This window comes from Streptomyces sp. NPDC048523 (assembly GCF_043199815.1).
In the GTDB taxonomy this organism is placed as follows: domain Bacteria; phylum Actinomycetota; class Actinomycetes; order Streptomycetales; family Streptomycetaceae; genus Streptomyces.
Map to the genome: position 1 here is coordinate 1,252,764 of NZ_JBICWQ010000002.1, position 54,495 is coordinate 1,307,258.

52 protein-coding genes, 3 tRNA genes and 2 pseudogenes (2 of these 57 running past the window's edge) are annotated in these 54,495 nt (G+C 69.7%); 29 read left to right on the forward strand and 28 right to left on the reverse strand.

Features of this window, described 5'->3' with window-relative positions; all coding sequences use genetic code 11:
* The 4 genes from ACGFWE_RS14695 to ACGFWE_RS14710 all read left to right on the forward strand — a co-directional run.
* Positions 1-888: the 3' portion of an AAA domain-containing protein gene (locus ACGFWE_RS14695; RefSeq protein ID WP_393600088.1), read on the forward strand. It extends 486 nt beyond the left edge of the window; only the last 888 of its 1,374 coding nucleotides appear in the window; its start codon lies beyond the left edge, outside the window; it ends in the stop codon at positions 886-888.
* A 307-nt stretch (positions 889-1,195) separates the two neighbouring features.
* Positions 1,196-1,564: a hypothetical protein gene (locus ACGFWE_RS14700; RefSeq protein ID WP_352391320.1), complete on the forward strand. Its 369-nt coding sequence runs from the start codon at positions 1,196-1,198 to the stop codon at positions 1,562-1,564.
* A gap of 119 nt (positions 1,565-1,683) precedes the next feature.
* Complete coding sequence (locus tag ACGFWE_RS14705; protein WP_393600089.1) at positions 1,684-2,271, forward strand: bifunctional DNA primase/polymerase; 588 nt, start codon at positions 1,684-1,686, stop codon at positions 2,269-2,271.
* Positions 2,262-2,335 (forward strand) — tRNA-Lys (locus ACGFWE_RS14710). Before ACGFWE_RS14705 ends, ACGFWE_RS14710 begins: the two co-directional genes overlap by 10 nt.
* A gap of 53 nt (positions 2,336-2,388) precedes the next feature.
* Here the strand turns inward: ACGFWE_RS14710 and ACGFWE_RS14715 are convergent.
* On the reverse strand, positions 2,389-3,672 hold the full coding sequence (locus tag ACGFWE_RS14715) for a M6 family metalloprotease domain-containing protein (RefSeq protein WP_393600090.1): 1,284 nt from the start codon (positions 3,670-3,672) through the stop codon (positions 2,389-2,391).
* Positions 3,673-3,956: 284 nt separating this feature from the next.
* Between ACGFWE_RS14715 and ACGFWE_RS14720 the strand changes: the two genes are divergently transcribed.
* Positions 3,957-5,771 carry a putative bifunctional diguanylate cyclase/phosphodiesterase gene (locus ACGFWE_RS14720; protein WP_393600091.1) on the forward strand — a complete coding sequence of 605 codons (1,815 nt, stop codon included), beginning with the start codon at positions 3,957-3,959 and terminating at the stop codon, positions 5,769-5,771.
* A gap of 9 nt (positions 5,772-5,780) precedes the next feature.
* Here ACGFWE_RS14720 and ACGFWE_RS14725 read toward each other — a convergent pair whose 3' ends face one another.
* Positions 5,781-6,902 (reverse strand): LLM class flavin-dependent oxidoreductase, encoded by a 1,122-nt coding sequence (locus tag ACGFWE_RS14725; RefSeq protein ID WP_352391316.1) that lies wholly within the window; start codon positions 6,900-6,902, stop codon positions 5,781-5,783.
* Positions 6,903-7,077: 175 nt separating this feature from the next.
* Here ACGFWE_RS14725 and ACGFWE_RS14730 point away from each other — a divergent pair, with 175 nt between their 5' ends.
* Together ACGFWE_RS14730 and ACGFWE_RS14735 are read left to right on the forward strand one after the other, a co-directional pair.
* The gene (locus ACGFWE_RS14730) at positions 7,078-7,344 is read left to right on the forward strand and encodes a hypothetical protein (protein ID WP_352391315.1); all 267 of its coding nucleotides are present in this window, start codon (positions 7,078-7,080) and stop codon (positions 7,342-7,344) included.
* 14 nt (positions 7,345-7,358) lie between these two features.
* Positions 7,359-7,892, forward strand: coding sequence for a hypothetical protein (locus tag ACGFWE_RS14735; RefSeq protein ID WP_393600092.1), 534 nt, complete (start codon positions 7,359-7,361; stop codon positions 7,890-7,892).
* 19 nt (positions 7,893-7,911) lie between these two features.
* Here the strand turns inward: ACGFWE_RS14735 and ACGFWE_RS14740 are convergent, their stop codons facing one another.
* Together ACGFWE_RS14740 and ACGFWE_RS14745 are read right to left on the reverse strand one after the other, a co-directional pair.
* Positions 7,912-8,643 (reverse strand): decarboxylase, encoded by a 732-nt coding sequence (locus ACGFWE_RS14740; RefSeq protein ID WP_352391313.1) that lies wholly within the window; start codon positions 8,641-8,643, stop codon positions 7,912-7,914.
* Positions 8,640-9,464, reverse strand: coding sequence for an aspartate/glutamate racemase family protein (locus tag ACGFWE_RS14745; RefSeq protein WP_352391312.1), 825 nt, complete (start codon positions 9,462-9,464; stop codon positions 8,640-8,642). Before ACGFWE_RS14745 ends, ACGFWE_RS14740 begins: the two co-directional genes overlap by 4 nt.
* Positions 9,465-9,605: 141 nt before the next feature.
* On the opposite strand from ACGFWE_RS14745, the gene ACGFWE_RS14750 reads away from it, so the two are divergent.
* Together ACGFWE_RS14750 and ACGFWE_RS14755 are read left to right on the forward strand one after the other, a co-directional pair.
* The gene (locus ACGFWE_RS14750; RefSeq protein ID WP_393600093.1) at positions 9,606-10,553 is read left to right on the forward strand and encodes a D-2-hydroxyacid dehydrogenase; all 948 of its coding nucleotides are present in this window, start codon (positions 9,606-9,608) and stop codon (positions 10,551-10,553) included.
* Positions 10,554-10,572: 19 nt separating this feature from the next.
* Positions 10,573-11,997: an amidase gene (locus ACGFWE_RS14755; protein ID WP_393600094.1), complete on the forward strand. Its 1,425-nt coding sequence runs from the start codon at positions 10,573-10,575 to the stop codon at positions 11,995-11,997.
* 19 nt (positions 11,998-12,016) lie between these two features.
* On the opposite strand, the pseudogene ACGFWE_RS14760 reads toward ACGFWE_RS14755, so the two are convergent.
* Positions 12,017-12,280: pseudogene (locus ACGFWE_RS14760) on the reverse strand (DUF7019 family protein); the annotation flags it as partial.
* Positions 12,228-12,722: a DUF3830 family protein gene (locus ACGFWE_RS14765; RefSeq protein ID WP_352391309.1), complete on the reverse strand. Its 495-nt coding sequence runs from the start codon at positions 12,720-12,722 to the stop codon at positions 12,228-12,230. The gene ACGFWE_RS14765 and the pseudogene ACGFWE_RS14760, both read right to left, overlap by 53 nt.
* A 97-nt stretch (positions 12,723-12,819) precedes the next feature.
* Here ACGFWE_RS14765 and ehuB point away from each other — a divergent pair, with 97 nt between their 5' ends.
* The 6 genes from ehuB to ACGFWE_RS14795 all read left to right on the forward strand — a co-directional run bounded on the left by ehuB (position 12,820) and on the right by ACGFWE_RS14795 (position 17,024).
* On the forward strand, positions 12,820-13,737 hold the full coding sequence (ehuB, locus tag ACGFWE_RS14770) for an ectoine/hydroxyectoine ABC transporter substrate-binding protein EhuB (RefSeq protein WP_352391308.1): 918 nt from the start codon (positions 12,820-12,822) through the stop codon (positions 13,735-13,737).
* On the forward strand, positions 13,734-14,432 hold the full coding sequence (gene ehuC, locus ACGFWE_RS14775; RefSeq protein ID WP_393600095.1) for an ectoine/hydroxyectoine ABC transporter permease subunit EhuC: 699 nt from the start codon (positions 13,734-13,736) through the stop codon (positions 14,430-14,432). Before ehuB ends, ehuC begins: the two co-directional genes overlap by 4 nt.
* Complete coding sequence (gene ehuD / locus ACGFWE_RS14780; RefSeq protein ID WP_393600096.1) at positions 14,429-15,079, forward strand: ectoine/hydroxyectoine ABC transporter permease subunit EhuD; 651 nt, start codon at positions 14,429-14,431, stop codon at positions 15,077-15,079. Before ehuC ends, ehuD begins: the two co-directional genes overlap by 4 nt.
* On the forward strand, positions 15,069-15,866 hold the full coding sequence (gene ehuA, locus ACGFWE_RS14785; protein ID WP_393600097.1) for an ectoine/hydroxyectoine ABC transporter ATP-binding protein EhuA: 798 nt from the start codon (positions 15,069-15,071) through the stop codon (positions 15,864-15,866). The genes ehuD and ehuA overlap by 11 nt, the downstream gene beginning before the upstream one ends.
* 221 nt (positions 15,867-16,087) lie before the next feature.
* Positions 16,088-16,846, forward strand: a complete 759-nt coding sequence (locus ACGFWE_RS14790; RefSeq protein WP_352391304.1) for an IclR family transcriptional regulator C-terminal domain-containing protein — start codon at positions 16,088-16,090, stop codon at positions 16,844-16,846.
* 101 nt (positions 16,847-16,947) lie between these two features.
* Positions 16,948-17,024, forward strand: a tRNA-Lys gene (locus ACGFWE_RS14795).
* A gap of 72 nt (positions 17,025-17,096) precedes the next feature.
* Here the strand turns inward: ACGFWE_RS14795 and ACGFWE_RS14800 are convergent.
* The 5 genes from ACGFWE_RS14800 to ACGFWE_RS14820 all read right to left on the reverse strand — a co-directional run bounded on the left by ACGFWE_RS14800 (position 17,097) and on the right by ACGFWE_RS14820 (position 22,550).
* The gene (locus ACGFWE_RS14800) at positions 17,097-18,725 is read right to left on the reverse strand and encodes a long-chain-fatty-acid--CoA ligase (protein ID WP_393600098.1); all 1,629 of its coding nucleotides are present in this window, start codon (positions 18,723-18,725) and stop codon (positions 17,097-17,099) included.
* Positions 18,726-18,765: 40 nt separating this feature from the next.
* Positions 18,766-19,200: a hypothetical protein gene (locus tag ACGFWE_RS14805; RefSeq protein WP_352391302.1), complete on the reverse strand. Its 435-nt coding sequence runs from the start codon at positions 19,198-19,200 to the stop codon at positions 18,766-18,768.
* Positions 19,201-19,285: 85 nt separating this feature from the next.
* Positions 19,286-19,891, reverse strand: coding sequence for a lytic polysaccharide monooxygenase (locus ACGFWE_RS14810; protein ID WP_393600099.1), 606 nt, complete (start codon positions 19,889-19,891; stop codon positions 19,286-19,288).
* Positions 19,892-19,987: 96 nt separating this feature from the next.
* Positions 19,988-21,097: an SPFH domain-containing protein gene (locus ACGFWE_RS14815; protein ID WP_352391301.1), complete on the reverse strand. Its 1,110-nt coding sequence runs from the start codon at positions 21,095-21,097 to the stop codon at positions 19,988-19,990.
* A 109-nt stretch (positions 21,098-21,206) separates the two neighbouring features.
* Complete coding sequence (locus ACGFWE_RS14820; protein WP_393600100.1) at positions 21,207-22,550, reverse strand: peptidoglycan-binding protein; 1,344 nt, start codon at positions 22,548-22,550, stop codon at positions 21,207-21,209.
* Between the two features lie 154 nt (positions 22,551-22,704).
* On the opposite strand from ACGFWE_RS14820, the gene ACGFWE_RS14825 reads away from it, so the two are divergent.
* The 3 genes from ACGFWE_RS14825 (at position 22,705) to ACGFWE_RS14835 (ending at position 27,160) form a co-directional block, all read left to right on the forward strand.
* Positions 22,705-22,778: transfer RNA gene (locus tag ACGFWE_RS14825), tRNA-Lys, on the forward strand.
* Positions 22,779-23,228: 450 nt separating this feature from the next.
* Positions 23,229-25,226: a glycosyltransferase family 2 protein gene (locus ACGFWE_RS14830; RefSeq protein WP_352391299.1), complete on the forward strand. Its 1,998-nt coding sequence runs from the start codon at positions 23,229-23,231 to the stop codon at positions 25,224-25,226.
* Positions 25,223-27,160: a galactose oxidase-like domain-containing protein gene (locus ACGFWE_RS14835; RefSeq protein WP_393600101.1), complete on the forward strand. Its 1,938-nt coding sequence runs from the start codon at positions 25,223-25,225 to the stop codon at positions 27,158-27,160. The genes ACGFWE_RS14830 and ACGFWE_RS14835 overlap by 4 nt, the downstream gene beginning before the upstream one ends.
* Positions 27,161-27,213: 53 nt before the next feature.
* On the opposite strand, the gene ACGFWE_RS14840 is transcribed toward ACGFWE_RS14835, so the two are convergent.
* Positions 27,214-28,254 carry a glycoside hydrolase family 6 protein gene (locus ACGFWE_RS14840; RefSeq protein WP_393600102.1) on the reverse strand — a complete coding sequence of 347 codons (1,041 nt, stop codon included), beginning with the start codon at positions 28,252-28,254 and terminating at the stop codon, positions 27,214-27,216.
* 162 nt (positions 28,255-28,416) lie between these two features.
* Here ACGFWE_RS14840 and ACGFWE_RS14845 point away from each other — a divergent pair, with 162 nt between their 5' ends.
* Positions 28,417-29,196: a GAF and ANTAR domain-containing protein gene (locus tag ACGFWE_RS14845; RefSeq protein ID WP_352391296.1), complete on the forward strand. Its 780-nt coding sequence runs from the start codon at positions 28,417-28,419 to the stop codon at positions 29,194-29,196.
* Between the two features lie 269 nt (positions 29,197-29,465).
* Here ACGFWE_RS14845 and ACGFWE_RS14850 read toward each other — a convergent pair whose 3' ends face one another.
* Both ACGFWE_RS14850 and ACGFWE_RS14855 read right to left on the reverse strand, forming a co-directional pair.
* Positions 29,466-30,113, reverse strand: a complete 648-nt coding sequence (locus ACGFWE_RS14850) for a class F sortase (protein ID WP_352391295.1) — start codon at positions 30,111-30,113, stop codon at positions 29,466-29,468.
* Between the two features lie 3 nt (positions 30,114-30,116).
* Positions 30,117-30,644, reverse strand: a complete 528-nt coding sequence (locus ACGFWE_RS14855) for a hypothetical protein (protein WP_393600103.1) — start codon at positions 30,642-30,644, stop codon at positions 30,117-30,119.
* 151 nt (positions 30,645-30,795) lie between these two features.
* Here ACGFWE_RS14855 and ACGFWE_RS14860 point away from each other — a divergent pair, with 151 nt between their 5' ends.
* Positions 30,796-31,704, forward strand: coding sequence for a MerR family transcriptional regulator (locus tag ACGFWE_RS14860; protein ID WP_393600104.1), 909 nt, complete (start codon positions 30,796-30,798; stop codon positions 31,702-31,704).
* A 389-nt stretch (positions 31,705-32,093) separates the two neighbouring features.
* On the forward strand, positions 32,094-33,806 hold the full coding sequence (locus tag ACGFWE_RS14865) for an LPXTG cell wall anchor domain-containing protein (RefSeq protein WP_393600105.1): 1,713 nt from the start codon (positions 32,094-32,096) through the stop codon (positions 33,804-33,806).
* 183 nt (positions 33,807-33,989) lie between these two features.
* Here ACGFWE_RS14865 and ACGFWE_RS14870 read toward each other — a convergent pair whose 3' ends face one another.
* The 3 genes from ACGFWE_RS14870 to ACGFWE_RS14880 form a co-directional block, all read right to left on the reverse strand.
* Positions 33,990-34,769 (reverse strand): HAD-IIA family hydrolase, encoded by a 780-nt coding sequence (locus tag ACGFWE_RS14870; protein ID WP_280851281.1) that lies wholly within the window; start codon positions 34,767-34,769, stop codon positions 33,990-33,992.
* A 113-nt stretch (positions 34,770-34,882) separates the two neighbouring features.
* Positions 34,883-35,602 (reverse strand): hypothetical protein, encoded by a 720-nt coding sequence (locus ACGFWE_RS14875; protein ID WP_352391291.1) that lies wholly within the window; start codon positions 35,600-35,602, stop codon positions 34,883-34,885.
* 107 nt (positions 35,603-35,709) lie between these two features.
* Positions 35,710-36,825 carry an ROK family protein gene (locus tag ACGFWE_RS14880; RefSeq protein ID WP_393600106.1) on the reverse strand — a complete coding sequence of 372 codons (1,116 nt, stop codon included), beginning with the start codon at positions 36,823-36,825 and terminating at the stop codon, positions 35,710-35,712.
* Between the two features lie 56 nt (positions 36,826-36,881).
* Between ACGFWE_RS14880 and ACGFWE_RS14885 the strand changes: the two genes are divergently transcribed.
* The 3 genes from ACGFWE_RS14885 to ACGFWE_RS14895 are packed head-to-tail and all read left to right on the forward strand — an operon-like array spanning position 36,882 to position 39,365.
* Positions 36,882-37,955: a Gfo/Idh/MocA family oxidoreductase gene (locus tag ACGFWE_RS14885; protein ID WP_393600107.1), complete on the forward strand. Its 1,074-nt coding sequence runs from the start codon at positions 36,882-36,884 to the stop codon at positions 37,953-37,955.
* The gene (locus ACGFWE_RS14890) at positions 37,952-38,461 is read left to right on the forward strand and encodes a heme-degrading domain-containing protein (RefSeq protein ID WP_393600108.1); all 510 of its coding nucleotides are present in this window, start codon (positions 37,952-37,954) and stop codon (positions 38,459-38,461) included. Before ACGFWE_RS14885 ends, ACGFWE_RS14890 begins: the two co-directional genes overlap by 4 nt.
* 46 nt (positions 38,462-38,507) lie before the next feature.
* Entirely contained in the window at positions 38,508-39,365 is an 858-nt protein-coding gene (locus ACGFWE_RS14895; RefSeq protein ID WP_393600109.1) for an LLM class F420-dependent oxidoreductase, read from the forward strand.
* Positions 39,366-39,431: 66 nt separating this feature from the next.
* Here the strand turns inward: ACGFWE_RS14895 and ACGFWE_RS14900 are convergent, their stop codons facing one another.
* From ACGFWE_RS14900 to ACGFWE_RS14915, 4 genes are all read right to left on the reverse strand, one after another.
* Positions 39,432-40,289, reverse strand: a complete 858-nt coding sequence (locus ACGFWE_RS14900; protein WP_352391286.1) for a fumarylacetoacetate hydrolase family protein — start codon at positions 40,287-40,289, stop codon at positions 39,432-39,434.
* Between the two features lie 116 nt (positions 40,290-40,405).
* Positions 40,406-41,119: a YidC/Oxa1 family membrane protein insertase gene (locus ACGFWE_RS14905; protein ID WP_393600110.1), complete on the reverse strand. Its 714-nt coding sequence runs from the start codon at positions 41,117-41,119 to the stop codon at positions 40,406-40,408.
* 97 nt (positions 41,120-41,216) lie between these two features.
* The gene (locus tag ACGFWE_RS14910) at positions 41,217-41,528 is read right to left on the reverse strand and encodes a DUF6412 domain-containing protein (RefSeq protein ID WP_393600111.1); all 312 of its coding nucleotides are present in this window, start codon (positions 41,526-41,528) and stop codon (positions 41,217-41,219) included.
* Positions 41,529-41,675: 147 nt separating this feature from the next.
* Complete coding sequence (locus ACGFWE_RS14915) at positions 41,676-42,473, reverse strand: class E sortase (RefSeq protein ID WP_393600112.1); 798 nt, start codon at positions 42,471-42,473, stop codon at positions 41,676-41,678.
* Between the two features lie 301 nt (positions 42,474-42,774).
* Between ACGFWE_RS14915 and ACGFWE_RS14920 the strand changes: the two genes are divergently transcribed.
* Together ACGFWE_RS14920 and ACGFWE_RS14925 are read left to right on the forward strand one after the other, a co-directional pair.
* Positions 42,775-44,247 carry a beta-1,6-galactanase gene (locus tag ACGFWE_RS14920; protein WP_352391280.1) on the forward strand — a complete coding sequence of 491 codons (1,473 nt, stop codon included), beginning with the start codon at positions 42,775-42,777 and terminating at the stop codon, positions 44,245-44,247.
* Between the two features lie 116 nt (positions 44,248-44,363).
* On the forward strand, positions 44,364-45,374 hold the full coding sequence (locus ACGFWE_RS14925) for an SEC-C domain-containing protein (RefSeq protein WP_393600113.1): 1,011 nt from the start codon (positions 44,364-44,366) through the stop codon (positions 45,372-45,374).
* A gap of 380 nt (positions 45,375-45,754) precedes the next feature.
* Here ACGFWE_RS14925 and ACGFWE_RS14930 read toward each other — a convergent pair whose 3' ends face one another.
* The 3 genes and pseudogenes from ACGFWE_RS14930 to ACGFWE_RS14940 form a co-directional block, all read right to left on the reverse strand.
* On the reverse strand, positions 45,755-46,234 hold the full coding sequence (locus tag ACGFWE_RS14930; protein ID WP_393600114.1) for a hypothetical protein: 480 nt from the start codon (positions 46,232-46,234) through the stop codon (positions 45,755-45,757).
* Between the two features lie 172 nt (positions 46,235-46,406).
* Positions 46,407-47,045: a hypothetical protein gene (locus tag ACGFWE_RS14935; protein WP_393600115.1), complete on the reverse strand. Its 639-nt coding sequence runs from the start codon at positions 47,043-47,045 to the stop codon at positions 46,407-46,409.
* Positions 47,046-47,060: 15 nt separating this feature from the next.
* A pseudogene (locus ACGFWE_RS14940) lies at positions 47,061-47,210 on the reverse strand (SDR family oxidoreductase); the annotation flags it as partial.
* Between ACGFWE_RS14940 and ACGFWE_RS14945 the strand changes: the two are divergent.
* Complete coding sequence (locus ACGFWE_RS14945; RefSeq protein WP_393600220.1) at positions 47,143-47,412, forward strand: hypothetical protein; 270 nt, start codon at positions 47,143-47,145, stop codon at positions 47,410-47,412. The pseudogene ACGFWE_RS14940 and the gene ACGFWE_RS14945 sit on opposite strands and share 68 nt — an antisense overlap.
* Positions 47,413-47,488: 76 nt before the next feature.
* On the opposite strand, the gene ACGFWE_RS14950 is transcribed toward ACGFWE_RS14945, so the two are convergent.
* Complete coding sequence (locus tag ACGFWE_RS14950) at positions 47,489-48,160, reverse strand: hypothetical protein (protein ID WP_393600116.1); 672 nt, start codon at positions 48,158-48,160, stop codon at positions 47,489-47,491.
* The gene (locus tag ACGFWE_RS14955; RefSeq protein WP_393600117.1) at positions 48,157-48,681 is read right to left on the reverse strand and encodes an RNA polymerase sigma factor; all 525 of its coding nucleotides are present in this window, start codon (positions 48,679-48,681) and stop codon (positions 48,157-48,159) included. The genes ACGFWE_RS14950 and ACGFWE_RS14955 overlap by 4 nt, the downstream gene beginning before the upstream one ends.
* Positions 48,682-48,960: 279 nt before the next feature.
* Here ACGFWE_RS14955 and ACGFWE_RS14960 point away from each other — a divergent pair, with 279 nt between their 5' ends.
* Positions 48,961-52,101, forward strand: coding sequence for a DUF3427 domain-containing protein (locus ACGFWE_RS14960; protein WP_393600118.1), 3,141 nt, complete (start codon positions 48,961-48,963; stop codon positions 52,099-52,101).
* Here the strand turns inward: ACGFWE_RS14960 and ACGFWE_RS14965 are convergent.
* Complete coding sequence (locus ACGFWE_RS14965; protein ID WP_393600119.1) at positions 52,098-52,673, reverse strand: hypothetical protein; 576 nt, start codon at positions 52,671-52,673, stop codon at positions 52,098-52,100. The two genes, ACGFWE_RS14960 and ACGFWE_RS14965, sit on opposite strands and share 4 nt — an antisense overlap.
* A 98-nt stretch (positions 52,674-52,771) precedes the next feature.
* Between ACGFWE_RS14965 and ACGFWE_RS14970 the strand changes: the two genes are divergently transcribed.
* Entirely contained in the window at positions 52,772-53,806 is a 1,035-nt protein-coding gene (locus ACGFWE_RS14970) for a hypothetical protein (RefSeq protein WP_393600120.1), read from the forward strand.
* Between the two features lie 79 nt (positions 53,807-53,885).
* On the opposite strand, the gene ACGFWE_RS14975 is transcribed toward ACGFWE_RS14970, so the two are convergent.
* On the reverse strand, positions 53,886-54,495 hold the 3' portion of the coding sequence (locus ACGFWE_RS14975; protein ID WP_393600121.1) for an ATP-binding protein. It continues 32 nt past the right edge of the window; the window shows 610 of its 642 coding nt (coding positions 33-642); its start codon lies off the right edge, out of view — the gene reads right to left on this strand; the stop codon is at positions 53,886-53,888.

Genomic DNA, 54,495 nt, shown 5'->3' on the forward strand with positions numbered 1-54,495 from the left:
GACGCGCTGCTGGCGGTGGCGGGGCTGTTCGAACGGGCGCTGTTCGTGGGGGACCCGGGGCAGCTGGATCCGTTCGCGATCGTGGGCAGCGAGCAGTGGGCGGGGCTGTCGTACGACCCCTCGGCCTCGGCGGTGACCACCCTGCTGGCCCACAACCCCGAGCTGCCGCAGCACCGCCTGCCGGTGTCCTGGCGGCTCCCCGCCTCGGCCGCGCCCCTGGTCTCGGACGCCTTCTACCCCTACACGCCCTTCCGCAGCGGCACCGGTCACGACGACCGCAGGCTCACCTTCGGCGTCCCCTCGGACGGCTCGGGCCCCGACCGGGTGATCGACGCGGCGGCGGAGTCCGGCTGGGGCCTGCTGGAGCTGCCCGCACGGCACACTCCCCGCACGGACCCCGAGGCGGTGCGGGCCGTCGCGGCCGTCGTACGGCGGCTGCTGGACCGGGGTGGGGCGGCCACGTCGGAGCGCTCACCGGACCCCGCGCCACTGACGGCCGACCGTATCGCGGTGGGCACGGCGCACCGGGACCAGGCGGCTGCGGTCCGCGCGGCGCTGACCGACCTCGGCGTCACCCAGGTCACCGTCGACACGGCGAACCGTCTCCAGGGCCGCGAGTACGACGTCACGGTGATCCTCCACCCGCTCTCCGGCCGCCCCGACGCCACCGCCTTCCACCTGGAGACGGGCCGCCTGTGCGTCCTGACCTCCCGCCACCGCCACGCGTGCGTCGTGGTGTGCCGGGCGGGCGTGAGCGACCTGCTGGACGACTACCCGTCCACGGAACCGGTCCAGCTGGGAACGCTGGTGAAGTTCCCGGACGGCTGGGAGGCGAACCACGCGGTGCTCGCACGGCTGGCGGAGCATCGCGTCGCGTGGAGACCGTGAGCGACGTGCCCGGCCCCCTGACCACAGGCGCCCGCTCAGCGCCGCCCCACCGCCGGACGGAGTCCGGCACGCCGCCGGAGGCGGCCGATGGCTACAGCCCCGGACGGCTGGGAGGCGAACCACGCGGTGCTCGCACGGCTGGCGGAGCATCGCGTCGCGTGGAGACCGTGAGCGGGAACATCGCGCGGGCCGTAGACCTTGGTACGCCCGCAGGCGTCCCGCCCTCTTGCACGGGCGCGGGACAATGGACGGTGGCCCATGCATCGGCGGGCCGTCGGTACGGACGACGTACGAGGAGGATGAAGACATGGCGGAGCCCACGCCGCGTCGGAACGAGCCGCGGCTGCGCCCCGCGCCCCTGCTGTTCGAGCCCACACAGGTGGCCGAGGACCCGGAGCACTTCTTCGACCTGGAGTCGATCGACGACCCGCGGGCGCTGCTGACCCGGTCCACCGAGCTGGCGCAGGCCTTCCGCGCGGCGGCGGACCGTGCCGTGGAGTTCCAGGCGATGGCGGCGGCCCAGCTGGCCGACCCCCGGCGCTTCGACCGGCTCACGACCGCGGACATCGCCGAGCGTGCCGAGTGGACCGAGGACTACGCGAAGAAGATGGTCGAGTTCGGCCGTGACCTGCTGCGCGGCGCGGAGGGCGGAGCGGGGCACGCCGACCCCGTGTGAGCCTGTAAACGATCCCTGGCATATGCCAGGTGGGCAAGATACCCCTCCCCGCCCTCTCCTGTCCCGATTTCCCGCAACCCTGCGGAACGACCCGCTCACAGCCGGTAGATGTAGGCGGCATGAGCACTCGCGACGAACCCTTCTCGGACCGCTTCGACGTCTCCGGCGTCACCGCGGACGGCGCGGCCTGGCTCGCCTCGGCGGGGGCGTACCCGCGCAGCACCCTGTCGTTCTGGGACGAGCGGCCCGCCGCCCCGGTCGTCCTGCCCTGCGGCACCGCCTTCGACGTGGTCAGCGCCCCCGCGATGTTCGGACGCCGGATGCTCGACCGGCTGTGGGACGAGGGACCGGGCTCGGGCCCTGTGGCGACGCTCCGGGGCCGGATGCTGCTCTTCGCGGCCCCGGGCACGGCACAGCGGCTGCCGTCCCTGCTGCGGTGGGAGGAGTGCGGCCGTACGGCGGCGATCCCGCCGCTGCTGTGCCACGGCGCCGGCGACGCGGTGACCCTGCCGCCCCCGCTGAGCGCCGCGAAGTCGGCACTGACCTCCCGCTGGCTGGTCGCCCCGGACACCCGTCATCCCTGGCTGCCGGGCCCGGAAATCCTGCTCTGGGCGGCCGTCCGAGCGGCCCGCACCGCCGTGCGGATATCGATTTTTCCCCCAGCCGATCAGGATGCTAAGGTCTACGACGTCAGCAGGCGCCGCTAGCTCAGTTGGTTAGAGCAGCTGACTCTTAATCAGCGGGTCCGGGGTTCGAGTCCCTGGCGGCGCACGACACGGTAAGGCCCCTCGCAGCAGCGAGGGGCCTTTCGCGTGTCCGCCGGGTTAGCCGACCCCGATCTCCACATCCCACGCCCCCGTCGGAGTCCGCCCCGTCACCGTCACCCGGACGTTCTCCCCCGGGACCCTGAAGCTCTCGCCGACGTCGACGGGGGCGTCTGCGAGGGATGGGTAGACGGAGTTCTCCCAGCAGGCCTCCGTGCGGGGGTGGGCGTCGATCACCTCGATCGGGCCGCCGCCGGACGCCGCGCCGCTGTGGACGCGGTAGATGAGCACGCCCTGCCGGCAGACCGCCGCGTCGTTGCCCACCGCCGCGCGCGCCTCGAAGGCGAGCGCGCTGTCGGCCCCGGTGCGCACGACCGCGAGCTTCGTGCCGCGCCCGAGCCCGAAGATCCCGGCGCGGTCGGGCCCGGCCGCCACCGGCTCCAGCGTCAGCCGCACCGGCTTCGGCCCCCGCACGCACACCACCTGCCGCCGCTCCAGCCAGCCCAGCTTCCACTTGTGCCAGGCGAACAGATCCGGGGCCAGCCCGAACTGGCTGCCCATCAGGTCCCAGTCGCCGACGTAGGTGTCCCAGTCGCCCTTGCCGTCCATCGGCCGGTGATAGAGATCCGGCAGGTCGAAGACGTGCCCGGTCTCGTGGGCCAGCACCAGACGGTCCGGCGGGTGCTTCTCGAAGACCGTGACGACCCGGCGGATGTCCGTGCGGTCGGCCCGCAGCGGCACATCCAGGTTGACGACCTTCGTGGCGTCCGAGTCGACGCCGGGCGCGTCCGGGTCGGCGACGAAGTAGACGACGTCGTAGCGCGAGAAGTCGACCTGGTCGTCCGCCGCGGCGAGCGCGTCCCGCAGATAGGCGCCCCGGTGCTCGGCACTCCAGTCGCGCTGTATGACGTACGCCGTCGACGGGCGCGGCATCCGGATCCAGTGCCGCAGCGGGTGCGGACGCAGGGTGAAGCGGCCGTAGGAGGTGCGTTCGAAGAAGCGGGTGGTGGCCGGGAAGTGATCGGCGGTCAGCTGGGCGGGGGTGGTCAGCGGCGGGGCGTCCGGGAAGGACAGGAAGACCATCACCGCGTCGAGGGCACGGGCCGGGCGCGGATAGGCCGCGTTCCAGGTGTCCAGGCCCTCCGAGTGGTGGGCCCCGGTGCGTTCCAGGGTGCAGGGCGCCGAGGAGAAGGGTCCGGCGACCGAGGGGCCGGTGATGAGGGAGGTGGCGGCGAGGGCAGCCATGGTGGTGAACACGGCGGCGGTGCTGCGCAGTCGCGGGCGCGGCACAGTGCGCGGAAACGGGCGCGGCAACGGGACCTCCGGGAGCGGTTCACGGGACACCGCACCCAGCCTGTGTGAGTTTGGGGTAGTACGCCCTGTTTATCTGCACCGGACGAGTGAGTTGGCGTGACCTGCCGAACCGGCCGACACCCCCGAATCACTCACGGAACGTCACAACCGGTCCCGAGCCTCAAGAACCCGTCCAGCTGCGGGCAGAAACGATCTGCCAGAAGGGGTTGCCGGTCCCCCGGACCGGGCAATGGCTGGAAGGGCCCGGGGGCAGCCTCTATGATCGGCACACTTTCCTGCGCGGACAGCGATCGAGTGCACTGCGGGAGCTAGCGGTGAACGGAACGTCCGAAGGGCCGGCGCCCGCGGCAGACCTCGACGGGGCTGCCGTTACAGAGAGTGATATCGCGACACCTTTTCGTACCGAGCCGCCGTCGCATCGCGCGGCGTTCGCGGCGGCGCCGCTGGCCATGGCCGTGGTGGACCGCGAGGGCACGGTCGTCGACGCCAACCCCGCCTTCGGTGAGCTGCTCGGCGCCGTACCGGAGGAGCTGACCGGGACCCCGGCCGCCGACCTGGTGGATCTGGCCTCGGACGCGCGCACCTGGCACTCCTATCGCGAGGTGCTGCGCGGCCGTCAGGCCAAGCTGCGCTGCAAGCGGCGGCTCAAGCATCCCGACGGACATTCGATGTGGGCGCAGATCACGGTCACCCCGCTGGCCGCGGACGCCCACGGCTCACCCGGTGTCCTGCTCTCCGTCGCCGACATCACCGCCCGCCGTGAACTCCAGGCCCGGCTGCGGCACTTGCAGATGCACGACCCGGTGACCCGGCTGCCCAACCGCACGCTGTTCTTCGAGCGGCTGACGACCGCGCTGGAGCCGGAGTCGTACGAGCAGGGCGGCACGGGCCGGATCGGACTGTGCTACCTGGACCTCGACGGGTTCCAGGCCGTCAACGACACCCTCGGCCACCGGGTCGGCGACCGGCTGCTGGCCGCCGTCGCCGAGCGCCTGACGCGCTGCTCGGACGAGGCCGGTCACGGCCGGGCGACCGCTCCCCTGGTGGCGCGGCTGGGCGGCGACGAGTTCGCGCTGCTCGTCGAGGACTCCACCGGCACCGAGCAGCTCGCCGACCTCGCCGAGTCCCTGCTGAAGGCGATCCAGGCACCCTTCGACCTCTCCGGCCACCGGATGTCGGTGTCGGCGTCGATCGGGGTCGTCGAGCGGCGGGCCGAGGGCACCTCGGCGACCGGGCTGATGCAGGCCGCCGACACCACGCTGTACTGGGCCAAGGCCGACGGCCGGGACCGGTGGACGCTGTTCGACCCCGAGCGCAACGCCCACCGCATGACCCGCCAGGCCCTCGCCTCCACCCTGCGCCCGGCCATCGAGCGCGGCGAGTTCCAGCTGGAGTACCAGCCGCTGGTGGGTATGGAGGACGGCCGGCTGCGCGGGGTCGAGGCGCTGGTGCGCTGGAACCATCCGCAGTTCGGGATGCTGACGCCGAATCGGTTCATCGCACTGGCCGAGGAGGACGGCTCGATCGTCCCGCTGGGCCGCTGGATCCTGGCCACCGCCTGCCGTCAGGCCCGGCAGTGGCAGCTGGACCGCCCCGACGAGCCGCCGATCTTCGTCAGCGTCAATGTGGCGGTCCGTCAGGTCTGGGACTCCGACCTGGTCGCGGACGTGGCGCAGACCCTCGCGGAGACCGGCCTGGCCCCGCACCTGCTCCAGCTCGAACTCACCGAGTCCGCGGTGATGGGCTCGGCGGGCCGCCCGCTCCAGGCCCTGCAGGCGCTGAGCGACATGGGCGTCGGCATCGCGATCGACGACTTCGGCACCGGCTACTCGAACCTCGCCTACCTCAGCCGCCTCCCGGTCTCCGTCCTGAAACTGGACGGTTCCTTCGTCCGGGGTTTCCAGTACGAGGGCGAGGGCGTCCCCCCGAACCCGGCCGACGAGATCGTCGTCGAGGCGATGATCCAGCTCGCCCACCGTCTCGGCCTCACCGTGACGGCGGAGTGCGTCGAGACCTCGGCCCAGGCCAGCCGGCTGCGCCGCATCGGCTGCGACACCGGCCAGGGCTGGCTGTACTCGCGGCCGGTGTCGCCGGATCGTATCTCCGGGCTGATGCGTGTGAAGGCCTAGCCGACAGGCCTAGGAGACCGCAGGGGCCGTGGGCAGCCCGTAGGCGTCCGCGACGAGTTCGTACGAGCGCAGGCGTATGTCGCCGCTGTGGGCGTTGCCCGTGATCATCAGTTCGTCGGCGCCGGTGCGCTTGTGGAGGTCGTCGAGACCGGAGCGGACCTCGTCGGCGGTGCCGTGGATGACGTTCGCGTTCCAGGAGTTCGCGAACTCCTCCTCCATCGGGCTGAACTCGTAGGCCTCCGCCTCCTCGGGGGTGGGGACCAGACCGGGGCGGCCGGTGCGCAGCCGGATCATGTTGAGCGCGGCGGCGCGGACCTGGCGGCGGGCCTCCTTCTCGTCGTCGGTGGCGAGGGCGGAGACGCCGATGAGGGCGTAGGGCTCGGCGAGGACCGGGGAGGGCCGGAAGGACTCGCGGTACAGGTCCAGGGCCGGGATGGTGTTCTGCGCCGAGAAGTGGTGCGCGAAGGCGAAGGGCAGGCCGAGGGAGCCGGCCAGCTGTGCGCTGAAGCCGGAGGAGCCGAGCAGCCAGAGCGGCGGGCGGTGCGGGGACTGGACGCCGCCGGGCGAGGTGGCCTGGACGGGGCCGGGTACCGCGTGGATACGGCGGTAGGGGTGGCCGTCCGGGAAGTCGTCGTCCAGGAAGCGGGTGAGCTCGGCGAGCTGCTGGGGGAAGTCGTCGGCGCCCTCGTTGAGCCGGTCCGTGCGGCGCAGGGCGGCCGCGGTGGCGCCGTCCGTGCCCGGGGCCCGGCCGAGGCCCAGGTCGACACGGCCCGGGGCCATCGCCTCCAGCGTGCCGAACTGCTCGGCGATCACCAGCGGGGCGTGGTTGGGGAGCATGACGCCGCCCGAGCCGAGCCGGATGCGGGTGGTGTGGGCGGCGAGGTGGGCGAGGATCACCGCGGGCGAGGAGGACGCCACGCCCGGCATGGAGTGGTGCTCGGCGATCCAGTAGCGGTGGAAGCCGCGGGACTCGGTGAGCTTGGCGATGGCGACGCTGGTGCGCAGGGCGTCGGTGGCCGTGCGTCCGGCGCCGACGGTGACCAGGTCGAGCACCGAGAGAGGTACGGGGGCGGTGCCCTGTGCGGTACCTCGGATCTCGTCTTCCGCCACGGTGGGGTGCCTCCTGCTCATGAGCCGTGCGCTGTCGTCCTGACAACAACAGGAGACTGTCCCCGGTTGTTCCCGAGGGCGGTCGCGCATGTCCCCCGGAGCCCCGTCTTCCGTATCCCGTACGGCAGTTGACCGCTTGTCGCACGGGCCTCCGGGTACTCAGAGCGCACCGCCCCACAGACCGGAGGGATCGCTCATGACGCAGGAGAACACGTCGCGGCCGCCGTCGTCGGAGCTCGGACCGCTCGAACCCGGCACCGCGCAGCGCGCCCAGCTGTCCGTCCGGATAGCCGACATCGCGTGGACCGCGCTGAGTGTCGTCGCCGCCCTGTGGGTGATCCTGGCCACCATCGACGCCGTGCGCGGCTCGGGCTCGTGGGCCTACTCCACGGTGGCCCTGGTCCTGCTGGCCATCGGCCTGACGATGCGGTTGCGGGCCGTCCGCCGCCGGGACCGGATGTGACAGGGGGGTCGGCTGTGGAACGGGTCAATTCGTTTCTCGGCAAGCATCTCTGGGCCCAGGTCGTCCTTTCCCTCCTGGTCGCGTGCGCCGTGGTCCTGCTGCTGTCCCCGAAGCGCTCGATCGCCTCGGCCCTGCTGTACGTGGTGTTCGCCTCGGTCGGCGGGGTCGGCGTCATGCTCGCCGTGCGGCGCCGGGAGAAGCGGGCCGCCGGAGGCTCCGTGGACAGCCTCGTGTCGTTGGACCGGAAGCTGCGCCGGGGCGAGGTCCCCGCGGACCCGCAGGAGCGGCAGGCCATGCGCGACCTGGTCGAGGACCGCCTGCGCCGCGGCCGCCACCGGGTCGCGGCCCAGGTCGGCCTCGCCGTCATGTTCTGCGCGGTCGTGGTGGCGACGGCGCTGACCGCGAGCCTGCCGCAGACCCTCGGCATGGCGCTGTTCGCGGGGGTCTTCCTGGGCTGGCTCGTCCTCTACGGCAACCTCCAGCACCGCCGACTGCGCACCATGCGCGCGGAGCTCACCGGCGACACCCCGCAGGAGCTTCGCCGGTGAGCACCTGAAGCCGGCCGCGTCACACCTGGACGATCGGCTCCCTCGTGAACAGCGTCCCCATCGCCGGCGCGTTCACCCGGCGGTCCGTCAGCCTCAGGGCCTCCCAGACGGTGACCTGGTTCGCGGTGAGGACCGGCTTGCCCAGCTCCTTCTCCAGGGCCGGGATGTGGGTGGCCGTGTGGAGGGCGGTGTCCGGGAGGAGGACCGCCTCGGCGTCCGGGGAGTCGGCCTCCCGGGCCAGCGCGAAGATCTCCTCCTCACCCCAGGTGCCGACCTCCGCGGCGGTGATGATCCCGGCGCCGTGGACCTGGAGGACCTCGACGCCGCCCGCCCGCAGGAACTCGGCGAACAGGCCCGCCACGTCGTCCGGGTAGGTCGCCGCGACCGCCACCCGCCCGGCCTCGATCTCCTGTGCCGCGTGCACGAAGGCGAACGAGGTGGAGGAGGCGGCCATGCCGGCCGTGCGGGCCAGGGTGCGGACCTGCTCCTGGGCACCCTCCCAGCCGTGCACGAAACTGCCGCTGGTGCAGGCCCAGACGACGGACTCGGAACCCGACATGCGAAGTTCCTCCACACCCGCGGCGAGCCGCTCGGCGGTGCCCATCTCCAGGAGGGCGTCCACTCGGTGGGCGTCCGTGCCGATGTCGGTGTGGACCACGTCCAGGCGGATGTCACTGCCCAGGAGCTGTTCGATGCGCGGATAGTCGTCCTCTGCGGCATGGCCCGGGTAGAGGAATCCGAGTGCGGTCATGTCCAGCCTTCCTGCTGCTGTTCTTCGTCCGGCAGGCCCCGGACTTCCGGCAGACCCGGAATCTCCGGGCGCGCGGGCCCCGTCCTCGCCGCCGGGTCGATCAGCGCCTGGTACGGTCCCACGGCTCGGGTACCCAGTCGGCGCAACGCCGCCCACATGGTCACCTGGTTGGCCGAGATCACCGGTATGCGCAGTTCCGCCTCCAGTTGCGGGACGACGTCGTACGTCGGCAGGTTGGTGCAGCTGATGAACAGCGCCTGGGCGTCGGCCCGTACGGCCCGGTGGGCCATCTCGGAGACCTGGCGGTAGGGCACCTTCCAGATGTGCCGGGTCAGGCCCATGTAGGCGCACCCGGTGACCTGGACGCCCGCCTCGGCCACGTACTCCTCCAGCGACCTGGTCACCGACACCGTGTACGGCGTCACCAGTGCCACCCGGCTCACCCCGAGTTCGGCGAGGGCGTCCAGGAGGGCTCCGGACGTGGTCAGGGACGGGACCGCGCCCGCCCCGGTCATGGCCGCGCACATGGCCCGCTCCCCGGCGATCCCGCCGACGAAGCTGCCCGAGGTGCAGGCGTAGGCGACGACCTCGGGGGCGATGGCGTTGAGCGTGCGCACGGCCTCGTGCAGGGTCTCGTGCTCGCTGACCAGGCGGGCCAGGTCGAGGCCGACCTCGACGGGGACGTACGGGGTGCGGGTCAGATGGAGCGAGATCCCGTCGGGGACCCAGCGCCACAGCTCGCGGTCGAGCGCGAAGTCGAAGGGGGCGACGACACCGACACCGCGTTGCGGGCGTGGACCACCCAGAAAGGAAACGTCCATGGCAGAACCGGCCTCACGGTGAGAGACGGAAGGACAGCGGAACGTGCACAACGCCTGTGTTGACGAAGGTAGGTTCGGGTGCGAGCGTGGTCAATCCGCCCACGTCAGACACTGGGCCGTCCCCGGAGAAACGGTGCCTGGATGTCCGTCCCCACCCTTCTGGTCCTGGACGCCGATCCCCCGCCGAGGCTCGGCAGCCTCACCGGCCGGGCCCGGATCGTGCACGCGGACGCGTCCACGCTCGCCGAGCGGCTGCCGTTCGCCGACGTGCTGCTGGTGTGGGACTTCACCTCGACCGCGGTGCGCGACGCCTGGCCGGGCGAGGGGCCCCGGCCGCGCTGGGTGCACACGGCGAGCGCGGGCGTGGACCACCTGATGTGCCCCGAACTCGTCGCCTCCGACACGAGGGTGACCAACGCGCGCGGTGTCTTCGACCGGCCGATCGCCGAGTACGTCGCCGCGCTGGTCCTCACGATGGCCAAGGACCTGCCCCGGACCCTCGAGCTCCAGCGGGAGGGCGTGTGGCGGCACCGGGAGTCCCAGCGGGTGGCCGGCACACGCGCGTGCGTGGTGGGTTCCGGGCCCATCGGGCGGGCGATCGTCGCCACCCTCAAGGCGCTCGGCGTCACCACCGCCCTGGTCGGCCGCCGTTCCCGTACCGGGATCCACGGCCCCGACGACCTCGACCGGCTGATGGCCCGCGCCGACTGGGTGATCGCCGCCGCCCCGCTCACCGCGGAGACGCACGGCATGTTCGACGCCCGCCGCTTCGGGATGATGCAGCCCTCGGCCCGGTTCATCAACATCGGGCGGGGCCAACTCGTCGTGGAGGACGCCCTGGTGGAGGCGCTCACCAAGCGGTGGATCGCCGGGGCCGCCCTCGACGTCTTCGCCACCGAACCCCTGCCGCCGGAGAGCCCGTTGTGGCGGGTGCCGGGCCTGATCGTGTCCCCGCACATGAGCGGTGACACCGTCGGCTGGCGCGATGAACTCGGCGCGCAGTTCGTGGAGATGTACGACCGCTGGGAGGCGGGCAGATCACTCACCAACGTGGTCGACAAGCAACGCGGGTACGTGCCGGGGCACTGAACGTCGAGCGGAGGGGCACATGCAGGACCTCACCGAACTGACCGCCGTACAACTCGTCGAGGGCTACCGCAAGGGCGAGTTCAGCCCCGTGGAGGCGACCCGGGCGGCGCTCGACCGGGCCGAGCTGATCCAGCCGGAGGTGAACGCGTTCGTACGCGTGACCGGCGAGGAGGCCCTGGCGCAGGCCCGCGCGTCGGCGGAACGCTGGCGGCGCGGGGAGCCGTCCGGCGCGGTGGACGGCGTCCCGGTCACGGTGAAGGACATCCTGCTGATGCGCGGCGTCCCGACGCTGAAGGGCTCCAGGACCATCTCGGAGAGCGGCAGTTGGGACGAGGACGCGCCGTCCGTCGCCAGACTGCGCGAGCAGGGCGCCGTGTTCCTCGGCAGGACGACCACCCCGGAGTTCGGCTGGAAGGGCGTCACGGACTCGCCGCTGACGGGCGTGACCCGCAATCCCCACGACCCGTCACGCACCGCGGGCGGCTCCAGCGGGGGTGCCGCGGCGGCCGTGGCGCTCGGTGCGGGGCCGCTCGCGCTCGGCACGGACGGCGGGGGCAGTGTCCGCATCCCGGCCGCGTTCTGCGGGGTCTTCGGCCTCAAGCCGACGTACGGCCGGGTGCCGCTGTACCCGGCGAGCGCCTTCGGCACCCTCGCCCACGTCGGCCCGATGACCCGTGACGCGGCCGACGCCGCGCTGCTCCTCGACGTCATCGGGGTGCCGGACTCCCGTGACTGGTCGGCGCTGGGTCCGGCGGCCGGACCGTACACGGCGGCCCTGTCGGGCGGGGTACGGGGTCTGCGGGTCGCGTACTCCCCCTCCCTCGGCGGCCAGGTGGCGGTACAGCCCGGCGTCGCGGCCGCGGTCCGCCGGGCCGTGGAACGCCTCGCCGGACTCGGCGCGTACGTCACCGAGACCGACCCCGACTTCGCCGACCCGGTGGACGCCTTCCACACCCTGTGGTTCAGCGGGGCGGCCCGGGTGACCCAGCATCTCGGGCCGCGTCAGCGGGAGTTGCTGGACCCGGGGCTCCGGGAGATCCGCGAGCTCGGGGCGGGCATGAGCGCGCTCGACTATCTCGCCGCGGTGGACGTGCGGATGGAACTCGGGCGACGGATGGGCCGCTTCCACGACTCCTACGATCTGCTGGTGACCCCGGCCCTGCCGATCACGGCGTTCGAGGCGGGCACGGAGGTCCCCAAAGGCTCGGGGCATCGCCGCTGGACGGGGTGGACGCCGTTCACGTACCCCTTCAACATGACGCAGCAGCCGGCGGCGAGCGTGCCCGTCGGCACGGACGGCGACGGACTGCCGGTGGGACTCCAGATCGTGGCGGCCCGGCACCGGGACGACCTGGTACTGCGGGCGGCGCACGCGCTGTACGAGGCGGGGGCCGCGGGGATCGCGCCGCCCGTCTCAGCCCACGAGGGCCACGTACAGGGGTGAGCCCGGCAGGACCCGTGAGATGGGTCGCGGAGCCGCCCAGGCCGATCACGGTACGTCCGTCCAGGCCGCCGAAGAACACCGTCGAACTGTCGTCGCGGCCGCAGTCGGCCAACGGCCCCCACTGGACGGGGAGTCGGCGATCCCCCGATCTCGTCGGTGCGGCTCGCCTCGAACGACGTGGCGAAGGACCGCAGGTCAGGAACCGCTCCCGTCCGGCGCCCGGGCCGTCGCTACGCCCGGCAAAAGCGGAGACTCTCGCCGAGTGCGCCCGATCGCCAGAGATCGTTGCAGCCCTCGGCGAGGGCGTCCAGCCCCTCCACCACCTGGCCCCAGACGATCCCCGGCACCCAGCCCACATCGCCGTTCAGGAGCAGGTTGTTGCGTTCGTAGAACAGGGCCAGGTCCACCAGTGTCGTGTCCGCGCGCACCTCGCGGTCGTAACCGTGGGACGCGGTGCCCAGCTGCGTACCCGCGAAGGAGAAATAGCAGAGATCTCCGGGAATCGGGGTAACTGTCGGATTTTCCAGGGGCGGTTCCGATTCCGCGAAGGGCGGGAAAAGGGCGTAGATCTCGTTGCGCGCGTACTTGGCGTGATAGACGTCACCGGCGAGCGGGAGGGCGTCCCATACGGCCGCGCAGGTGATCGGCGCCCGGTCGTCGAGGAGCTTTGCCGTCGCGGTGATCTCCCGCTCGACCAGCGAGACTTCGATATAGCGGTCAGCCATGCATTCCATGGTCCCCCGCCGGTCAAGAGCGCCTTCGCGTGAAACGGGGCTCGAATCGAGCCGCATAAGTCACATCCGGTCGGGTAGCCGCGCCGCCATGGCTCCACCACTGGAACACGGCGAACACATATCCGGGACCTCCCGCCGATCGCTGCTCGCGGGGGTGGCGGCGCTCGGTGCGCTGGGCGCGGCCGGCTGCTCACGCGTGGCCACCGCTTCGACCGAGGGAGGCGGCGACCTCCTCGACCGGCTGAGGGCGGCCGGTGTCGTTCGGCTGGGAATCGCCGGTGAGATCCCCTTCGGATATATCGACAGGAACGGCGAACTGACGGGCGAGGCACCCGAATTGGCGTCGGCCATCTTCAAGCGGCTCGGGGTGGACAGGGTGCAGCCCGTGCCGACGGACTTCGGCTCACTCATCCCGGGGCTGAAGTCGCAGCAGTTCGATGTCGTGGCCGCCGGGATGTATGTGACACCCGAGCGCTGCGAACAAGTCATCTTCGCCGACCCCGACTATCAGATCCAGGACTCCTTCGTCGTGAAGAAGGGGAATCCGCTGGGCCTGCACAACTACGAGGACGTCGTGCGGAAGAAGGCGAGGTTCTGCACCTCGACCGGGAACGCGCAGATCGGGTATGTCGTCGAGGCGGGGTACCGGAGGAGCGACATCCTGCTGGTCCCCGACCAGGTGGCAGGCCTGAACGCCGTGGAGGCGGGGCGGGTCGACGTGTTCGCCGGCACCGCGGTCACCACCCGTGCCGTGGTGAGGAAGTCCCGCAAGGCCGAGGCGACGAAGCCGTTCTCCGCGATCGTGGACGGCAAACCGCACATTGACGGCGGCGCGTTCGCCTTCCGGCCGACCGAGACGAATCTGCGGGACGCCTTCAACGTCGAGCTGCGCGCGCTGAAGAAGAGCGGGGAGGTGCTCCGGATCCTGAAGCGCTTCGGGTTCACCGAGACGGAGATGACGAACCTCACCGCGAAGGAGCTGTGCGCGGGAGGAGGTGCCGTATGACCTCGGGACTGTGGGAACTCGTCCTCAAGGGCATCTGGACGACCGTCCAGCTGCTGGTGTTCAGCTCCCTGCTCGCCGCCGCCGTGTCCTTCGTGGTCGGCGTCGCGCGCACCCACCGGCTGTGGATCGTCCGCTTTCTCGCGGGCTTCTACACCGAGGTGTTCCGCGGGACCTCGGCGCTGGTGATGATCTTCTGGGTGTTCTTCGTGCTGCCCCCGGCCTTCGGCTGGCAGCTGGTGCCGATGTGGGCGGGCACGCTCGCGCTCGGACTGACCTACGGTGCGTACGGCTCCGAGATCGTGCGCGGGGCGCTCAAGGCGGTCGACCCGGCCCAGCAGGAGGGCGGGATCGCGCTGAGCTTCACCCCCTGGCAGCGGATGCGGCTGATCCTGCTGCCGCAGGCGGTGCCGGAGATGATCCCGCCGTTCTCCAACCTGCTGATCGAGCTGCTCAAGGGCACCGCGCTGGTGTCCGTGATGGGCATGGGCGACCTGGCCTTCAGCGGCAATCTGGTGCGGCTCGCGCTCCAGGAGAGCGCCGGGATCTACACGTATCTGCTGCTCATCTACTTCGTGATCGCCTTCCTGCTCACCCGGCTGATGCGGGGCCTGGAGAAGAAGCTCAAGGCGGGGGTCGGCAAGGAACCCGTGCGTGAGGTGCAGGTGCCCCAGCCCGTCGGAGGTGGTGTCGGATGACCTGGGACTGGAGTGCCGTGAGCGACTTCATGCCGCAGTTCTGGGACGGTCTGCTGGTCACCCTGCAGGCCCTCGCGCTCGGCTCGCTGATCTCCTTCGCGCTCGGCCTGGTGTGGGCGCTGCTGATGCGCGCGCCCTCACGGTTCGTGCGCTGGCCGGTCGGGGTGGTCACGGAGTTCGTGCGCAACACCCCGCTGCTGGTCCAGCTGTTCTTCCTCTTCTACGTGCTGCCCGAGTGGGGTGTGACCCTCTCGGCGCTGGCCACCGGTGTCATCGGGATCGGGCTGCACTACTCGACGTACACCATGCAGGTCTACCGGGCCGGCATCGAGGCGGTGCCGGCCGGCCAGTGGGAGGCGGCGACGGCGCTGAACCTGCCGCGGATCAGGACCTGGCAGGTGGTGATCCTGCCGCAGGCGATCCGCCGGGTCGTGCCGGCCCTCGGCAACTACGTGATCTCGATGCTCAAGGACACACCGATGCTGATGGTCATCACGGTGCTGGAGATGCTCGGCCAGGCGCGGCTGTTCGCCCAGGAGCACTTCCAGTTCACCGAGCCGCTGACCGTGATCGGCGTGGCCTTCATCGTCATCTCGTATCTGGCCTCCCTTCTTCTGCGATCCCTGGAGCGACGTCTTGTCCGCTGACACCCCTTTGACGGCAGAACCCGACGTGAACACCAACCCGCCGGTCGACGGCAGTGAGCTGATCCGCTTCGAGGACGTGACCAAGCGCTTCGGGTCGAACACGGTCCTGGACCGGCTGAACTTCTCCGTGGACTCCGGCAAGCACGTGACGCTGATCGGGCCCTCCGGGTCCGGCAAGACCACGATCCTGCGGATGCTGATGACGCTGACCAAGCCCGACGAGGGCACGGTCACGGTGGGCGGGGAGAAGCTGTTCCCGGCGCCGGAGAAGCAGCTGCGCGAGGTGCGCAAGAAGATCGGGATGGTCTTCCAGCAGTTCAACCTGTTCCCGAACATGACGGTCCTGCGCAACATCACCGAGGCGCCCGTCACCGTGCTCGGCCTGTCCAAGGACGAGGCGGAGGCACGCGCGCGTGAACTGCTCGACCTGGTGGGGCTCGCCGACAAGGCCGGGGCCCGGCCGACGCAGCTGTCCGGCGGACAGCAGCAGCGGGTGGCGATCGCGCGGGCGCTGGCCATGCGGCCGCAGGTCCTGCTGCTCGACGAGGTGACCTCGGCGCTCGACCCGGAGCTCGTCGCCGGGGTCCTCGACGTGCTGCGGGACATCGCCCGCACCACCGACATCACGATGCTCTGTGTGACCCACGAGATGAACTTCGCCCGGGACATCTCCGACCAGGTCCTGATGTTCGACTCGGGCCGCATCATCGAGTCGGGCACACCGGAGAAGATCTTCAGCGACCCCGAGCGGGACCGCACGCGGGAATTTCTGAGCGCGGTTCTCTGACTCCAAGAGGTGAACAGAGTTCAACCTTCGAGGTCCCGGACCCGGGTCATGTCACTGGCATATGCCAGTGTGCCAGCGCCCCTGCTGAGAGGGCCCGACCCGGGGACGGAATCTCGTCAACCGCCGCTCACTACAAGCCTTTTGCCGGTTATCGTGGAAGGGATCGCTGTCTGGATTACGGCCCAGTAGTAGTGCGACCGAGCGAGCGCAGGGGGAACACCGTGGCGCTGAAGCACGAACCGACCGCGCCGTACCACTCCGCCCAGGACGCACTGCGCGTCCTGGAGACCGTGGCACGGCACACCACCGGAGTCACCGACACCGAACTCGCCCGAACCACCGGCCTCGCCCCGGAGCGACTGACCGCGCTCCTGAGGATGCTGCGCCGCGAGGGATACGTCGAGCAGGTCGCCGACGGCGCGTATGTGACGGGCGAGGCCCTGACCAGGCTCAGCTCCACCCACGAACGCGACCAGGCCGTGCGCGACAAACTCCAGCGCACCCTCGACGAACTGCGCGACGCGATCGGCGCGGCCGTCTACATCAGCCGGTACGTCGACGGCGAGGTCACCATCTCCCAGTACGCCGACGGTCCCGCGACCCCGGCGGTCAACGAGTGGGTGGACTTCCGCTCCTCGGCCCACGCCACCGCCCTCGGCAAGAGCCTGCTCAGCCAGCTCGACCACAACGGCCGCCGCGACCATCTCTCCCGGCACCGCATGACCCGGCTCACCTCGCGGACCATCACCAGCGACAAGCTGCTCCTCTCCCGCCTGGAGGCCCAGCCGCCGACGGTCCCCCACCTCGACCTCCAGGAGTACGCGGTGGGCACGGTGTGCGCGGCGGTGCCGATCACGGCGGGGTCGTCGGTGGGATGCCTCGCGCTGTCCCTGCCGCTCGACCAGGCACATCGCCTGCGCCAGGCGACGGACCGACTGAACAGGGGGGCGGCACCGGTCCTCCTGTCCCTGGCGATCTAGGAGCGGGGCAGGAGGTGGTCGGTCGGTGGTCATGAGCACCCCTGGGGACCGGGTAGTATTTTCTCGTCGCCAGCCGCCGAGAGGCGGACGGCGAGGGTCATGCGCCGCTAGCTCAGTTGGTTAGAGCAGCTGACTCTTAATCAGCGGGTCCGGGGTTCGAGTCCCTGGCGGCGCACCAATGAAGGGCCTCTCGTGGGAGCGAGGGGCCCTTCGGCGTTTCCCAGGGTCGGCCGGGGGTCTGGGAGTCGCATCAGCGGGTCCGGGGTTCGAGTCCCTGGCGGCGCACCCGGGCGAGGGGCCCTTCCGCGTGATCCAGTCGCTGGTACGTCCGCGTCCCCGGCGGCCGCCACCACACCGGGTCCGCGCACCGCACGCCCTCTTTCCTGAGCAGCGCTCGGTGGATCTTGTTCGTGGCGGTGACCGGCATCCGCTCCACCACCCGCACGAACCGGGGCGCCATCTTCGTGCCGAGATCGGGCTGGGCTTCCAGGAACTCCGCGAAGGACAGCGGATCGAAGGTCCCCGCGATCGTCGCCATCACCTGGTCCCCGGTGACCGGATCCGGCACCGCGTACACGGCGACGGCCACCGCCCCCTCGTAGCGCGCGAGGATGTTCTCGATCATCGCGGCGGCCAGGTTCTCGCCGTCCACGCGGAGCCGGTCGTCGGTGCGGCCCGCGAAGTAGAGGTAGCCGTCGGTGTCCCGGTAGAAGAGGTCGCCGGTCCAGTACCAGCCTCCCCGGCGACGCTCGGCCTCCGCCGCCGGATTGCGCCAGTACCCCTCGAAGGGGTTCGGGGCCCGGTTCACCAGCTCCCCTATCGCCTCGTCCCCGTTCAGCAGCCGCCCGGCCGCGTCGAACCGTGCGGTCGGGCACTCCCGGCCCGTCTCCTGGTCGAGTACGACGAGCCCGGGCCCCGCCCGCCCGACCGCGCCCGGCGGAGTCCCCGGCGCCCACTGGATCGCCGCGCCGCCCTCGGAGGACCCGTACCCCTCGACCAGCCGCACCCCGAACCGCCGCTCGAAGGCCGCCGCGTCCACCGCCCCCGCCTCCGTGCCGAAGCCGAGCCGCAGCGGGTTGTCCCGGTCGTCCGTGCGCTCCTCGGTGGCCAGGACGTACTGGATCGCCCGGCCGACATAGGTGAAGTACGTCGCCCCGTACGCACGCACGTCCGCCAGGAACCCCGACGCCGAGAACCGCCGCCTCAGCGCCACCCCCGCCCCGGTCGCCAGCGCGGGCACCCAGTCGGCGATCACCGCGTTGCCGTGGAACATCGGCATGCAGATGTAGTGCACCCCGTCGGGCCCGAGCCGGAACTGGTCGGCCAGAGACCTCCCCGCCGCGGCCAGCCGGCCCTGGGAGCACAGTGCCGCCTTGGGGGCGCCGGTCGAACCGGAGGTGAAGTAGAGGAGCAGCCGGTCGTCGGGGGCGGCACGGGAGGCATCCGGTTCGGCGCCGGCGTAGGGCGCGAGCAGGGTGTCGTACTCCTCGGTGCCGGTCACCAGCAGTCGGACGCCGGGGAGGTCGAGGCCCCGCAGCAAGGGCAGGTGGGCCGCCTCGGTGATCAGCAGACGGCACTCGGTGTGCACGATGTCACGGGCCAGTTCGGCGCCCCGCCGGGTGGGGTTGACCCCGGCGACGGCGACCCGGGCGAGCGCGGCGGCGCCCAGCCACAGCGGGTACTCGGGGGTGTTGTCGAGCAGTACACCGATGTGGGCCCCGGCGCCCGGCAGCAGGTCGGTGAGCAGTGCCGCCCGGGCGGCGGCGCCCGCGGCGACCTCGTGGTGGGTGAGCACCCGCTCCTCGAACCACAGCCCGGGCCGGTGGTCACCCCACCGCCCGGCGACGAGCTCCGCGACCGTACGCCTCCTGGAGTCCATGGAGGCGTACGGTAATTGACGGGCCGTCAGATGTGGAGGCCTAGGACGTCGCGGTGAGGGCGACCATGACGACCGCGCAGACGAGCACGACCACGCCGGCCATGGCGAGCACCGCGCAGGCGACGCACCCTTGCCCGCCACGGCCGGGGCGGGCCGTCGCCACGACGTCCGGGCCGTCGGCGTAGTGGACGGTGACGATGTCGCCCTCGAGTATCGTCCCCGGACCGCCTTCCTCCTCGAAACGGACGACCCGGCCGTCACGGGCCCTGAATTCGTACACATGGCGCAGCGCGGTGCGCACCCCCGTGTCGCCGCCCCCGTGGGCCATCGCGTACACCCGCAGGCACCGCCCCTCGGCGGTCAGCCCGCTCGTCCAGGCGCTGCGCATCCGCAGCCAGCGCCGCACCACGACGTACGCGGCCAAAAGGACCACGGCCATGATCTGGACGGGAATGACGTAGAAGAAGGCGTCCATGACAGATCCCCCGAGGTCAGGCACCGATCGCGTGATCGTGTGGGGAACCTACCCCGGGGGAAGCCCGGACTGTCTCAAGCGATGCTCAGAACGTGACGTCCGAGCAGGCGTAGAACGCGTTCGTCGTGTCGGCGATCGTCCACACCGCGACGATCACATGCCGTCCGCTGAGCCCGGACGGCAGGGTGCCGCTGTGCGAGAGGGTGGAGGGGGGTCGCTGGCCGTTGTAGGGGACGGTCAGGAACGGGGTGAGGTTGAGGTCGGAGCGGGACAGGTTGTGGTTCTGGTTCCAGCCCGCCTTCGTGACGTAGTACTTGAAGTCGGTCGTGGCGTGCATGGCGGTGAACTGCCAGCGGAAGGTGTAGCTCTGTCCGCCCGTCACCTTGGTCGCCGGCCAGGCGCTGCCCGACGGGGTCTTCGGTGCGCTGAGCTGGCTGAACTGGCTCAGGCCTGCGTTGCATATCTGCCCGTCGGCAGGGCCTGAGGCCGGGAAGCCCTTCGGGCCCTCGACGCTCTGCGGCTCCCACTGGATCGGGCCGCAGTTCGCCACCGTGCCGTTCTGGCAGAGCTTCTGCCTGCTGATGGGGAGGTCGGTGTAGCCGTGGCCGCTGGCGCCGCCGGAGGAGAGCACGAGGGCCCCGGTGGTGGCGAGGCCCACCACGGCGGCGTACCACTTGGTCTTTTTGCGCATGCTGCCGCTCCTGGAGAACGTGGGGGAAGTTCAGTGAGCTTGCAGGTCTAGACCAAGTCCCAGATTATTACCGCACGTTGACCATGTCCATACCAACTACGCGCCCTGTTCCGTTCGCCCCGCGCAGAACGCCACCGTCAAGTCCTTCACCAGCGCCTTGCGTTCGTAGTCGTCCAGTTCCACCAGGCCCCGCATGGTCAGCCGGGTCACCGTGTCCTCCACCGAGTCCACGACCGAGGTCAGCATGCTCGACCGGTGCTGGGCGTCCAGTGCGGCGATCCGGCGGCGGTGCATCGCGGCGGCGACCTCGGGGGCGTACTCGATGCGCAGCGGCTGGACCGAGAAGACCTCGACGCCGACGGGCGCGGTCTCCGCGGCCACCAGCCGGGTCAGTGCCTCCCCCGCAACGTCGACCGAGCCGCGTCCGGAGCCCGGCGCCTCCACCGGGATCCGGGCGAGTGCGGCCTCGACGCACTCACGCAGGTACGTCTCGTGGTCGTCGACGCCGAGCGTGGCCCGCGCGGTGTCCCGCACCCGCCACACCACGAGGACGACGACCCGCAGCCCGACCCCGCTCGCGTCGGCGGCCGGCATCGGCTCGCCGCGCCAGTGCCGCAGCCGCACGTCGACCCGGCGGCGCAGCAGCAGCGGGTTGACCCACATCAGGCCGGTGCGCCGGACGGTTCCCCGGTAGCGGCCGAACAGACCGAGCACCCAGGCGCGTCCGGTGCGGCCCCGGGCCAGACCGCCGAAGCCGAACAGGGCGAGGGCACCGGCTCCGGCGTACGCCGCCCACTGCGCCGGACCGAGGCCCGCGCCCGCGAACTCCGGCAGCCGGAGAGCCTTCAGTGCGAGCGGTGGCAGCATCCCGGCCCACCACGAGGTGACCGCGCACCCGGCCAGCCCGCAGACGCCGGCGAGGACGCCCACCGAGCCCGGCAGCACCCGCGCGGGGCGCTCGGCCAGCTCCGGGTCGACGTCGGGGGCGGGTCGCGGCGTGACCTGGTGGGACCTGCGCAGGCGGGGCTGTTCTCCGGTGCCCTGCCGGCGAGCCACCACCGCGGGTCTCAGCGGTACCGAGACGGGGTCGGGGTCGTCACGGAAGAGCAGATGGACCGGGATCTCGGTGGTCGCCTCGTTCTGGATGAGCCGGGCGGACCGGAACGGTCCCTCGGACTCGGGCGTGTGTGAAGTGGTCGTGCTCATGAGTGCCTCCAGCCTCCGCGCCAGATGCGTCACAACGGGTGATGACGGGACAGGTGATGACGGGCCAGGTGATGACAAGAGGGCGCGCCGGGCGATGACGCGCCGGTGATTACGAGAAGAGCCGCCGCCAGGTCTCCGGCCCCGGGTAACCGTCCGCCGCGCCGCCCCGCCAGCCCTGGGCGCGCTGGAATGCCTCGACGCCCCGCCGGTCCGGCTCGCCCCAGCGCGGCCCCGGCCCGGTCGTGTAGTACTTGCCGAACCCTTTCTTCACCAGCTGTCCGCCGAGCTGGGTGACGTAGATGTTGGTCGCGCCGGGCCGGAACATCGCGCGTCCGGGGTAACCGGGGACCCCGTGCGAGGAAGGCAAGGAAGGCGAGGAGGGCGAGGAGGATACGGGCGGACCCGCCGCCCCCGTCCCCGTCCCACCGCCCGCCTCGATGTCCTTGCCGCCGCCGGTGACCAGCAGCTTCCAGGTCTGCGCCCCGGGCAGCCCGTCCGCGTCCCCGCCCCGCCAGCCCTGCGCCAGCTGGAACGCCTGGGTGGCCCTGCGGTCCGTGTCCGTCCAGCGCGGGCCGGGGCCGGAGGTGTAGTAGCGCCCGGCGCCGCGCTTCACGAGCATCCGGCCGAGCTGGGTGACGTACTTGTTGTTGGCCCCGGGACCGAAGTAGGCGGACCCCGGGTAGGGCGTCACGTCCGGCGCCTGCGGCTTGGCGGTGTCCGGCTCGGCGCCCGCGGCGGCGCCCGCGAGCCCCTTGTAGCGGTAGGCGACGTAACGGTCCGAGTTGCTCCAGTAGGCGTACGGGGTGGCCTGCCCCCGGGCGTACGGGCGGGTCTCCTCGTACGCGAGGTAGTAGGTGCGCGTGTAGTCCGTCCAGCCGCCGAAGATGACGACGTGGGAGCCCTGCTCGGGGTTGTCCGGGTTGTGGAAGAGCAGGATGTCTCCGGGCTGGAGGTCGTCCTTGGCGATCCTGATCCCGTACTGGCCCAGGCTGCCGGTCCATTCGTTGCCCGGCAGGTTCCAGGCCATGGACACGAAGCCCGAGCAGTCCTGCCGGTAGCCGTCGCTCCAGTAGGCGGACATGCTGTACGGCACTCTCGCGGCGACCCAGCTCTTGGCCCGACGGATGATGTCGGCGCGGGTGGTGGTCGGCGCCTTGACGGCGGCGGGCCGGCCGCCGGAGCCGTGCAGCGGGGCCTTGTGTCCCTGGGGGGTGTCGGGCCCGTCGACCCCCGGGATCCCCGGAGGTACCGGGACGTGGGAGGCCGCGAAGGCCGGGGCCGTGTAAACCACGCCGAGGGCGGTGGAGGCCGCGGCGGCGAGGATCAGGGCCCGGGTGGCGGCGGGGTGGCCGCCACCGCCCGTCGAGCGGGGGAGCACGCGCCGCCAGTGGGCGCATCCGGGGCAGTCGCAGTCGCTCGCGGGATCGATTTCCTCGAATACCGGAGTCTCCATGCGACGCCCCTCACACTCCAGATTGAAATGTCCGCAACTGTGCACATTCGTCAGTTTCTCAACTGTCGCCCGCACGCGCATGCTGACGGTCCGAATGATGTACGGCGAGTCCGGAGCACCCTCGCCCGTCGGGTAGAGTTGTGCAGGTCAGCAGGCGCCGCTAGCTCAGTTGGTTAGAGCAGCTGACTCTTAATCAGCGGGTCCGGGGTTCGAGTCCCTGGCGGCGCACCGACATGGAAGGCCCCTCGCTCCGGCGGGGGGCCTTCCTGCGTGAAAGGGGGGTGAACCGGACCGGTCCGGGGGCCGTATGGATGTCCGCAACGACCTCCGCATGGCACCCACAGGAGCCACAATGAACGCGTATGACCGGTAAACACCGTGTTTCGCATCTTGCGATCATGATGAGCACCGTAGAACCCTGGTTTTCAAGATGCTGCGTATACGCGGCAGTTGGGGGGCAAGGAGACGGTTGCCGGTGTTGCGGGGAAAGGGGCCCCGCCGCTGACGATGATGCCGGAGGGGGCGTCTGCAACCGGAAGGTCGCTGTTACCTGTCTCATGCTGTGAAGACGGTGGTGACTGCGGCCCACCACTGATACGTCTGAAAAGGTCGAGGGGGACCAGCTCAGCCGTAAGGAACCGACGACACGCGGCCTGTCCGCGTGTGGGGGGATGACTCATGACGTCGACGCCGACGGGCGCCCGGCAGAATTTCGACCCGTCCGACACCACTCAGCTCAGGCTGCCTTCGCATCGGACCGGCACACTGCGCCGGATAAAGAAGACACTTCCGAAGTACGACTACGAGCACTACAGCAGACTGGCCGGTCCCCTCACGCAGCCCGACCCGGGCCAGCCCTACAAGGTGCAGTACCGCTCGTTGATCTCGCAGGAGCCGCACCGCATCCGGGTCGCCCTGATGCTCGCCGCGGCCCCGCTGCTCTCGCTGGTCCTGCTGGCCTGGCTGCTGCAGCCCGAGCACTGGACCGAGCGCGACTACCCGGCCTTCTCGTGGCTGCCGGCCCTGGACATCGTCATGCTCGTCTCGATCGGCCTGATCGAGTTCTTCCGCTGCATGAACGTCCTGTCCAACGCGCACGCGACCCTGGTCGCCCGTGACCCGATCCCGGTGGTGCCCGAGACCGGCACCAGAGTGGCCTTCCTCACCTCCTTCGTGCCCGGCAAGGAGCCGTTGGAGATGGTGACCCGGACACTCGAAGCCGCGGTGAAGATCCGCCACCGCGGCCTCATGCATGTCTGGCTCCTGGACGAGGGCGACGACCCGGAGGTCAAGGAGGTGTGCGCCCGGCTCGGCGTGCACCACTTCTCCCGCAAGGGCGTCGAGAAGTGGAACCAGCCCAAGGGCCCGCACCGCGCCAAGACCAAGCACGGCAACTACAACGCCTGGCTGGACGCGCACGGCGACCAGTACGACTTCTTCGCCTCCGTGGACACCGACCACGTGCCGCTGCCCAACTACCTGGAGCGGATGCTCGGCTTCTTCCGCGACCCGGACGTCGGCTTCGTGATCGGCCCGCAGGTCTACGGCAACTACGACAACTTCGTCACCAAGGCCGCCGAGTCCCAGCAGTTCCTCTTCCACGCGCTGATCCAGCGCGCCGGCAACAAGTACGGCTCCCCGATGTTCGTGGGGACCTCCAACGCCGTACGGATCAAGACGCTGAAGCAGATCGGCGGGCTGTACGACTCGATCACCGAGGACATGGCCACCGGCTTCGAGATCCACCGCGCCAAGAACCCGGCGACCGGCAGGAAGTGGCGCTCGGTCTACACCCCGGACGTGCTCGCGGTCGGCGAGGGCCCGAGCGCCTGGACGGACTTCTTCACCCAGCAGATGCGCTGGTCGCGCGGGACGTACGAGACGATCCTCAAGCAGTACTGGAAGGGCTGGTACTCGCTGCCGCCGAGCAAGCTCTTCAACTACACGATGATGATCATCTTCTACCCGATGTCCGCCCTCAACTGGATCCTCGCGGCCCTGAGTTGCGCGCTGTTCCTGGGCCTGGGCGCCTCGGGTGTGAACATCGACCCGACCGTGTGGCTGATGCTCTACGGCAACGCCTCCGCGCTCCAGATCGGCCTGTACATCTGGAACCGCCGTCACAACGTCTCCCCGCACGAGCCGGAGGGCTCCGGTGGTGTGGCCGGCATGGTGATGTCGGCACTGTCCGCCCCGCTGTACGCGAAGGCGCTGGTCGACTCGCTGCTGCGGCGCAAGAGCAAGTTCGTGGTGACGCCCAAGGGCGACTCGGCCAGCCCCGACCGGTGGTTCGCGACCTTCCGCTACCACTGGTACTTCATCGCGATCTTCGGTGGCTCGATCGGTGCGGGTGTCGCCCTCGGGCACTCCCACCCCGCGATGATCACCTGGGCGACCTTCGCCATGCTGATCACCGCGACACCGATCTTCACCTGGCGGCACATGCTGCGACAGGCGAAGAAGAAGCCCGCCACCGCACCGCAGGAGACGGTGGTTCCGGCCCAGGTTCCGGCACACCAGCAGTACCAGCCGCAGCCGCTGCCGGCCGCTCAGCACGCTCCCGCTCAGCACGCACCGGCGGGCAAGCCGAGCTGGGCCGACTCGAACACGCACGACGAGGGCAACGACCAGACCATGCAGATCGCCCTCGGTGGACTTGGGGGACGTAAGGAATGAACGACCGTGCAGGCCGCCGCCGCGCCCGTCGACTCGCGATCGGTACGGCGGTGGTGCTCGCGCTGGCCGGGATGAACGGCCCGTGGCTGTACCGCTTCGGGACGGCGAAATACCACCAGTACCAGATCAACAAGCCCGAGTACAAAGCCGAGAACGGCAAGTGGGAGATCGTCGATTTCCCCGAGGAGTACCGGCAGAACACCATCCACGCGGCGCTGCTGCGCACCGGGAAGGTGCTGCTGGTGGCGGGCTCGGGCAACAACCAGGACAACTTCGACGCGAAGAGGTTCGACACCCGGATCTGGGACCCGGTCAAGGGCACCATCAAGAAGGTGCCGACACCCAAGGACCTGTTCTGCACGGGGCACACCCAGCTGGCGAACGGCAATCTGCTGATCGCCGGCGGCACCAAGCGGTACGAGAAGCTCAAGGGTGACGTCACCAAGGCCGGCGGCCTGATGATCGTCCACAACGAGAACCCGGACCAGCCGATCACCCTGCCGGCCGGGACCAAGTTCACCGGCAAGGAGAACGGCAGGACGTTCGTGTCGAGGGACCCGGTCGTCGTCGAGCGGGCCACGAAGGTCTTCGACAAGCAGACCGGGCAGTTCCTGCGCAACGACCCCGGGCTGGGGCGTATCTATGTCGAGGCACAGAAGAGCGGCGCCAAGTACGAGACGGGTACCCAGGACAACTACCGGATCCAGGGGCTGACCGGGACCGATGCCCGTAACACCTACGGCATCGCGCAGAAGCTCGCGCTCGACAAGAAGGACTTCCAGGGCATCCGGGACGCCTTCGAGTTCGATCCGGTCGCGGAGAAGTACATCAAGGTCGACCCGATGAAGGAGGCCCGCTGGTATCCGACGCTCACCACCCTGAGCGACGGGAAGGTCCTCAGTGTCTCCGGGCTCGACGACATCGGGCAGCTGGTGCCGGGCAAGAACGAGGTGTTCGACCCGAAGACCAAGAAGTGGACGTACCTGCCGACGGTCCGCCAGTTCCCGACGTATCCGGCGCTGTTCCTCCTGCAGAACGGCAAGGTCTTCTACTCGGGGTCCAACGCGGGGTACGGGCCGGACAACGTGGGCCGGGTGCCGGGCATCTGGGACGTGGACACCAACAAGTTCACGAAGATCCCCGGGCTCAGCGACGCCAACAGGATGGAGACCTCCGGGACCGTGCTGCTGCCGCCGGCGCAGGACGAGAAGTTCATGGTGATCGGGGGCGGCGGGGTCGGCGAGTCCGCGCTGTCCAGCAACCGGACGCGGATCGTGGACATGAAGGCGGACAGCCCGAAGTTCGTGGACGGGCCGACGCTGGAGAAGGGGACGCGGTATCCGCAGGCGTCGATCCTGCCCGACGACAGCGTGCTGGTGTCCGGGGGGTCGGAGGACTATCGCGGGCGCGGTGACTCCAACATCCTCCAGGCCCGGCTGTACCACCCGGACACGAACACGTTCACGTCGGTGGCCGATCCGTTGGTGGGGCGCAACTACCACTCCGGGTCGCTGCTGTTGCCGGACGGGCGGGTGATGTTCTTCGGGTCGGACTCGCTGTACGGGGACAAGGCGAACACGAAGCCGGGTGTCTTCGAGCAGCGGATCGAGATCTATACGCCGCCGTATCTGTACCGGGATTCTCGGCCGTCGCTGTCCGGGGGGCCGCAGACGATCGCTCGGGGGGCTTCGGGGACGTTCACGTCTCCGCAGGCTTCTGTGATCAAGAAGGTGCGGTTGATTCGGCCCAGTGCGTCGACTCATGTGACGGATGTGGATCAGCGGTCGATCGAGCTGAAGTTCACGGTGTCCGGGGACAAGGTGAAGGTGACTGTGCCGGGGAACAAGAACTTGGTTCAGTCGGGGTGGTACATGCTGTTCGTCGATGACGATCAGGGGACGCCGTCGAAGGCACAGTGGGTTCGGGTGCCGTAGTACCAAAAACGCTCCCGCACCTTTGCTTTCGGGTGCGGGAGCGTTCTGTCCGGCTAAGTACCTGAAGCCTGCGCCAGTTTCAATGCGTAGGTCGGCCACCACTTGCCCGCCTTCGGGCCGCCCTTGCACTCGCCGTCCGACTCGCCCGGGCGCTTGACCCACAGGTAGGCGTCCACCAGCGGGTCCGCCGTCTTGATGGTCGGGGTCTCGCCCAGGGCCCTGCCCGGTGGGTTGCACCAGCGTTCGTTCTCGTCGCCGGCCTTGTAGGGGCCGTTGCCGTTGCGGCTGGTGTCGATGACGAAGTGTTTGTCGCCGACCTTGGCGGAGAGCTGCTTGCCGTAGGCGATGGAGTCCTCGGTGGAGTAGAAGTTGGAGACGTTCACCGAGAAGCCGTCGGCCTTGTCGATGCCGGCCCACTTAAGGGATTCGAAGATCTGGTCGGGGTGGCCCCAGCCCGCGTTGCCCGCGTCGAGGTAGACCTTCGTGTCCTTCAGGGCGCCGAGCTTCTCGATGGCACCGGTGAGCAGGTCGTAGCGCTCCTCGTGGAACTCGTCCTTGGTGCAGCCGTCGACCAGGTGCAGGACGGCGTCCGGTTCGAGGATCACGGTCGCCGACCGGTCGCCGATGCCCGCGGCCACGCCGTCGATCCAGGTCCGGTAGGCGTTGCCGTCGGCGGCGCCGCCCTGGGAGTACTGACCGCAGTCGCGGTGCGGGATGTTGTAGAGGACGAGCAGGGCCGTACGGCCGGCCCGGTCCGCGGCCTCGGTGAAGCCGCGCGCCTCCTGCTCCGGGTTCTCCGTGCCGATCCACTCGCCGGTCGGCTGCTGGGCGATCTTGCGGATCTGTTCGGCCTCGTCGTCCTTGCCGCTCTTCACGTACGCCGCGACCTGCTTGGCCGCGTTGCTGTCCGGGTTGACCCAGAACGGGTCGGCCTCCTTGGGCTGCTGGGTGATCCCGGCACCGGGCTTGTCGCCCCCGCCCTCCTTCTCCGGTTCCCCCGACGACGAACACGCGGCGAGCAGCAGTGCCGCCCCCAGCACCGCCGCGGACGCCCGTGCGCGGGCCGCCCTCCTGGCCCCCCTGCTGACGTACATCCAATTCCCCCCTGGGTGCACCGTGGCAAGTCTCAATCGTGACACACCGGTCGCGCGGCCCACGAGCTCGCCGGAGCCTTGTCCAGGAGCTGTTACAGCCCCGAAGGTCGGGGTAGGGGCGCGCCGTACGGGGGCGCTCGTCGACGAGGGGAGTGCTCAGCGATGCGGAACGCCACCTGGGAGATCCGGCTGGCTTCGGCGCTGGTGGAGGCGGCGGACACTCTGGCCGAGGACTTCGAGGCCACCCGGTACTTACAACAGGTCTCCGACCGCTGCGTGGAGCTGCTGGACGCGCGGGCGGCCGGGGTGATGCTCATCGACGGCGGCCGTTCGGTGTCGCTGGCCGCCAGCAGCCGGCACGAGCAGGTGGCCCTCGATCTGCTGGAGGCGCAGCGCGGCGGCGGGCCCTGCCTGGACAGTTACGGCTCGGGAAAACCCGTGCCTCCGGTCTCCATACGGGTCGCCCACGCGGCCGCCCGCTGGCCCGACTTCACCGAACGGGCCCTCGGGCACGACATCGTGACCACGTTCGCGGTCCCGCTGCGCTGCCGCGAGAACCTGCTGGGCGCCCTCAACGTGTTCGCGCCGACACTGCCCGGCACCGGTCCGGACGACGACGTCACCTCCGATCTCCATGTCGCCCAGGCTCTCGCCGACGCCGCCGCCCTCGGTCTGCAGAACCGTCACACCTACGCCCGGTACCGCACCCTGTCCGGTCAGTTGCAGCAAGCCCTGTCCAGCAGGGTCCGCGTCGAGCAGGCCAAGGGGATGCTCGCCGAGCGCTGGGGCGTTGCCGCCGACCAGGCGTTCATGGCGCTACGGCAGTACGCGCGACGGCACCGGCTGCCCCTGGACCAGGTGGCCGGCGCGGTCATCGAGGGCGCCGCGGACGACGCCGAACTGCTCCGGGAGATCGACGCAGGCGCCGGCGGACCCGCGTAGAACCCATGGCCACCAGCGTGGATGACGGAGAGCCACGAGTACGGGACTTGGCGTCAACCAGCCTCTAGGCCCGGGCGCTCATCCGTTCTAGAGTCTTCTCATGAGTGACGGCCCCAGCCCCTGGCCGCAGTCATCACCACCGAGCTTCCAGACCTCCCGCGCCCGCCGGGTTACTCCCGCAACCCGTGCGCGCGTGGTCGAGGACCGGCCCGGTCGGCGACTTCAGGGGGAGCGGGTCGCCGACCGGGCCGGTGATGCCTGCGGGAGTCCTACAGGCCGGTGCCCGTCAGATACGCCGAGACGATCACGTTCGCCGTGTAGCTGCGGCTCGTCCGGTCGAAGGTGCCGCCGCAGGTGATCAGGCGCAGTTCGGCGCGGCCCGGCACGCGGGGGCCGTAGGCCTGGTGGGCGTCGAAGTGGTCGCGGCCGAGGACCCGCACGTCGTCCACGGTGAACTCGGCGACCCTGCCGTCGTCGCGGATCACCCGGACCGTCTCGCCCGGTTCCAGGGCGCCGATCCGGTGGAAGACGGCGGGCCGGGTCTCGGTGTCGACGTGTCCCACCATGAGCGCGGTCCCGGCGGCCCCGGGTTGCGCGCCGGCCGCGTACCAGCCGACGACGCCGGGCCGGCCGAAGGGCGGCGGGTCGGGGGCGCCCCGGGCGTCCAGGCCACGGGCCACCACGGGCGCCTGCACCCCGAGGTCCGGGACGTCGAGGCGCAGGGGCCGCGCTCCCGTCAACGGCCGTGCGGCGGGCGGCAGTTCGACGGCGTCAGGGGGACGCCCGAGTGCGGCCACGTCACCGAAGGCCGGCGCGGACCTGCCGTGCCGTACGTCGGTGAGCTCGCTGCCCCACAGCCACAGCCCGAGGAGCAGCACCGCCCAGGTCACGCCGGTCAGCAGCCGTTGGCACGTCACCGGTCAGCCCGTCCCGCGGCTCCGGCGGCTGCGGCGCAGCACGACGGCCAGCGCCGCGGCCCCGGTGAGCACCAGGCCCGTCACCGCCTGCCCGGTGCCGGGTCCGGTGGCCTGGGGCGCCATGGAGGACAGGTGGGTGGCGGTCCAGCCGCCGCCTGCGTCGACGGGGGCGGCGGGGGACGCCGGGGCGGCGCCGCCCTTCGCCGTTGCGACGGTGATCCTGCCCTTCACCTCGAGGTCGGCGCAGGTGATCCGCACGTCGTAGGGGCCGGGCTCGGCCGAGGAGCGGACACGGGTCTCACCGGCGAGCCTGCCGCCGGTCCCCGTCAGCCGGGCGTCGGCGACGAACGCGGCCGAGGCGGCGGTGGCCGTCCTCCCCGCGCAGCCGGTCACCCGCAGCGTGAGGTCGGCGCCGGCGGCCGGGATCGACGGGGTCACCGAGACGCTGCCGCCGTCCGCGGCCTGCGCGGGCGGGGCGAAGGCGGCGAGAGCCAGGGTCGCGGTACAGAGAGTGAGGCGTAGGGAACGCATCGTGAACCTCCAGATGTCTGGAGGGTCTCCCGGGGGCCGGGGGCGCGCACCCCGGGAGGCACCGCGTTGCTCCGTTCGGGTCAGGCCGCAGATCCTCGCGTCTTGGGCTGCGCTTGAGTCTCCAGCCGCCGGAGGGTTCAGGATCCTCCTCATGGACGACGAACGCCCCGACGTGCTCACCATTGGCCGGCTCGCGCACCGCACCGGACTTCCGGTACGTACCCTGCGCTTCTGGTCGGACGAGGGCGCGGTGCCGCCTGTGGGCCGTTCCGCGGGCGGCTACCGGTTGTACGACGCCGAGTCCGTGGCCCGCGTCGAGCTGGTCCGCACCCTGCGGGAGCTGGGCCTCGGGCTCGACGACGTGTGCCGTGTCCTGAGCGGCCGCACCACGGTCGCCGCGGTCGCCGACACGCATGTGGCCGCGCTCGACGCGCAGATCCGCTCCCTCAAGGTGAGCCGGGCCGTCCTGTCCACCGTGGCGAAACGGGGTTCGACCGTTGAGGAGACAGCACTGATGAACCGTTTGGCGCGGCTTTCCGCCGCCGAGCGCAAGCAGATCATCGACGAGTTCAAGGAGGAGGTGTTCGGCGGCCTCGACGACCCGCGCCTGCTCGACCGCATGCGCGCCTTCAGCATCGAATTGCCCGACGACCCCACACCTGAGCAGGTCGACGCCTGGATCGAACTGGCCGAATTGGTTCGGGACCCCGGGTTCCGCGCCCGGTTGCGCACATGGATGGAGCTCAACACGCCCATACCGGGGCAGAGCCGTCCCCCCGGGGCGTCCATCTGGTGGGCCAGGCAGATCGTGCAGACCGTCACGGAGGTCAGAAAAGGCGGGGTTGCTCCCGAGGGGCCGGCAGCGGCCGAGGTGCTGTCCGAGCTGTTCGGTGACGCCGATCGGGCCGCCGTGCTGCGCAGCCTGGAGGCCGGGATCGAGGCGGGAGCGGAGCACTACCGCAGGCTCGTCGCCCGTGTGCGGGGGCAGAACGCGTCGCCCGACGCGACCGAGGAGCTGGAATGGCTGGCGCGGGCGCTGCGCGCCGCGGATCAGACCTGACCCGGTGCCCGACCTGGGCACGGGACAGGCCGCCGACCTTGCGGTGCCGCTCGACCGGGACGAGCTGATCGCCCACGGGCCGCGACTGTCCGGCAACGGCGGCGGCGGTCCGGAGGCCGGCCCCAGGACACGGCACGCGCCATCCCGACCCCGGACCGGTACGCCGCCTCCGGGTGAGACGGTGCGATCGCGTTTCGGCGAAAAATGATTGAGACGGCAACCTTTCCGCTCCGAGTGGCCACTTAGGCGTGTACCGACGAGGGCGAGCCGTGGTCAGCGGCGCTACGCCCTCTGCGTTAAGACCCTGATCGGAGCATTACGTGTCATCAGACGACCCGAGACCCGCCGAGCAGCCGATGCCTCGGGGGCGCACGCCCCGCCGTAGCCGGATGCGCCGGCATCTGGTCGGGGGAGCGGTGGCGGTGCTCGCCGCCTCGGCCGGTGTCGGCGCCCTGGCGCCCAGCGCGGGCGCCGCGGCGACCGTCGGCATCAGCGTGGATGCCGGTACCTCCTTGGGCACGGTGCCCAGCAGTGGTGTCGGCCTCAACACGGGCGTCGGCGACGACCGCATGGGGGACGCCAAGGTGACATCGCTGATGAAGGCCGCGGGAGTTCGGCAGCTTCGCTATCCCGGCGGCTCCGGCGCGGACGACTTCCACTGGAAGACCCACACCATGGGCAACGGCGGCTGGATCGTGCCCAACACCGACTTCGACAGCTTCATGGCCACCGCGAAGAAGGTCGGCGCCCAGCCGATCCTGACCGCGAACTACGGTTCCGGCACCCCCCAGGAGGCCGCCGACTGGGTCAAGTACGCCAACGTCGACAAAGGTTACGGCGTGAAGTACTGGGAGATCGGCAACGAGGTCTACGGCAACGGGCACTACGGCAACGGCAAGGGCTGGGAAACCGACACGCACGCCGACAAGAGCCCGAAGGAGTACGGGAAGAACCTGGTCGCCTACGCGAAGGCGATGAAGGCCGTGGACCCGAAGGTGAAGATCGGAGCGGTGCTCACCACCCCCGGCTTCTGGCCGGACGCGGAAAAGGCTCCCGGTGACACCGCCGACTGGAACAACACGGTGCTCTCCATCGCGGGACGCTCGATCGACTTCGTCATCGTCCACTGGTATCCGGGCGGCAAAACCACGGCCGACCTGCTGAAGACCCCCTCCCGGATCGCCGGTGTGAGGTCCTCGCTGCGCTCGCTGATCGCCAAGTACGCGGGCTCGCGCGCTGCTTCGGTGGAGATCGCGGTCACCGAGACCGACGCCGCATTCTCACCCGCCCTGACCAGCCAGGCCGCAGCCCTGTTCGCGCCGGACACCTACATGACCTGGTTCGAGCAAGGCGCCACCCACGTGGACTGGTGGAACCTGCACAACGGCACGGACCAGGCACCCACCACCGTCAACGGCCAGACCGACTACCAGGACGGGGGCATTCTCTCCGCCGGAACCTGCGCCGGGGGGAAGTGTCAACCGCGGCGCGACACGCCCTTCCCCACCTACTGGGGCCTCCGCTCACTGACCGCACTGGCGAAGCCTGGCGACACCATGGTCAAGTCGTCCTCGCGCAGCTCGTCGGTCGCTGTGCACGCGGTGCGGAGCAGCAACGGCGGTCTGAACGTCATGCTGACCAACAAGAGCCCGCAGAACGCGGCGCAGGTGTCGCTCTCGTACGCCGGATTCACCCCGGCCGCAGGGGCGGTCACGACCGTTTCGTATGCCAAGGGAGGCACCGCCCTGACGACGGCGAAGCGGGGCACGGCGGTCGCGCAGACGCTGCCGCCGTACTCGATCACGACTCTTCAGCTGAAGCCCGCGCCCGGGACAGCCGGCGCTGACAAGCCGACGCCCGCCGCCACGCCGACCGCCGTCACGCCGGTTGTCTCGGCCCCCGGCACGACCGGCACCCGTGCGCAGGGGGGGATCGGCGCACCCGTCGGCCAGCCGAGCCCGAGCAGCACGTCCGGCGACCTGGCTTCCACCGGGGCGAGCAACGCTGTCACGTACAGCGCCCTCGGTGGCCTTCTGGTCATCGCCGGCGGCGGCGTGCTGGTGCTTCGCGGACGTCGCCGCAGGGGTTTGCACGGGAAGTGAGACCGCGTGAGTGACCGACGGCCCGGCAGCAACGCCACCCACCCGTGGCGTACGCGCCGGGCCGTCGGCCTTCGCGCCGGCGTCGCCGGTCAGAAAACAAACAAGCGGCAGAGAGAGGCCCCGCTTTCATGCCCGGCCAGCCACAAGATCACCCGGCCGGGTCGACGACCTCGAACTCACACCTCAGATCCGGTCGACGAGGTCCGCGATCGAGTCCACGACCTTGGAGGGCCGGTACGGGAAGGCCTCGACCTGCTCGGGCCGGGTCAGGCCGGTGAGCACCAGGAAGGTCTGCATGCCGGCCTCCATGCCGGCCAGGACGTCGGTGTCCATGCGGTCGCCGATCATCGCGCTGGTCTCGGAGTGCGCGCCGATGGTGTTGAGGCCGGTGCGCATCATCAGCGGGTTGGGCTTGCCCGCGAAGTACGGCTGCTTGCCTGTCGCCTTGGTGATCAGGGCGGCGACGGCACCGGTGGCCGGCAGTGCGCCCTCGGCGGAGGGGCCGGTCTCGTCGGGGTTGGTGCAGATGAAACGGGCGCCGTCGTTGATGAGCCGGACCGCCTTGGTCATGGCCTCGAAGGAGTAGGTGCGGGTCTCTCCGAGGACGACGTAGTCGGGCTCGTGGTCGGTGAGGATGTAGCCGATGTCGTGCAGGGCGGTGGTCAGACCCGCCTCGCCGATGACGTACGCCGTCCCCTCGGGCCGCTGGTCGTCCAGGAACTGTGCGGTGGCCAGGGCGGAGGTCCAGATGTTCTCGATCGGCACGTCCAGGCCCATGCGGCGCAGGCGGGCGTGCAGGTCGCGCGGGGTGTAGATGGAGTTGTTGGTCAGCACCAGGAACGGCTTGCCGGACTCCCGGAGCTTCTTGAGGAAGGCGTCGGCGCCGGGGATCGGTACGCCCTCGTGGATGAGCACACCGTCCATGTCGGTGAGCCACGAATCGATGGGCTTGCGGTCTGCCATGTGCGGGATCTCCTGCCGTACGCGTGTACGCCGTGCTGCGTCGGCCCCAGCCTAGACAGTGCCCGGATCTTGGGGGAATGGCCGGTTGGGGGCAGGTCCCGGAAGGTACGGGGTCAGCGGCGGCCCCGGGCTCGGAGGATCGCGCCCGCGGTGACCAGGAGGAGGGCGGCGGTGCCGAGGACGGCGGCGGCCACGGCGGGGCCGGTGCTGGCGAGTTCTTCGGCCGCGTCCGCGAAGGGGAGGCCGTCAGGGGTGGGGGTGGTGGGGGTGTCGGACGGTGTGTCCGCGGCGGAGCCGATGCCGAAGCGGTAGTCGTTGGACTGCCCCACCCAGTCGCCGTCGTCGCCGTGCCGCTGGACGACGGCCGCGTTGACGGTGACCTCGTTGGGTACGGCGTCCGCGGCGACCGCGAGCCGTACCTTCACGGTGAGGGTCTTTCCGGGGCCGACGGTGAGCCCGGCACCTCCGAAGGCCCCGACGAGTTCGTCCTCGTCGGTGGTCTCGAACCGGACGGCGCGGGGGCGGGGACCGTCGTAGAACTCCAGACGGGGCTGGGACGGCTTCAGGACGTGGCGCTCGTCGACGAGGACGACGACCGGGTGGATCCCGCCACAGGTGTGCCGGGTCGTGTTGACGAGATCCAGATACCAGATCCCGAACTCCCCACCGGCCTCGTAAACGGCGGGACCGCCGTGAATACGGGTGGTGAGGGGGAAGTCGCGGCCGGCGGGGGCGCAGGAGTGGTCGGCGTGAGCGGGCGTCGCAGGGCTCAGGGCGGCTGCCGCCGCGAGGCCGAGGAGGGCGGGCGGGTAACCACGTACATACCGTCGCATGAACACATGACCATGCCGGGCGGCGACGCCCAACGGGGGATGCCGCTCCGTACACCCCGCGAAGTCCCCTCGATCAGCGGACGCGGCACGGGGTTCCGCACCGTCCGTCAGGCGTCGGCGCGGCCGAAGAGGGGGGCCAGTACGAGCTGGGCCGCGCCTTCGGCGACCTCGTCGGCCGCGGCTCGGACCGGGACCGGTCCCTCGCCGGTGCGCCGGGCGCGTTCGGCGAGGACGGCTTCGACGCCTCGTAGGAACGCGTCCGGGGCGGCGGTGACGGTACGGCCGCCCAGCAGGACCAGGTCGATGTCGAGGAGGGCGACGAGGTTGCCCGCCGCGATGCCGAGGACCCGGGCCGCTTCGGTGAGGTCGCCCCGGGCCACCGCCGCCAGGCACAGCGCCTCGACGCAGCCCCTGTCGCCGCAGCCGCAGGGCGGTCCGTCGAGCTGGACGACCTGATGTCCGAACTCCCCGGCCCCGGTCCGCACACCCCGGTGCACGGCCCCGCCGATGACGAGCCCGGCACCGAGGCCCGTACCGAGATGCAGATAAGCGAACGACCCGCGCTCCCCCGCCACCGCGAGCCCCAGCGCGGCCGCGTTGGTGTCCTTGTCGACCGCGACGGGCACCCCGAGCCGCCGCGCGAGCGCGTCCCGCAGGGGAAAGCCGTCCCACTCGGGGAAGCCGGTGACGCGGTGCAGCACGCCCCGGGTGTGGTCGAGGGGGCCGGGGAGGGCGACGCCGACGCCGAGGAGGGCGAGGAGCGTGCCTGCGTCACCCTGGCCCTCCCCGCCTCCTTCCCGCACCCCCGCCACCAGCACCTCCGCCTCCCCCGCGACCGCCGCCACGACAGCCTCCGCCCCCGCACCCAGGTCCAGCTCGGCCCGCCGTTCCCGCACCACCGTGCCCGCGAGATCCACCAGCACCGTCCGCAGCGCGTCGCGGTCCAGGTGGACGCCCACCGCGTGACCCGCCCCGGGTACGAGACGCAGTACCGTCCGCCGCTTGCCGCCCGTCGAGGCGCGGTGGCCCGCCTCCGCCGCGAGGCCCTCCTCCCGCAGCCGGGCGGTGATCTTGCTGACGGCCTGCGGGGTGAGGCCCGTGCGGTCGGCGAGTTCCAGTCGGCTGATTCCCCCGGCGCCCGCACCCCTCAGCAGGTCGAGCACGAGCGCGGTGTTGTGGCTGCGCAGGGCCGGGAGGTTGACGCCGCCGTTCGTCCTGTTCACGCTGCCATTGTCCGCCACACTTGCACTTTGGCAACAGCGTTGCGAAAGTGGAGGGCATGACTGCTGCTGACCTCCGCGTGGGCCTCGTCGGCTACGGCCTCGCGGGCTCCGTCTTCCACGCCCCGCTGATCGCCGCCACCGAGGGCCTCACCCTCGACACGGTGGTCACCTCGAACCCCGAGCGGCAGGCACAGGCCCGCGCCGAGTACCCGGACGTCCGTACGGTCCAGGGCGCCGACGAGCTGTTCGCCCGCGCCGGCGAGCTGGACCTGATCGTCATCGCGTCTCCGAACAAGACACACGTCCCGCTCGCCACCACCGCCCTGAAGGCCGGCCTGCCGGTCGTGGTCGACAAGCCGATCGCGGGAAGCGCGGCCGAGGCGCGACAGCTGGCGGCGCTCGCCGAGGAGCGCGGCCTGCTGCTCTCCGTCTTCCAGAACCGGCGCTGGGACAACGACTTCCTGACGCTCCGCAAGCTCCTCGACGAGGGCGAGCTGGGCGACGTATGGCGCTTCGAGTCCCGTTTCGAGCGGTGGCGGCCGCAGCCCAAGGGCGGCTGGCGCGAGTCCGGCGACCCCGCAGAGATCGGAGGTCTGCTCTACGACCTCGGCAGCCATGTCGTCGACCAGGCCCTGACCCTCTTCGGACCCGCCGCCTCCGTGTACGCCGAGGCGGACGTCCGCCGCCCGGGCGCCGAGATCGACGACGACACGTTCCTCGCGATCACCCACACGAGCGGCGTCCGCTCCCACCTGTACGTCTCCGCCACCACTGCCCAACTCGGCCCCCGTTTCCGGGTGCTGGGCTCCAAGGCGGGTTATGTGAAGTACGGCCTGGACCCGCAGGAGGCGGCCCTGCGCGAGGGCGAGCGGCCCGGCGCGGCGGCCGGCTGGGGCCGGGAGCCCGAGTCGCTGTGGGGCCGGCTGGGCTCGGGCGAGTCCCCCGTGACGGGCGGCGGCAGCCCCGTCCCCACCCTGCCCGGCGACTACCCGGCTTACTATGCGGCCGTGGCCAGGGCCCTGACCGACGGCGGCACCAACCCGGTGACCGCGCTGGAGGCGGCCGCCGCCCTCGACGTACTGGAGGCGGCGCGCCGTTCGGCCCTCGACGGAGTGGCGGTGAAGCTGTGACGCACAACACCGAGCTGACCCCGAAGTTCCAGCCGGAACTCACCCCGCCGCTGGAGGAGCTGGAGGCGCAGGAACGCCGCCTGGTCTTCCGGCAGTTCACGTACGACGACGCGTGGGCGCTGGGCTCCCTGCTGGTGGAGATGGCCCGGGAGCGGCAGGCACCGGTGGCGATCGACATCCACCGCGGCGGCCAGCAGCTCTTCCACGCGGCCCTGCCGGGCTCCGCCCCGGACAACGACGGCTGGATCGACCGCAAGCGCCGGGTCGTGGAGCGCTACGGCTCCGCCTCCTACCTGGTCGGCGCCCGTTTCCGCGCCAAGGGCAGCACCTTCGAGGAGTCCTCGCGCCTGGACCCGGACGAGTACGCGGCCCACGGCGGGTCCTTCCCGATCACGGTGGAGGGCGTGGGCGTCGTCGGCACGGTGACGGTCTCGGGCCTGCCCCAGCTGCAGGACCACCGGTTCGTGGTCGAGGCGCTGGAGGAGTTCCTGAGCAAGGACCGGTAGTCCGGGACAGGAATGACCGCCGGGTCCTTGCGCGTTGGCATCTGCCATGAAGCAGATCATCGGCAAGTACGGCATCTGGAACGGCGGCGGCCTGCGCGGGGAGGACCCGGGCCGGCAAGGCGAACGGGCCGAGGCCGCCGCCGAGCTGGAGGAACTCGGGTTCGGCGCGATCTGGCTGGGCGGCAGCAGCTCCGCCGCCAACGCCGCCCCGCTCCTCGAGGCGACCTCGCGGATCGCCGTCGGCACCAGCATCCAGAGCATCTGGGACCACGAACCGGAGGCCGCCGCCGCGAGCTTCACCGACCTGGACGCCGCCCACTCCGGCCGTTTCCTCCTGGGCCTGGGCGTCAGCCACGCCAAGATCGCCGACCAGTACCGGCGCCCGTACTCGGCCCTGGTGGCCTACCTGGACGCCCTGGACGAGGCGGGCGTACCGGCCGGGGGCCGGGTGCTGGCCGCGCTGGGCCCCAAGACCATCGAGCTGGCCCGGACCCGTGCGGCCGGCTCGATCCCGTACCTGGTCACCGCCGAGCAGACGGCACGGTCCCGCGAACTCCTGGGCGAGGGGCCCCTGTTGGCCCCCGAGCTGAAGGTCGTCCTCGAGACCGACCCCCGGCGGGCCCGTACCGTGGCCCGCGACTGCCTGGCCATCTACCTGGGCCTGCCCAACTACACCAACAACTTCCTCCGCAACGGCTTCACGGAGGACGACCTGAGGGACGGCGGCAGCGACCGCCTGGTCGACGCGGTCTTCGCCTGGGGCACGGACGAGCAGATCCGCGCCCGTGTCGACGAGTTCGTCGAGGCGGGCGCGGATCATGTGGCCCTGCAGATCGTGGACGGCGGCCCGCGCTCCGGCATCCCGAGGCAGGCCTGGCGCAGGCTGGCCTCGCTGCTGGGGTGAGTGAACCGCCCTACATGTCCTGTCCTACGCGTCCTGCCCTATGCGTCCTGCCCTACGTGACGTGCCCTACGCGTCCTTGAACTCCTGGCGCTGACGCCCGAGCCCCGAGATCTCCAGCTCCACCACGTCCCCGGACCGGAGATAGGGCTTGGGCTCGGGCTCCCCCAGGGCGACCCCGGCCGGCGTGCCCGTGTTGATCACATCGCCCGGGTACAGGGTCATGAACTGGCTGACGTACCGCACCACTTCACCGACGGGGAAGATCTGCTCGGCGGTCGTGCCGTTCTGCTTCAGCTCCCCGTTGACCCACAGCTTCAGGGACAGGTCCTGCGGATCCGGCACCTCGTCCGCCGTCACCAGCCAGGGCCCCAGGGGGTTGAACGTCTCGCAGTTCTTCCCCTTGTCCCAGGTCCCCCCGCGCTCGATCTGGAACTCCCGCTCGGACACGTCGTGCGCCACCGCGTACCCGGCGACATGGGCGAGCGCGTCCTCCACGGACTCCAGGTAGCGGGCCGTACGCCCGATGACGACCGCCAGCTCGACCTCCCAGTCGGTCTTCACCGACCGCCGGGGCACCAGCACCGTGTCATAAGGGCCCACCACCGTGTCCGCGGCCTTGAAGAAGATCACCGGCTCGGCGGGCGGCTCGGCCCCCGTCTCGCGCGCGTGGTCGTGGTAGTTCAGGCCGATGCAGACGATCTTCCCGATCCGGGCGATCGGCGGCCCGACCCGGAGCCCCGTGGCGTCCAGCGCCGGCAGGTCCCCGGCCTCCGCGGCCGCGCGGACCCGGCCCAGTGCCGCGTCGTCGGCGAGCAGCGTCCCGTCGATGTCGTCCACGACACCGGACAGGTCCCGCAGGACCCCGTCGGCGTCGAGCAGCGCGGGCGTCTCCGTTCCCGCCGTACCGACTCGCAGCAGCTTCATGATCACAGTCTCCCTCTATCGCGGGGTGTCCACCGACGGGTGCAGCCATCGGATGACTGGTCGATCGTCCAAGGTCGATGTCCGCTCCGCAATACCCGGTTCACGGACTGGACCGGTCAGCGGTAGAGAACCGCCCGCTCCACCGCCGCCCAGGTCGAACTGGTCACCACGTACAGCGCGGCCGCCAGCGGCACCACCGCGACGGTGAAGAGGGTGAAGAAGGACATGTACGGCATGACCTTGCTCATCGCGCCCGCGCCGGGGACCGGTTGCCCGTCCGTGACCGGCACGACCGGGTTCGCGGCCATCATGCGCTTGGTGCGGCGGTAGTTGAAGGTCGCCACCACGGCCACGAACGCGAACAGGCAGACGTAGACGAGCCCCGCTCCCCCGAACGCCCCGCCGTGCCCGAGCGCGTCCGCCCAGCGTCCGCCGAGCGGCGCGGCGAACAGGTCGTGACCGAGGAGTGCGTTCGCCTTCCCGCCGATCGTCGTGTTGGAGAAGAGGTGGTAGAGCAGGAAGAACGCCGGCATCTGGAACATCACGGGGAGGCAGCCGGTCAGTGGTGAGACCTTCTCCTCGGCGTGCAGTGCCAGCACCGCCTTCTGGAGCTTGTCGGGCTGGTCCTTGTGCTTCTTCCGCAGCTCGGCGATCTTCGGCTGGAGCTTGGTGCGGGCCTTCTGGCCGCGGGCGGCGGCGCGGGACAGGGGGTGCACGAGCAGTCGTACGAAAGCGGTGAACAGGACGATCGCGGCGGCGGCCGCGGTGGCGCCGAACAGGGGGTGGAGCAGGTCGGCGAGATGCTGGACCAGGTCAGCGAAGACGGACATGGGTGAGCCCTCCGGGGGTCTCGTCGTGCCGGAAGTGAGCAAGGCGGCATGACGACCCGCGCGGGGTGTCCTTACAGGTCCTTACAGGAGTGAGCCCCTACGCGACGGTCGCCGGGAGGGCGTGTCCGGGCGCTCGGGGGCGGGGGCGGCCCTTGGCGCCGGGGTCGCGTTGCGGCAGGAAGGCCGTACGGCGGGCGCGGTCGCGGATGGCCGTGCGGACCCGCGTGGGCGGTACGGCGGGTGCGCAGCGCGAGGCGATCAGCGAGCAGGCGGCGAACGCGGAGCCGGCCGCGGCGGTCGCGGCGAGGGCGACGGCGGCGGAGAGGCTGCCGGCGTCGACGAGGACGACGTCGAGGAGGAGGAGCAGGAGCGCGGCGGCGGGACGCATGCCGGCCCAGCTGCGGATCACGGCACTCCCCCTCTCCCTGTCGTCGGTCCTCCCCCGGTTATACCTGATCGACCGCGACCGGCGCGCGGACCTCGCGATGCTGGTCTCGGCGGCCCTGGCACTGGTGGCGGCGGCGAGCGTGGTGGCGCTGCGAGAGCACTGAGCTCCTCAACGCGGCCGCGACGACACGAGCTTGCCCCACACCACCAGCCGGTACCGGGACGTGTACTCCGGGGTGCACGTGGTGAGGGTGAGGTAGTGACCGGGCACGGTGTAGCCGTAGTTCGGGTGGACCGTCGAGCGCGGGACGGGGCGGAGCACTCCCGAGTCGCGGGCCGCGGTCTGGCGCAGGGTCTTGTCCACGGCGTACGTGTGGACCGCGCTCCGCGTCTCCACGCGGACGGTGTCCCCGGGCGTCAGGCGGTTGATGTACCGGAAGGGCTCGCCGTGGGTGTTGCGGTGCCCGGCGAGCGCGAAGTTGCCGGCGCCGCCCGGCTGCCCGGTGCCGGGGTAGTGGCCGACGTACCCCTTGTTGAGAACGCTCTGCTTGCCGACGCCCTCGGCGACGGGCACGCGGAGGTGGAGGCGGGGGATGTCGAGGACGGCGTACGCCTGGGACAGGTCGGGGGTCGCGGAGCCATCGGCCGGAGAAGCGGGCGAGGAAGAGGGCGGGACGGCCGTACCGGAATCCGCAACGGCGCCCGGGTTGGAGGCCGTGTCGGGGGCCGCGCCAGGATCGTCGCCCGCCGCACCCGACCCCTCCTCCTGGTCCCACTGCCGCTCCAGCGCCTCGACCTTCCGCTGAGCGCCCTCCCTGGCCTCCCGGTTGGTCCACCACAGCTGGTGCACGACGAGCAGCAGCAGGACGATCCCTGCGGTGACCAGGCATTCCCCACCGGTCCACACCGCGCGTCGGCGCCGCTCGCGCCGGCGCCGGGCTCCGTGGTGCATGACGCGCTGCCGCATACCTCACGCCTCCTCGGAACGCCTCCTCGGACGGGGCCGCCCGCACGATAAGGGCCGGGCCTCCAACTCACCAGTGCCGAGCGCCTCGTAGCGCGGGCGGAGAGGTCGGAGCGGTCGCCGTGCGCCCGGCGCAGCGGTCGGCGCGTCCGGCATACCGAACTTCCTCCACAGGTTTTAGGAAGGGCTGTCAGAACTCTCGACAACCCCATTGGCCGCACCCGATGCTTCCTCGTGGCATGAACGGGGCAGGCCACGACGCCGGCCAGAAGGCCGCGTCGATCCATCGGAGTTCGGAGTAGCCATGATCCGACGCAGAACGCTGCTGACAGCCGCAGGAGGCACCCTCCTCGGCAGCGCGCTGGCCACCGGTACCGCCCATGCGGACGCAACGATCGCGGTCAGCCCGGGGACGTCGTACGGCACCTGGGAGGGCTGGGGCACCTCCCTGGCCTGGTGGGCCAACGTGTTCGGCGCCCGGGACGACTTCGCCGACATCTTCTTCACCACCAAGTCGACGTCCTACAACGGCACTTCGCTCCCCGGCCTCGGCCTCAACATCGCCCGCTACAACCTGGGCGCGTCCAGCTGGAACTCGGTGGGCGGCACGTCGATGACCGCCTCGCCGAACATCCCCGCCTTCAAGCAGATCGAGGGCTTCTGGCAGGACTGGAACAACGAGGACCCGACGTCCTCGGCGTGGGACTGGACGGCGGACGCGAACCAGCGGGCGATGCTGGTGAAGGCGACCCAACGCGGGGCTGTCAGCGAGCTGTTCGCCAACTCGCCCATGTGGTGGATGTGCCTGAACCACAACCCCTCCGGCGCCTCCGGCGGCGGCAACAACCTCCAGTCCTGGAACTACCGCCAGCACGCCTCCCACCTGGCCGCGACCGCCCTGTACGCCAGGAACAACTGGGGCGTGAACTTCTCGACGGTCGACGCCTTCAACGAGCCCTCCTCGTCCTGGTGGACCGCGACCGGCACGCAGGAGGGCTGCCACATGGACGCGACGGTCCAGTCGGCCGTACTGCCGTACCTGCGCAGCGAGTTGAACAACCGCGGCCTGACCGGCGTGAAGATCTCGGCCTCCGACGAGACGAGTTACGACCTCGCCCGCACCACCTGGAACTCCTTCAGCTCGACGACGAAGGGGTACGTCAACCAGGTCAACGTGCACGGCTACCAGGGCTCGAACGGCCGCAGGGACCTCCTCTACACGGACGTGGTCACCACGGCCGGCAAGAAGCTGTGGAACTCCGAGACCGGCGACAGCGACGGCACCGGCTACACCATGGCCTTCAACCTGCTCTACGACTTCCGCTGGCTGCACCCCACGGCCTGGGTCTACTGGCAGGTCATGGACCCGTCGACGGGCTGGGCGATGATCGCGTACGACCAGAGCACCCTCCAGCCGACCGCGGTCCAGACGAAGTACTACGTCATGGCCCAGTTCGCCCGGCACATCCGCCCCGGCATGAAGATCATCGACACGGGCGTGAGCAACGCGGTCGCGGCCTACGACTCCTCGGCCAAGCGCCTGGTCATCGTGGCCCTCAACACCTCCACCTCGGCCCAGACCCTGACCTTCGACCTGTCGAGGTTCACGACGGTGACGGGCGGCTCCGGCGGCCTCGTCCCGCGCTGGAACACGGTGACGACGGGCGGCGACAAGTACGTGTCGTACTCCAACACCTTCCTGAGCGGGAAGTCGGTGGCGGTGCCGTTCGCGGCGAAGGCGGTGCAGACGCTCCAGATCGACGGCGTGACGATCTGAGGTGACACGTGAAGGGGCGGGGGGCGCGGGCCGGGCCCGGGGCTCTTCTCCTGTTAACCGGGCCCTGGCCTGCACCTCCCTCTTCTTTGTCACTGATCGGCAGTACGGTGTCACCCATGCGCCCCGACACGCCTGCCGAGAACGTCGACCACACCGCCGAAGCGGCGCGCCTGGAGCGGACCGCCGACCGGTATCCCGAGGACGCCGAAGCCCTGCTCCTGCAGGCCGCGGCCCATCTGGAACTGGCCGGCGACCGCCCTGCCGCGTCCTCCCTCTACGACCGCCTGCTGGCCACGCAGGAGGGCCTGGAGAACCCGTTTCTCGTCCGTGCCCTGAAGGCCGCGAACCTCTGGGAGTACGGCCATGAGGCCGAGGCCCGCGCGATCATCGAGGGCGTCCGCGCGGCGTCACCCCGGGACCCGGCGCCCTGGGTGATCGTCGCGGAGGCCCTGGAGTCCCACGACGAGCTGGAGCAGGCGCAGGAGACGTTCACGGAGGGAGCCAGGGTGCTCCTCACAGACGTAGCGGAGCCGCCGTACTCCACGCATCCTGTGCTGTTCGGCCGCCACCGCGTCCGCCGCATGCTGGGCCTGCCCCACGACGACTGGGACGTCCTGGCGGACACCCTCCACACCTCCCCGGTCTCCCTGGACGAACTGCACGACCCGAAACGCGTCTGGTCGCTCGGCTCGGAGAACCCGGCGGAACTGGAGGCGGAGATCTCCCGCCTGCGCGCGGAACTCGGCACGTTCAGGGAGGCGCTGTCCCGCCCGTTCCCGGTGGCGGTCCTGCACTGGCCCGCCTCCGAACTCACGGAACTGGTGGACGCCTACCCGTCCCTCTCCGCGGAGTACCCCTCCCACGAGGAGCACCTGGCGACGATAGAGGCGTCCCTACGCGAACTGTCCGCCTCCGGCACGGCGAACCTGGGCATCGTGACAGGCACGGTCCCGTCGTACGAGGCCTTCGCGGCATCGGAGGGCACGTCCCCGGCAGAGCCCTCACTGCTCCCCCAGTACGCCACGACCCTGGCGGCGCGTGGGCGTGCGGTGGAGTGGCCGCCGCAGCGGGGGACGGCTTGTTGGTGCGGGTCGGGGCGGGTTTATGGGGAGTGCCACGGGGAGTGACGCGGAAAGGGGGGCGAGGGCGGCGTTGGTGGCTCGCCTTTCCCCCACCCGAGGCACACCGTCTCCCACCGGCCGCAAGCCGCTGGGCAAACGGGGCGTGCCACCGCGACGCGACCGCGCAAATCCAACTCCGCTCACAGAGCAAGCTGGCTTGCCCCCACCCACCGGGGCCACCCATCCCTCCAGGCCACCCGCTTGCTTCTCCCCCGTGCTGGAGCGGACTGGGTCAAGGGTCGGCCGAAGGCTGATCGCCGCAGGCGACGCGACCGCAGGGAGCGCCCTTGAGGCAGTCCGTGGAAGCACGACACTGACCGAGAAGCGGGCGGCCCGACGGCACCTATGAAGTGAGCGGTGCCGCTGGACGGTTCAACGCCGCTGGATCAGCCGCACCGGATGTCCGGGGTGCTGAGGGTGTACTTCACCCCGCCCCGGATCAGCGACCCGCTCAAGTGGATGCACTCATTGGTCGCATCGAACCAGGTATAGAGCGGCCCGGCGTAGTAGTGGTAGTTCGCCGGGTGCTCCTGCGGCGGGTCGGCGACGTAGTCACCACTCTCGTTGTGGAGGTACAGCGTGATGTTGGACGCCAGACCGTCGTAGGGGCTGGAGAAGAACTTCGCGCAGTTTCGCTTGGTCGAGGCGTTCCAGTAGGTGCGCGCGTAGCCGCCCCCGTTGCTCCCCGAAGGGCTCTTGGCCCAGTAGGACTTGCCGTCCCAACTGCCGCTGCACTCAACAGCCGCGGGAGCGGAGGCAGTTGCCGCCTCGGCCGGTACCGCCTGCGCGGTCGGGGCGGCGACCAGACCGAGCATCAGCGCCATGACACCGAGGCCGAGCAGCTGTGTTCTCCGTAAACGCTTCATCCGCAACTCCTGTGGTGAGATGTCGCCAATCCGGTACATGACACGAAGCACTCGGAATGTTCCGCCTGTCGCGGAGTCAACACCCGGCTTGTCACGAAATCTCCGCCGTATTGCACGGACGAGCGGGCTCCTCGTCCTCGTCCTTCTGCCGACCGCTCGGGAGCCCGCGCCATCAACCGTCCGTAGGACTGACAGCGCACCGTGCGCGCCCCGCAAGCCAGACGGCGATCCGCTCCCTGAACTCACGATTGACGTAGGGACTGTCGTGAACGGCTATCCGTTCCAGGTGCCTCAGGACGTTCTCCGAGCGGTTCGGGTGGCGCACCGCGAGCACGTCGACGCCGATCTCGCCCGTTGAGGCATGGACGTACACGCTGCTGTCGAGAGCCATCATGGCGAAGCCCGGGTGACCCGCGTGAATGCCGAGGAACGCCGATGCCGCGGCCCGGCCCATGATGTCCCAGCGCTCCAGGAGCCGGCCCCGGGTCCAGACCGCCGGCGCGGTGTGACTGCCGCTGTGCAGGTGCCGCAGGGCGGCCTGGTGCGACCGGGTGCCCTGCGGGAGCTGCACGAGAAACTCACGCCGATGGTCGAGAAGGCCCGAGGAGAGAGCGAGGTCGTACCAGTCCGCATTGAGTCGGTCGACAAGCCGCGGGGTGTCGTAGGGGTGGGAAAAGCCGCCGACCAGGTCTTCGGCGCCGTATCCAACGACGTACGGCATCACACCGTCCGGCACAGCGTTCGGAATCACCTCGATCCCGGCCCGCCACAGCGGCCGGTACACCTTACGGACACGCTCCTGAGCACCCATCGATCACTGCTCCTGTCAACCGGCCATCATCGCATCCGAGATGGACTTGACCCCACCGTGCACGGTGAGCCCCCCGTCCACAGGAATCTCTGCACCGGTGATGAAAGACGACTCGTCGCTCAGCAGAAACACCACAAGCGGAGCGATGTCATCAACTGTCCCGCTCAAGGCCACGGTCGACGGTTTCTATCGCTACGTCTTCGCGGGCACCCCCACCACCACCGCAGCGACGGCGCCCGGCGACTTCGTCGACGAGGTAGGCAGTTCGGCGGCACCGCTGGTCAGCACTCCGCTGCCGGGCGCCGCCATGCTTTCCTGTCTTGCAGGGTCGTTCCACGCCTTGAGTGCCCGACAGGGTCACCGGTGAGGGACCCCACCACGAAGTAGCGCCAACACAACGGCGTGGAGCAGGAGGACCCGCCCCCGCTCCGCGCCTCGCGCCATCAGGACGTCAACCTCAGCGCCCTGAGCACGCCCGCACTCAGGGCTACGTCATTGTTGTGGCCCGGGACCGCGCGTCCATCCTCGACCCGGTACACGCCCTGCGTGGAGTTCACCAGGGTGAACCGGTTGCCGTGCGGTTCGTCGAGCAGCAAGACGTACTCCTTCCCGGCGGCGAGGTCTGCCGTTTCGGGCCCCGATCCGGGTGTCGTATAGACCAGTTCGAAGTCGCCGCCCGTGGGAGGAGACATCCCCTTGGCCGTCGCCAGCACCTGGGCCGTGGCGACGGTCTCGGTGAGACCGTCGGTCGTCTCCTCGTGCCCGGTGCCCAGCCGCGCCCTGACGATCAGCACAGACGCGTCCTCCAGCTCGGCAGTCGTACCGAAATACGGCTCGTCGGCCATCGGATCACCACCGCTCCCGCCGGGTTCCTTCGGGTCGTTCAGTGCGAACACGGCGACTGTCGTGACCGCGGCGGCGGCCGCGCAGGCGATGGCTGCCACGAGGATCCCGCGCCGGGACGACCGCCTGGCCGGTACTCGCTGCTGTGTCTCGACGGACCCGACCAAGTCGGCGAGCTCTGCCCGCGCACGCGCCGACAAACCGTGAACCGTCGCGTCCGGCACCGGATTGGCGTGCTGGACAAGGGACTTCACATGGGGCTTGTTGATCATGTCGACTCCTCGGGTGAGAGGGACGCGGGTGAGGCGTAGACATCACGGAAGGCTTCACGGGCGCGATGCAGCCGAACCCACACCGCCGGGCCGCTGCATCCGAGCACCGCGGCCGTCTCGGGCGTGCTGAGCCCGTCCCAGTAGCGCAGGAGCAGGACGTCCCTGTGCCGCTCGGGAAGCCGTTCGAGGGCCTCAAGAACGCTCGAGTCCTCTTCGGACGCCGGCACACGGTCCAGTTCGTCGGTGATGAGCCGGTGCAACTCAGTCAGCCGGGCCGCGGCGCGGTGGTGGTTGCTCAGCAGATTGCGCGCGGTGACGAACAGCCAGCCGGAGCCCACCTCCCCGCCCTTGAGCACGCGCTCCCACGCGATCCGGAAGACCTCGGCCGTCAGTTCCTCCGCCGCGCTCCGTTCGCCGATCCGGCGATGCAGGAAGGCGGACACCCGTGGGTGGTCCCGGACATACAGGGCCGTAAACCGTGCGGCGCGTTCACGGTCGGTCGCGGTCTGTATGTTCTCCACACCTCATAGATGTCATGAGCCCGGCACTTCCTTACGCCCACCCACGTCTTTTCTCCGAACCGGCCGGCCGGAAGGTCGGTCTCGCGGGCACAGCGGACACTACGGTCGCCCGCCGAGCGTCTGTGCCAGCACGAGGATGGGCTGTCCTCCTCACAGACAAGTCCACCTCAGCCAAGGGCGACGGCCTGAAAACGATCACTTTTCGACACAAGGGCTTCGATTGTCAGTGACTGCTGTTAGAACAGATCCACATCGGCATGAGGGAACGAAGGAGCGGTCGTGGCGGAATCGAGTGACCTCAAGGCTGGCCTCCACGAACGGCTTGTCACTCAAGAGCTGCACGATCAGATACAGGGTCTCGAGGCTGCGGGCTGGAAGGCCATCGACGCGGAGGTCAGTCCAGAGTCCACCCCGCACGTGCTGGCTAGGCACATCGGCGAAACCATCGGCCGTCGGTTGGCTCAACTGCCGCAGAACGAGCAGGTGGCCGTCGCTAACCAGATCATGCAATCGCTGACCGGTAGCACGCCAGGACTGGATGAAGGCGCACGCAACACCACCATCGTCGACGGCCCCCGGCAGTTGCTCGCCCTCGCGGAACAGGAAGCCCCCGGCGTCTACGCCATCCGCCCACTCACGCCGCTCTCCGAAACCGCACTGATCACCAACGCCCCGGACGACCCCAGCCTCGGCGCCGAACTGCGCGCAGAGCTAGCCACGGCCGACCGCATCGACCTTCTGTGCGCCTTCGTCAAGTGGTACGGCATCCGTGTCCTGGAGAGTTCACTGCGAGAAGCCGCCCGTCGTGGCGTACCCATTCGCGTCATCACCACGACGTACATGGGCGCCACCGACCGGCATGCCCTCGACCGACTCGTCCGAGACTTCGGCGCCGAAGTAAAGGTCAACTACGAGACCCGCTCGACTCGCCTGCACGCCAAGGCCTGGCTGTTCCGTCGCAATAGTGGATTCGATACCGCGTATGTAGGCAGCTCCAACCTCTCCAAGGCCGCACTTCTCGACGGCTTGGAGTGGAACGTACGCCTGTCGTCCGTGGCGACACCGGCTGTGTTGAACAAGTTCGAAGCCAGCTTTGACTCGTACTGGAACGACATCGCTTTTGAGACCTACGATCCAGCTCGCGACGCCCTCAAGTTGGACGAGGCCCTGGGCGTGGCCGGTAGCTCTACGTCTCACCCGGACGCAAAGATCAGCCTCTCCGGCCTTGAAGTGCGACCGTACCCACACCAGGCCGACATGTTGGAGCGCCTGCGCGTCGAGCGTGAGGTCCGCGGGCACCATCACAACCTGCTGGTGGCCGCGACTGGCACGGGCAAGACCGTGATGGCCGCCCTTGACTACCGCAATCTGCACAAGCAGTGGGGCGGCAAGCAGTACCCACGGCTGCTCTTCGTGGCACACCGCAAAGAGATCCTCAAGCAGTCGTTGCGTAAGTACCGCGAAGTGCTCGATGACGCGTCCTTCGGTGAGCCCCTCTTCAGCGGTGAACTACCGCGCGACTGGCAGCATGTCTTCGCCAGCGTCCAATCCCTGACCGACCAGCGACTCGACCAGTTCACTCCGGAGCACTTCGACATCATCGTCGTCGACGAGTTCCATCACGCTACGGCTACGACATACCGCCGCGTCCTCAACCATTTCAAGCCGAAGCAGCTCCTCGGCCTGACCGCCACGCCTGAGCGTGCCGACGGACTCAATGTGCAGGACGAGTTCTTCGAGGGCAGGATCGCTGCCGAGATGCGCCTGTGGGAGGCGCTCGATAACGACCTTCTGTGCCCATTCCACTACTTCGGAGTGCCTGACGGTACGGACCTCACCCGCCTCAACTGGCGTTCGGGGACGTACGACCAGAGCCAACTCGGCGACTTGTTCTCCGCCGACCACGCCCGGGCTCGTATCGTCATCAAGCAACTGCGGGACAAAGTATCCGACCCGACAAGTATGCGGGCCCTCGGATTCTGCGTAACCCGGAAGCACGCTCACTTCATGGCCAAATGCTTCCAAGAAGCGGGATACAAGGCTGCGGCCTTGGATAGTGAGTCAAAACCCGAAGTCCGCGACCGGATCCTGTCCGAACTCAAGACAGGAGAGGTCCAGGTCATCTTCTCCGTAGACCTGTTCAACGAGGGCTTGGACATCCCCGACGTTGATACGCTCCTGCTCCTCCGTCCGACGAACAGCGCCACGGTCTTCCTCCAACAGCTCGGTCGAGGTCTGCGCCGCACGCCGGACAAGCCGGTGCTCACAGTCCTCGACTTCATTGGGCAGCACCGTGCAGAGTTCCGTTTCGAGGAGCAATTCCGTGCGATGACAAACCTGTCGCGCAACCGACTTCTTGAGCACGCTGAGCATGACTTCCCTCTACTGCCGTCCGGCTGCCAGATCATCCTTGAAGGCAAGTCCAAGGACATTGTGCTGGACAACATTCGCGCCCAGATCAAGGCAACCGTTCAGACTCTGGCCAAGGAGGTCAGGGCCTTTCGTACACCGCTCCTCGCCGACTACCTCAGGGAGAGCCGGCGCGAAATCAAAGAGCTCTACAAGTCCAACAACTCGTGGACGTCCGTCCTGCGTCGCGCCGGTCTGGCCGAGCTGCCTGAACAGGCCGGCGAGGAAGACCTCTTGAAGCGCGTGCATGCGTTCCTACACGTCGACGACCTCGAGCGCGCGGAGGCATATACCCGTCTGCTGAGCGATGACGCTCCGACTTACGAAGACTTGAACGCGAGAGACAAGACATACGCGCGCATGCTCTTCTTCAACCTCTGGGACAAGGCCGGCGGTTTCAGCTCCTACGCGCAAGGGCTGGAATCACTCCGTGAGCAGCCAGCCCTCCGTAGTGAACTGCGGCAGGTGCTCAAGCACGTGATGGGGCAGGCCGACCACTTCCCCATCCCCTTGGAGGGCCCACACGCACACATCCCTTTGAAGATCCACAGCGCGTACAACCGCTCGGAGATCCTGGCTGCGCTGGGCGTCGCTCGACTCAACGGACAGATGCCTGGCTCCTTCGCGCAGGGCGTCCTATGGGACCAACCGAACCAGACGGACGCACTGTTGATCACTCTTGAGAAGAACGAGAAGGACTTCTCCCCCACCGTCAGGTACAAGGACTACGCCCTGAGCCCTTCGCTCTTCCACTGGGAGTCACAGAGCACAACCGCAGAGACCTCCCCCACCGGTGTGCGCTACCAAGAGCACGTCCAACGTGGCAGCCATGTGCTGCTGTTCATGCGGCGGTATAAGGACACGGACATCGGCAAAGCCCAGCCGTGGATGCTGCTCGGCCCGGCGACCTATGTTCGGCACGAGGGCAGTAAGCCCATGGCCATCACCTGGCAACTTCATCATGAGCTGCCTGCAGATGTTTGGTCGTATTCGGCCATCGCCACGGGCTAGCCGACCGGCTGTCGTGGATCACGAATGATCTCACCGGCTCGATGAAGGAAGGTGGCATGTGCTTCCGCCATCTCAGCCCTGGCCTGCTCAAAGCTGACCCACTCTGCGCTTGAGCCTGAGAAACTGACACTCTCGATGTGCAGTAAGGCGCGCGCGGCCGCCACCGACTTGCCCGTGATCGCATGGGCCAAGGAGTACGCCTCCGTTGGCCCCCAGAGCGCCAATTGGCTGGTTTTGGCCTGCAGTTCGAGTGCTCGATCTCGCACTTCACGCCCTGTCGGTTCATCAAGCCGTGTTCCATTTCGTATCTCAGGCGCCATACGGGCAAGCACTTCCTCAAGAGCGGCATAAGCCACAAGGAGGGCGGCAAAGGACTGGTGTCGCTGACTACGCACCCATTGCCAATGCTCCGCCGCCGCCTGGCCGTGCACCTGCGCCAGGGCCGCCTCAACTGCCTTTCGCCCGCCCGCTTCCGCTCCGCGCTTGGCGTACCTTCCAGCGATCACAGCCCCGATGATCGCCGCCGCGAAAGCGATAACACCCGAGATGACCGTCCCCGTCGCATCACTCATCACACCATCCTCGCTTGGACCCAGCGCCACCACAACGCCCCTCCAAGCAGACTGTGCCACTACCTGCACTCCGTGAGCACTGCTATTAACCTCGACCCATGACGACATCCACACCCGGGTTTCAACCCGGCGCCATCCTCACACGTGCCGAAATCCATCCCGTGCTTGGCGGCAGCGGGTACGCGGGTATCTGCCCGGCGAAGGAGAAAAGGAACGTTCTCCTGTTCTCCGACAGCAAGATTGGCGAGCGTTACGGATATCGCGATGGCTGGCTCGCTGAGGATGACGACATCGGCCCAATATTTACCTATACCGGAGCAGGTAAGCGAGGCGATCAGAACCTCAGTGGCGGAAATGCTGCAATCATGGAACACGCCAGCAAAGGCCGCACCCTGCACTTATTTATCGCCGTGGGCAAGGTCCCAGGAAGCGACACGCGAACGCACAGGTATATAGGCCAGTTTAAGGTCGACGACCGCAATCCGTTCGAGATACGGGAAGCCAGGGACGAACTAGGCGAGGATCGCAACGTCATTGTCTTCCGACTCCGCCCCATCGGTCTTTACATCCGGGAGGCTTCCGACACTCTTCAACCGGCGTCCACTTCCAGATTTCGCTTCCATCGGACCGCAGGCCGCCTGGCTCGAGCCTACCGACGACAGAGGCGCCGACAGCAGCCGACCAACGTCGAGCAGGTAGGAGCGGCGACCCGTGACGATCTGGCAGATGCCTTCGAGGACCGCGAGACTGCGGCTGGGGAAACTATCGTTCAATTAGAGGTGTCGATGCGGAATTCGACATCTCAACTTGTATTCGATCTTTACAACCAGACGAACAACACACTGTACGAGCCAACGGCTAGCGCAGCAAGTGAGTCAATCACTCAGGCTCTTGCCCAACTCCTGCAAGCGCGCCGCTACTTGAGACGCCTGGCTCACAGTCAGCCCCTCCACCTGATGGTGCTCGCACCGACGCTTCCCCGCGAAGATCTCCGTGATCTGCTCACTGAACACGGGATCGGCATCGTCTATCGAAATGACAGCGGCAGTTTCTCTGAGTTCGAGGCAAGCACCACGCCCTCGAGCAGTGCTCCTGACTTCCGCTGCATAGATTGCCCTGCACTCGCCTCCTGAGTTTCAGGTGATGGCGCGCATGAGCGGCTGAACGGGAGGATTACCAGCAGGTGTGCAGGCGCTGGTAATCCTCCGACAGCTACCCAGCCTCCGCCTCGAAGCGGACCTGCGCCCGATCAAGGGCCTCGTCGGCGTCGCGACCGTGAGCCCTCAGCCAGTGCAGGACGTCGACCATCACATCGATCGCCGCTTCTTCGACCACCGCCACCGCTCCGGTTCCTGCCAGCCACAGGCGCGCCCGCTCGCAGCCGTAATTACTCAGCAGGCTCTCCACCCGATTCACGCGAGCGCCTCCAGAGTGCTCCTCAGCTGAGGACAGCCCCGTCGGCAGCTCACACCACGTCACCTTCTGGTCGGCCTGGAGCTGAACGCCCCAACGGTCGGTGACAGCGCTGATCAGCGCCATTCCTCTGCCGGTCTCGGCATCCAGGCCGGCATCGAGGAGCACCGGCAGTGCGCGGGTGTCGGAGTCGTGAACCTCGATCCGCAGACGGCTTCCGCTCATGGACACGACGAGGGTGGCGGGCGTACCGGTACCCACGTGAGTGATGACGTTCGACGCGAGCTCGCTGACACAGAGCTGAGCGGCATCGATGACACCGTGAAGGCCCCACAGCCCCAGGTGAAGCCGCATGATCCGCCGCAGCGCGGCAACCTCCTGCGGCTCCGCAGTGAAGGGAAGACTCCAG

Excerpts from the sequence above, each read along its gene's own strand:
- ACGFWE_RS14700 (WP_352391320.1), top strand. The coding sequence starts at position 1,196 with ATGGCGGAGCCCACGCCGCGTCGGAACGAGCCGCGGCTGCGCCCCGCG.
- ACGFWE_RS14705 (WP_393600089.1), top strand. The coding sequence starts at position 1,684 with ATGAGCACTCGCGACGAACCCTTCTCGGACCGCTTCGACGTCTCCGGC.
- ACGFWE_RS14725 (WP_352391316.1), bottom strand. The coding sequence starts at position 6,902 with ATGAGCAGGAGGCACCCCACCGTGGCGGAAGACGAGATCCGAGGTACC.
- ACGFWE_RS14730 (WP_352391315.1), top strand. The coding sequence starts at position 7,078 with ATGACGCAGGAGAACACGTCGCGGCCGCCGTCGTCGGAGCTCGGACCG.
- ACGFWE_RS14740 (WP_352391313.1), bottom strand. The coding sequence starts at position 8,643 with ATGACCGCACTCGGATTCCTCTACCCGGGCCATGCCGCAGAGGACGAC.
- ACGFWE_RS14745 (WP_352391312.1), bottom strand. The coding sequence starts at position 9,464 with ATGGACGTTTCCTTTCTGGGTGGTCCACGCCCGCAACGCGGTGTCGGT.
- ACGFWE_RS14750 (WP_393600093.1), top strand. The coding sequence starts at position 9,606 with ATGTCCGTCCCCACCCTTCTGGTCCTGGACGCCGATCCCCCGCCGAGG.
- ACGFWE_RS14755 (WP_393600094.1), top strand. The coding sequence starts at position 10,573 with ATGCAGGACCTCACCGAACTGACCGCCGTACAACTCGTCGAGGGCTAC.
- ACGFWE_RS14765 (WP_352391309.1), bottom strand. The coding sequence starts at position 12,722 with ATGGCTGACCGCTATATCGAAGTCTCGCTGGTCGAGCGGGAGATCACC.
- ehuB (WP_352391308.1), top strand. The coding sequence starts at position 12,820 with ATGGCTCCACCACTGGAACACGGCGAACACATATCCGGGACCTCCCGC.
- ehuC (WP_393600095.1), top strand. The coding sequence starts at position 13,734 with ATGACCTCGGGACTGTGGGAACTCGTCCTCAAGGGCATCTGGACGACC.
- ehuD (WP_393600096.1), top strand. The coding sequence starts at position 14,429 with ATGACCTGGGACTGGAGTGCCGTGAGCGACTTCATGCCGCAGTTCTGG.
- ACGFWE_RS14800 (WP_393600098.1), bottom strand. The coding sequence starts at position 18,725 with ATGGACTCCAGGAGGCGTACGGTCGCGGAGCTCGTCGCCGGGCGGTGG.
- ACGFWE_RS14805 (WP_352391302.1), bottom strand. The coding sequence starts at position 19,200 with ATGGACGCCTTCTTCTACGTCATTCCCGTCCAGATCATGGCCGTGGTC.
- ACGFWE_RS14810 (WP_393600099.1), bottom strand. The coding sequence starts at position 19,891 with ATGCGCAAAAAGACCAAGTGGTACGCCGCCGTGGTGGGCCTCGCCACC.
- ACGFWE_RS14815 (WP_352391301.1), bottom strand. The coding sequence starts at position 21,097 with ATGAGCACGACCACTTCACACACGCCCGAGTCCGAGGGACCGTTCCGG.
- ACGFWE_RS14820 (WP_393600100.1), bottom strand. The coding sequence starts at position 22,550 with ATGGAGACTCCGGTATTCGAGGAAATCGATCCCGCGAGCGACTGCGAC.
- ACGFWE_RS14830 (WP_352391299.1), top strand. The coding sequence starts at position 23,229 with ATGACGTCGACGCCGACGGGCGCCCGGCAGAATTTCGACCCGTCCGAC.
- ACGFWE_RS14835 (WP_393600101.1), top strand. The coding sequence starts at position 25,223 with ATGAACGACCGTGCAGGCCGCCGCCGCGCCCGTCGACTCGCGATCGGT.
- ACGFWE_RS14840 (WP_393600102.1), bottom strand. The coding sequence starts at position 28,254 with ATGTACGTCAGCAGGGGGGCCAGGAGGGCGGCCCGCGCACGGGCGTCC.
- ACGFWE_RS14845 (WP_352391296.1), top strand. The coding sequence starts at position 28,417 with ATGCGGAACGCCACCTGGGAGATCCGGCTGGCTTCGGCGCTGGTGGAG.
- ACGFWE_RS14855 (WP_393600103.1), bottom strand. The coding sequence starts at position 30,644 with ATGCGTTCCCTACGCCTCACTCTCTGTACCGCGACCCTGGCTCTCGCC.
- ACGFWE_RS14860 (WP_393600104.1), top strand. The coding sequence starts at position 30,796 with ATGGACGACGAACGCCCCGACGTGCTCACCATTGGCCGGCTCGCGCAC.
- ACGFWE_RS14865 (WP_393600105.1), top strand. The coding sequence starts at position 32,094 with ATGCGCCGGCATCTGGTCGGGGGAGCGGTGGCGGTGCTCGCCGCCTCG.
- ACGFWE_RS14870 (WP_280851281.1), bottom strand. The coding sequence starts at position 34,769 with ATGGCAGACCGCAAGCCCATCGATTCGTGGCTCACCGACATGGACGGT.
- ACGFWE_RS14875 (WP_352391291.1), bottom strand. The coding sequence starts at position 35,602 with ATGCGACGGTATGTACGTGGTTACCCGCCCGCCCTCCTCGGCCTCGCG.
- ACGFWE_RS14885 (WP_393600107.1), top strand. The coding sequence starts at position 36,882 with ATGACTGCTGCTGACCTCCGCGTGGGCCTCGTCGGCTACGGCCTCGCG.
- ACGFWE_RS14895 (WP_393600109.1), top strand. The coding sequence starts at position 38,508 with ATGAAGCAGATCATCGGCAAGTACGGCATCTGGAACGGCGGCGGCCTG.
- ACGFWE_RS14900 (WP_352391286.1), bottom strand. The coding sequence starts at position 40,289 with ATGAAGCTGCTGCGAGTCGGTACGGCGGGAACGGAGACGCCCGCGCTG.
- ACGFWE_RS14905 (WP_393600110.1), bottom strand. The coding sequence starts at position 41,119 with ATGTCCGTCTTCGCTGACCTGGTCCAGCATCTCGCCGACCTGCTCCAC.
- ACGFWE_RS14915 (WP_393600112.1), bottom strand. The coding sequence starts at position 42,473 with ATGCGGCAGCGCGTCATGCACCACGGAGCCCGGCGCCGGCGCGAGCGG.
- ACGFWE_RS14920 (WP_352391280.1), top strand. The coding sequence starts at position 42,775 with ATGATCCGACGCAGAACGCTGCTGACAGCCGCAGGAGGCACCCTCCTC.
- ACGFWE_RS14925 (WP_393600113.1), top strand. The coding sequence starts at position 44,364 with ATGCGCCCCGACACGCCTGCCGAGAACGTCGACCACACCGCCGAAGCG.
- ACGFWE_RS14930 (WP_393600114.1), bottom strand. The coding sequence starts at position 46,234 with ATGAAGCGTTTACGGAGAACACAGCTGCTCGGCCTCGGTGTCATGGCG.
- ACGFWE_RS14935 (WP_393600115.1), bottom strand. The coding sequence starts at position 47,045 with ATGGGTGCTCAGGAGCGTGTCCGTAAGGTGTACCGGCCGCTGTGGCGG.
- ACGFWE_RS14950 (WP_393600116.1), bottom strand. The coding sequence starts at position 48,160 with ATGATCAACAAGCCCCATGTGAAGTCCCTTGTCCAGCACGCCAATCCG.
- ACGFWE_RS14965 (WP_393600119.1), bottom strand. The coding sequence starts at position 52,673 with ATGAGTGATGCGACGGGGACGGTCATCTCGGGTGTTATCGCTTTCGCG.
- ACGFWE_RS14970 (WP_393600120.1), top strand. The coding sequence starts at position 52,772 with ATGACGACATCCACACCCGGGTTTCAACCCGGCGCCATCCTCACACGT.